We start from the raw sequence: 56,585 nt of genomic DNA, 5'->3' as shown, positions 1-56,585 counted from the left end.
ACCTCGGCGACGCAGGCGCCGTCATGGGCGTGGATCATGGCGCCGTCGCCGGTGGCGATGGCGCAGTGGCGGGCCGGCAGATGGCGCCGGAAGGCGAAGAGCAGCACGTCGCCCGCCCGCGGCGCGGCCTCCGCCACGGGGCCCGGCACCGGCACGAGGTGGCGGAGGGCCGCCTCCGTGAGCGGGTCGGTGCCGGGGGCAGCCGATTCCGCCCAGGTGCCCGAATAGGGCGGCACCGCCTCCGGCTCGGCGCCGTAGAGCCCGCGCCAGACCCCGCGCAGCAGCCCGAGGCAGTCGCAGCCGATCCCGCGGAGCGAGGCCTGGTGGCGGTAGGGCGTGCCGAGCCACAGCCGCGCCTCGCCCAGAGCCGCGATACCCATGTCACGCCGCATCGCGCTCATCGGAACAGGCTCCCGCCGTCGAGGATGGCGTCCGATCCCGGCACCGGGCGGATCACCGTGTCGTTGCCGGGCATGTGCGGAAAGCCCTGGAAGTTGATCGCGTTGGCGAAGCGGTCCCGGCAGGTGGCGAGGCGCTTGTCGCAGCCGGCTGTCAGCGTGAAGGCATCCCCGGCGGCGACCGGCCGGGGCGGCGCGGTCCAGAGCTCGATCAGGCCGCCGAGCTGGAGGCGGACATCGGCCCCCTGCCCGGCATTGGCGCCCTCGGTCCAGGCGAGCCGGCCGCCCGTGAAAAGCCCGTCCGGAAAATCCCCCGCCAGCGCCGCCGCGAGCGTGGCGGGCTCCGGAACGCCGGTGACGCGGCCGGCGATCCGCCAGGCCGCGAGATCGACCCGGCAGCGCCCATCCCCGAGATCGGCCCCGCAGGTCGCGCGGTAGGTGCGCCCGCGCTCGGCGTCGAGGCGGTGGGCGAGGCCGCGCAGCTCGGCCACGAAGGCGTCGCCCTCCCGGCGCACCTCGCCGATCGTGGCGAGGTCGAGGAGCAGGCGGGTCTCGGGATGGGTCCAGTCGACCAGCCACGTCTCGACGGCGGCGCCGTCGTAGAGGCCGCCGGCGATGTCGGCCTCGGTCAGGCCGAGGCTGCTCAGGGCGCCGGCCACGTCGCCCCCCGAGACCGCGAAGCCGGATTCCGCGCTGGCCTCGGCGGCGTCGAGGCCGGTCCGGGCGAGGTGGACGAGGCCGGCGACGGTCAGGTCGCGGTCATGGTCGGTGAAGCCGAGGGCGAGCCCGTCCCGCCGCCGCAGGGACCAGCAGCGGCACAGGGTGGTCACGCCGCCCGCGAGATGGGCCGCGAAGGCCGCCGGGATGTCGCGCATGGATCTTCCTCACGGCACGATCTCGACGAGGGGCACCCGCGGGATCTCCCCGGCCGTGAAGGCCGCGAGGTCGATGGTGAGCTCGTCGGTGTCGAAGCGGACGGGCACGTCGAAGGCGAAGCCCGCGGTCACGGCGGCGCCGGGAGCCGGGACATGGCCGGGCTGAAAGGTGACGAGGCCGGTCGTCGGGTCGCACGCGAAGGCCTCGGGTCCGGCCTCCTGCCCGGAGACCGCGACCCGGACGCTGCCGGCCACCGGCTTGGCGATCCGGCGGCGATAGGGGGCGAAGCCGGTCCCGTAGGTCTTCACCAGCGGGAAGGTCGCGGTGGCGCCGTCACCGGTGCCGATCGGCTGGTCGAGGGGGCCGATCCCCCGGCCCGGCGGCCCGGAGCGGCCGTCGACCCGGTCGCGGAAGCGGAAGCCGTAGAGGCGACCCCGCCGCTCCTCGAAGAAGGCGAGGACGACGTGGAGCGCGTCGAGCCCGCGCAGGCCGAAGCCGGCATCGTAGCGGCGGCGGGAATCCGCCCAGCGGCCGTTCCGATGCTCCCGGCCCGAGGCCAGGGTGACGATCTCGGTCAAGCGCTGCGGGCCGCCGCTCGCGCGCAGCGACACGTCGAGGGGGAACAGCACCTCGTGGAAATCCTCGGCCATGGCGGGCGCCTCCGGTTCGCGTCGCGCGGGTGCGGCGCCGGGGAATGCCGTCGCTGCGCGCTCGCGACACCTGGAAAAAGTCTTCCGGAAAGATCCGAAAAATCAAAAACACCGTTCATCGACAAACTTGGCCGGCTGCCGGAATATCGTCGGCATCGGCGCGGACGAATCCGGGTCCTTCGCGCCAGAAACATCTGCATTCGTCGTCTGCCGGCCGTGTGCCGTCACGCCATCTTGCCAGGGACATCTTCCGATGAGCGCCATTCCCCAGCCTCTCCACGCCGCCTCCGACACCCTCGACCTCCGCCGGGTCGCCGGCCGCATCGGCGCCGAGATCCGCGGCGTCGCCCTGTCGGGCGACCTCGACGCCGGAACCGTCGCGGCGATCCGCGCCGCGCTCGTGACCCATAAGGTCCTGTTCTTCCGCGACCAGAACCTCGACGAGGCGGGTCAGGAAGCCTTCGGGCGGCGCCTCGGCGAGCTCGTGCCCCACCCGACCGTGCCGTCGCTCCCCGGCACGGCGGGCGTGCTCGACCTCGACGGCAGCCGGGGCGAGCGGGCGAGTTCCTGGCACACGGACGTGACCTTCGTGCCGGCCTACCCGGCGATCTCGATCCTGCGCGCCGTGACGCTCCCGGCCTATGGCGGCGACACGCTCTGGGCCAACACCGCGGCCGCCTACGCGGAGCTGCCCGAGCCCCTGCGCGACCTCGCCGACAAGCTCTGGGCGCTGCACTCCAACGTCTACGACTATGTCGGCGGGCGCGTGAGCGTCCCGGAGGGCGGCCGGCGGCGCTACGACGAGGTGTTCACCCGGACCGTCTACGAGACCGAGCATCCGCTGGTCCACGTCCATCCGGAGAGCGGCGAGCGTTCGCTGATCGTCGGGCACTTCATCCAGCGGATCCTGGGGCTGACCACCTCGGATTCGCAGCACCTGCTGGCGATCTTCCACGACCACGCCACCCGGCCGGAGAACACGGTGCGCTGGACCTGGCGTGCGGGCGACGTGGCGATCTGGGACAACCGGGCGACGGTCCATCGTGCCGTGGACGATTACGACGACCAGCCCCGGGTGGTGCGCCGCGTGACGATCCAGGGCGTCGCGCCGGTGAGCGTCGACGGACAGCGCAGCCGGGCGCGGGAGACGGAGGCGCGCAAGGCGGCGTGAGGGGTTGACCGGGCGGGCGGCTCGCGCCGCGCAGAGTGATTGTCTTCTCCAAGAGTTTGTTCGAGCGCCTGGAGCGCGCTCCGCCGAAGCGGACACCGGTTCGGCGCCAGAAACTGCGTTGAAACAATGACTTAGAGCTGTCCAGTCGACCGGACGGCATCGCGAGACCGGCCTCATGTGGGCTCGACGACGGACGCCGAGATCCGCATCTTGCGGACCTTGGCGAGGGACAAGGCCCGGCCGCATCAGGGTAGCGCCATGGCACCGTCGGAAGCTCTCGACCTCCGCGAACAGGTCGCCCGGATCGACCGCAACCAAGCCGAAACGCGAAAGCGTCTTGAGGAATCGGTCAAGCGCGCCGCCGAAACCCGCAAGCTCGGGCGCGAAGCGCTGATCGCCCCGTTCACGGCCGGCGCTGCCGTCACCGGCGCCGTCGTCGCCGCGATGCTGGCCGTGCAGAAGCTGCTCGGTTGACGCCGAGCACGGCCCACCGAGTCAGGCGGGTGCGGTAGCCTGCGATCGCATCCCTCACGTCGCCCGCTGGCCGCGCGCCACCGCCCGGGCGAGGCTCGCGGTCACCTGCGCTTCGGACCGGCGGAAGGCCGCCGGATCGGGCGTGGCGATGTTCACCGTCACCGAAACCGGCCGGGCCGACGCGCCGCCCGTCGCGACGCCGAGGCGGCCGTCCGGGCCGCGGGCGAGCGGCAGGATCGCCTCCGGCCCGGCTTCGCCCATGAGGCCGGCGCCGCCCGCCATCGGGAAGAAGGTCGGCGCCGCCACCACCCCGCCGGCCGCGAAGGGCTGCACCCGCCCGCCCCGGAACACGCCGCCCCGGGCGAATCCCGTCTCGGAGCCCGCGCCCAGAACGGAATTGATCAGGCCGGTGACCCCGGACTGGATCGCCCCGCCCGCCACCCGGGTCGCCGCGCTCGCGAGGCGCGTGCCGATCATGCCGAGCACGCCGTCGAGGCTGCGCCCGGAGGCGGCGCCGCGGGTCAGGGCCGCGTCGAGGCTGCGGCCGAAATTCTGCGCCAGACGGTCGAGGGTCTGGAGCCGCTCGACCCGCGCGGCGTCCTGGGTGTCGGAATCGGTGTCGGCCATCGTTCGGCTCCCTCAGGTCCGGTCGGGATAGGCGGCGAGCAGCGCCTCGAAACCCGCCCGGCTCAGCGGCTCCGGCCGGGCGCGGCGGCCGAGGGCGGCGGCGAATTCCCGCGGGGTCGCCGACCAGAAGTCGCCGGGGTGCCAGCCCAGCACGCCGAGGCCGAGGGCGAGGGCGTCGTCCCAGGGAAAGGCCGTTGGAAGTGGGGTCGGAAACGGGTGCTCCGGCCCGGCCTCGGAAGCGCTCTCCGCCGAAGGGCGTGCCCGCTTCCCCGCATAAGGCGCGGGTCCCCTCTCCCGTGCGGGAGAGGGATCGGGTGAGGGATGAGAACGCCCCGGATATGGCGCGGCCTGCACGAGCGTTGACGGTGTGCTCGGTCCTGAACCTTCTCGTCCCTCACCCCAGCCCTCTCCCGCACGGGAGAGGGGGTCCGTCGCCTCCGCCCAAGGCGTCGGCGCGCCACTGTCGTGTCCCGTGCCGCGAGACGATCGGGAGGGGCGCTGAGGCGGGTTTGCCGGGTCCGGCGCCTCCCCGAACGCCGCGGCGAGCACCGCCCCGAGGGCCGTCGTGACGGCCTCAAGCTCACCCGCCAGCGGCAGCTGCGCCACCGCCGCGTCGTCGAGATCGTGGCCGCCGCCGCGCAGGGCGACGCCCAGCAGGGCGATCAGGTCCCGCGCCGAGAGCCGGCCGGCCATGAAGCGCGCCGCGAGGTCCGCGAGGTCGCCGGCCCCGAGCAGATCCTCCAGCTCGGCCAGCGCCCCGAGGGTGAGGCACAGGGTGTAGCGCCGCCCGCCGAGGTCGAGCGGCACCGCGCCGCGGATGCGATTGGCCATCGAACTCCCCTTGGCGTCAGGCCGCCGCGAAGGCGAGCGCGCCCGCCGAATCGAGGCTCATGTCGAAGGTCACCTCGCCCGCGTGGTCGCCCCGGTATTCGAGGCTCACGATCTGGAACGGACCCTCCAGGATCCCGAAGGCCGGCACCACGATCTGGAAGGTCTCGATCGCCCCCTCGAAGAAGATCAGCCGCAGGCGCGCGTCCGAGGCCTGGTCGCGGAACACGCCCGAGCCCGCGATGGCGGCCCGGCGCACCCCGGCCCCGGCGAGCAATTCGCGCCAGCGCCCGGCGGAATCGGCGTTGGTGACGTCCACGGTCTCGGCGTTGAGGGTGATCTGGCGGCTGCGCAGGCCCGCCACCGCCACGAAGCCGCCCGCGCCGTCCCCGGCCCGGATCAGCAGGTCCTTGCCCTTCTGCGCGCCCATCGGGTCCTCCTCACAAAGTCTCGGTGACGGCCTCGACGGTGAGGCTCGCCCTCGCCTCGCCGGTCCGGGCGTCGCGGTGGGCCTTGATGGCGCGCACCCGCAGGGTGACGAGGCGGCAGCCGGCGAGCGGCATCGCGGTGTCGGCGAGCAGCGCCGCCATGCGCTCGGCGGCGTCGAGCGCGGTGCGCACCGAGCCGGGCCGGGCGATCACCGCGATCTCGTGGCTGTGGCGGTGGCGCTCGGCGCCGTCGACGGAATCGTCCTCGATCGCGGCATCGCCGAACAGCGCGTAGACCGGGAGCACGCCCCGGGGCGGCTCGTCGTAGAGCCGGACGCGGCCGCCCAGCAGCGCCGCCAGGGCGGCATCCGGGGTGAAGCGCGCGATCAGGCCGGCACGCAGCGCCAGGAGCGGACTCGGATCACTCACGGCAGGCTCCCCCGCGGCAGTTCCTCGACGTGGCAGATGCGGTCGCGGCCCCGCCCGTCGGGCTCGGTCACGGCGCGGATCGCGAAGCGGCGCGGGCCGGCGGCGAGCCGCATGGTCGGGTCGAGGTCGGTCCGGCCCCGCAGGGTGATGCGGTAGGCGGGGAGCGTGTCGGTCCGGCCGCCCTCGGGCCGGTCGACGAGTCCCGCCGGCGCCAGGGCGCCCCACAGGACCGGGCCGGCCACGTAGCGGCGGAGCACGCCGCCGAACCCGTCCGGCTCCTCCAGGGGGCGTTCCAGCACGAAGCGCCGCCGCCGGGCGCCGAGCGGCGGGTGACGGGGCGGCAGGGCCATCGGGCGGTCTCCGGAACCGGCCATCACAGGCGCATCCGTCGGAAGGGCGCGGCGAGGTCGGCGGCATCGGTGCGGATTGCGTCCGCCTCGTCGCCCCGGTGCTCGTAGCGGGCGGCGGCCAGACGCAGGATCGCGAGCCGCAACGGCGCCGGCAGGGGCGGCCCGTCGCCGCCGAACCCGGCCGCGACCTCGATCAGGATCGCGCGCCCGGCCGGGTCCGGCGCGGCCGGATCGATCAGCAGGCCCGGCGCCTCGATCGGGTCGGGGCCGGGACGCACCAGCCCCTCGGCGAGGTCGCGCATGCCGTCCGCCCCCGCGAGCCCGGCGCGCAGGACCGCCACCAGCGGGCTCAGCGGCAGGGGCACCCGCCCGTCCGGCGGCCAGGCGGGAAGCGCGATCCGGTAGCGCCCCGGCACCAGGATCCGGCGCGTCTCGATCTCGAGGCTCGCCCGCACCGCCGTGATCAGGGCCTGGAGCAGCGCGTCCTCGGCGCCGCCGTCGTCGGAGTCGAAGCGCAGGTAGGCGCGCAGCTCGGCCACGCTCACCGGCTCGACGGCGGCGGCGTCGATGCGTAACGGGATCATGGTGCGTCCCTCTCAAGCGGTGATCCGATGCTGGTCTCGAAGCGCCGCCCGGCGGCCCTCGCCGCCCTCGCGGCCGGCCTGTCGCTGGCGGGCTTTCCGGCGCGCGCCATCCTGGGCGGCACCGAGGCGCCCGCCGGCGGGGCCGTGATGGTCCTGTCCTCGAAGGGCGGGGTCTGCACCGGCGTGGTGCTCGCCCCCGATACGGTGCTCACCGCCGGCCATTGCCTCGCCGACGCCCCGCAGCACCGCGTCCATTTTCGCGATGACCAGGGTGCCCCCGTGCTGGTCGAGGTGGCGGCGCGGGCGGTGCATCCGGGCTACGACGCGGGCGCCGCCAAGGCCCGGCGGCGCTCCATCGACCTCGCGCTCCTGCGCACCGCGACGCCGCTGCCGCCGCGCTTCGCGCCGGTGGCTCTGAGCGCCGCGCTCCCGCGGGCCGGCGAGGATCTGACCCTCGGCGGCTACGGCGCCGCCCGGCCCGGCGATCCGCGCTCCACCGGCACCTATCGCAGCCTGACCCTGCCGGTGATCGAGCCCTACGGGCCGAGCCGGATCCTGGTCTGGCTCCGGGGCGGGGCCGGCGGCGCCTGCCAGGGCGATTCCGGCGGTCCGATCGCCGGGCCGGACGGCGCCGTGCAGGCCATCGCCGCCTGGATCGGCGGGGCCTGCGGCGGCCTCACCCAGGGCGTCCTGGTCGGGGCGCAGCGCGGCTGGATCGATCAGGTGCTCGGCGGCTGGGGCCGGAGCGCACGCTGGACCGAGTAGTGCGCCTCCGGGGACAGCGCGGCCCCTGCGCAGTCTGCATCGCCCGCGGACGCATGGGAGCGAATACTAATCGGTGACTGAACCGAACGCGCTGACAACCGGACCCGTTACTCCACAGGTCTCGGAACCGGCGCGTCGGCGCGAAGCCGCGATCATGCGTCGGCCGGGCGGCCCTCCCATCCGGGGCGGGGTGCGCGCCCGGGCGCGACGGGGCCGGTTGAACGCGCGAAGACGAGCCAGGCCCGGGGTTTCCGCGACGCATGTTGACCGACCGACAACGCCTGGGTTGGAGCCTGACACTCCTGACGACGGCCCTCCTGCTCTGGGCTGCGGCCTCTTACCTGCGGGGCGGCGTGATCTGGTGGCTCTGAGCCCCAGCTCTGTCGCGCCCTCCCGGGCCGAATCGCTTCCCGCCTCGTTGCAAAGCGCTTCAGAGCCGCCCCGACGCGTTGCGATCGCGCACGGCTCTCAGCCTGCGTCGCGACGCGCTCTCTTGTGCCGAACCGGATTCCACTGCGGCGCAGAGCGCTCTAAGACCGGCGTCGGTGCTTGAGATAAGCACCCAGCATGAACCCGCCCTGCAGGGCCGACATGTAGGCAAACAGAATCAAGATATCCGCGAACTGGAATTCAGATTTCAACAGAATCCGCAGGATATCAGCAATCAGAAACACCAGACAGGCGAGAATGACGAAGCCGACCCTGAAATAGCAGCCCATCAACACGCCAGCCAGGGCAACCACCAGCAAGCCGATCATCGGTCCAGATCCCCAGGCCCACTGCTGCGATCAGGTCGTTCATGGCTGAGACGTCCTGAACTTCTTCCCGGAAGACCCGTGTCGAAGATATTCGGCTTGCATGCGGCGTGCCGCACCCTTCGGTCGATCGCGGCAACACCCCTTACCGGGGTGGGCCGCTCATGTCCTCGTTCATAGCACGGTAGGACTACCGTATCGTTTCTTGCGGGCGCGGCATTTGCCGAAAAACCGCGCGCACCGTCGCGGTGGTTCGGGCAACCGGCAGGGTGCCCTCCCCCGTCCCGGCGACACCGCAGGTTGCGGGTCGCGGCAGCCGCGCGGAGACGGAGCGCGCCGCGCCCCCCGGCGGATCGGAGTTGCAGGGAACCTCAGCTTGGCCAAGACATTGGCTTGCTCTAGGCTCTCGCCCGTCGCCCACGCGTCGAGGGCGTATCACCTGCGCGACCGCGCCCCGGAGTGCCCGATGTTCCCTGGCCTGATCCGCAAGGCCCGCTCCTGCGAGCATCCTGCGCGCGGGCGTCTCGGGGCCGGCCTGCTCGGCGCGGCGCTCCTCGGGGCTCTGGCCGGCCAGCTTCCCGCACCCGCCGCGGCCGTGATCAACGGCACGACCACCCGCGATCCGAACGGCGCGCGCGGCTTCGTGGTGCGCATCGAGAGCACGGAGGGCGAGATCTGCTCAGGGACTCTGATCGCCCCGGATCTCGTGCTCAGCGCCGCCCATTGCGTGATGCGCCCGGCGGGCTACACGGTGATCGGCGTCGATCGCGGCTTCCGCCAGCGCCGCTCCGCGGTGATCGCCACGACGATGCATCCCGATTTCGTGCCCGGCACGACGCCGGAGGACCAGCCCGGCGTCGATCTGGCGCTGCTCAAGCTCGAACGGCCCCTCGGCCCCGATTTCGTCCCCCTCGACCCGCGGGGCGCCGGCGCGATCAGCAATGGCGAGCCGGTCGATATCGCGGGCTTCGGCGTCGTCGCCGAGAACCGGCGGGGCTCGGCCCGCGTCCTGCGGCTGGCGCATCTCGTCGCGATCGGCTCGCTGCAGGTCGCCAACCGGGTCGCCGTGGTGACCGACCGGCGGCGCATGGCCGAGACCTCGGGAGCCGGCGCGTGCCTGGGCGATTCCGGCGGTCCGATCCTCGCCGGCGGCCCCGGCGGATACCGGATCATCGGCGTGGTGAGCTGGTCGAGCGGCGCCCTGCAGCAGGGGACCCGCCGGACTGCCTGCGGCGGCTTCACCGCGGTGACGCCGGTGTCCGAGCATGTCGGCTGGATCTCGGCGCGCGCCGCCGAACTGTCGCAGATGCAGGTGAGCGACGCCACGCCGCGGGGCACCCGGTCCAGCTGGATGGCACGCCCGCGCCGCCGCTAGCCGGCGCCGGAAGCGGTGCTGCAACAAGGGCCTGCCGCCATTTCCGATCGCCGCCCGGCCGGAAACGGTTGCAGATGGCGGCATATCCTCACCCTCAAGTAGATCCTTCGCATCTGCGGGAACCTGAGGCCGTATCGGCACTTTCGCATCCGAACCTTTCAGGCTCACGGAGCGAGACCATGGCCGACACCGGAACCAGCACCACCCCCCGGTCCCACAAGACCCGCAACAACACCGATTCGAACGCCAAGAAGGTCTCGATCGAAGCCCTCAACGCCCGGCTGGCGGACGGCATCGACCTCGCCCTGGCGATCAAGCAGGCCCATTGGAACCTCAAGGGACCGCAGTTCATCGGCGTCCATCTGATGCTGGACGGCTTCCGGACGGAGCTGGACGATCTCAACGACAAGGTCGCGGAGCGCGCGGTGCAGCTCGGCGCCACGGCGTTCGGGTCGACCCAGGTGGTCGCCGAGCGCACCAAGCTGCCGCCCTACCCGACCGGCATCTACGCGATCGCCGACCACATCGCCGCGCTGATCGACAGCTACGCCGCCTATGCCAACGCGGTCCGCGAGAATATCGACGAGACCGACGAGGCGGGGGATCCCGACACGGCCGACCTGTTCACCGAGATCTCCCGGGCGGTCGACAAGCAACTCTGGTTCCTCGAGGCCCACGTGCAGGAGCCGACCGGCGCCATGCGCGACGGCAATTCGGGGCGCTGACGCAGTCATCCGGCCGCGGGCTTTCCCTCCCCCCTCTGCGGGGGAGGGAGAGATGCGGGGCCGAAGGCGCGCAAGAGAGGGGAAAAGCGGCTCAGCTGAACTTCAGCAGCTTGATCGCGTCGAAATCCTGCACCCCGCCGCCCACGCGCTTGGTGGTGTAGAACAGAACGTAGGGCTTTGCGGAATACGGGTCGCGCAGCACGCGCATCCCGGTCCGGTCCACCACCAGATAGCCCCGCCGGAAATCGCCGAATGCCACCGACAGGCTGTCCTTGGCGAGGTCCGGCATGGCCTCGGCCTCCGTGACCGGGAAGCCGACCAGGGTCGCGGGCCGGCCGGCGGCGAGCGGCGGCTGCCAGAGGTAGTTCCCCTCCGAATCCTTGAACTTCCGGATCGCGCTCTGGGTGCGCCGGTTCATCACGAAGCCGGCATTCTGGCGATAGCCCGCCCGCAGGCCGTAGATCAGGTCGAACAGCACGTCGCCCGGATTGCCCGACGGGAAGGCCCCGGCCGCGCCCGTGGCCACGAAGCCGAGCCTGCCCGGCACCCACGCCGAATTGGCCACCGTGTCGTAACTCAAAAAACCCCGCGGGCGGCTCCCGCCGTTGCCGGTCACGAAGGCCACGCCCTCCTGCTCGGCGAAGGCGGTCTCGATCTCGGCCGAGAGCCACGCGTCGAGATCGACCACGGCATCGTCGAGCAGCGTCTGGGTGGCGGCCGGCATCGCGTAGAGTTCCATGGCGGGGAAGGCGATCTCGGAGAGGGCCGGCGCGTCGGTCTGCGGGCGCGGGGCGGTCTCGGCCGCCCAGCCGGTCACCGGCGCCCCCACCGAGACCGCGCGCTTGTACTGCGCGCCCGAGATCTGCTGCACGCTGGCGATCGACCGGATCGGCGAGATCTCGCCGAGGCGCGTCAGCACGGTCCGCTCGATCGTGTCGGGCACGAGGTAGCCGCCGTCCGGCCCGGAACCGGCCGAGAGGGCCTTGGCCTCCAGGCGCTTGAGGCCCGCGCTCTCGCCGGCCCGGACGTAGAGGTCGAAGGCCGCCTTGTGCTCCTGCGCGGAGGCGTCTCCCCGCGTCCCCGGCTGGCCGAGCGGCGGCCGGGCCTGCTCCAGATGGATCCGGTCGAGGCGGGTGCGGGCGGCGTCGAGCGCCGCGTCGATCCGGGCGAGCTTTTCCTCGGTGAGCGCATCGGTCCCGAGCCGGCCCTCGATCCGGCCGATGCGGGCGTCGTTGGTCTCCTTGAAGGCCGCGAAGGCCGCCGACAGCTCGTCGAGGGCGGAGCGGACGGGCGCGCCCTCGGGGCGGACGGCCTTGTTCTCCAGGTCGGGGAGAGCGGCCTTGGTCTCGTAGGCGGCGGGCGCGAGCGGGGTCTCGGCGTGCATCGGGAACCTCTGGGTCGGGGGTTGAAGTCAGGGCCGGGAAGCAGGTTTCGGGGCGATCCGCCGGGCGAGGCCGCGGATCTCGGCGGCCAGGGACTCCGGCGTGAGGGCATCGGGTGCGCGGGGGTCCGGGCCGGGGCTCGCCCGGGCGCTCGGCTGAAGCGGGAAGGTCACGAGCGAGATCTCCCAGAGCTCGACCCGGTGCAGCCTTCGCTCGCCGCCCGCGCCCCGGCGGGCGAGGAGGGTGCGGAAGCCGATCGACAGGCCGTCGAGCCCGCCCCCGCGCAGCAGCGCGTCGACCTCCCGGGCGCGCTGCACGGCGAGGTTGAGCTGCCCCTCCGCGAACAGGCCGTGGGCATCCTCGCGCAGGGTGAGCCAGCGGCCGATCGGCTCGGCCGGATCGTGCTGGAACAGCAGCCGCACGCCGGCCGGCCCCTGGCGGGCGAGGCTCGCCGCGAAGGCGCCCGGCACGACCACGTCGCGCCCGAGATCGGGCACGCCGAAGACGCTGGCATAGCCGGTGAAATGGCCGTCCATGGGGTAGCCTCGGGTGTGGGTTCCGCTCGCGCGGATCGTGGTGAATTCCCTCTCCCCGCGGGCGGGGAGAGGGATGCGACGACCTCGTCGTCGGCGCATCGAGGCGGCAGCCGAAGGTGAGGGGGGAGGTGCCGAACGAGACCCTTCCGGCCATCCCCCCTCACCGCCGCTGCGGCTTCGCCTCCGCTTCCCGCCCGCGGGGAGAGGGGATCTGCCGCGCGGCGAGCGGATCCGTCAGCCTTCCCCCGCCTGGGGCATCGCCGGCGGGTAGCCCACCGCCTCGCGCTTCTCGGAAACAGACAAAAAGTCCGCGGCCTGCACCCGGCGCCACAGGGATTCCCGCTCGGCGGCGAGCGCTTCGATCCGGTCGAGGTCGGGCTCCAGATCCACCGGCCCGAAGGCGGGCTCCAGCCAGACCGCGAGCGCCTGCGCGGTGCGGCGCGCCAGCGGGATCAGGGTCTGGCGGTAGAGCGCCCGGTTGGCCTCGGCGTAGTTGGCGTGGGTGTTGTCGCCCGCCAAGCCGAGCAGCAGGGGCGGCACGCCGAAGGCCAGGGCGATCTCCCGGGCCGCGGCATTCTTCGCTTCCACGAAATCCATGTCGCGGGGCGACAGGGCGAGGGGCTTCCAGTCGAGCCCGCCCTCCAAGAGAAGCGGCCGGCCGGCATTGGCCGCGCCCTGGTAATTCGCCTCCAGCTCCGCCTTCAGCCGATCGAATTGCGGCTCCGAGAGTGCGGCGCCGGCGAAGACCAGCGCCCCGGAGGGCCGGGCGGCGTTGTCGAGGAGCGCCTTGTTCCAGGCGCTCGCGGCGTTGTGGATGTCGAGGGCGGTCGCCGCCGCCGCGATGGGGGCGAGGCCGCCGCTCTCGTCCTCCGGGTTGAACAGGCTGAGGGCCAGGATCGGCGCGATCTCGGAACCGCCGGGCGGGGGCAGGTCGAACCGGCGGCTGCGCCCGCCCGCCGTGTAGACATAGGCGGCCGGCCAGCCGTCGGGACCCGGCAGCATCCGCATCCGCCCCGGCCGGAGAGCCTGGAGCGCCGCGACCCGGCCGTCGAGGGTCACCGCCTCCAGATAGGCGGTCCCGGCCAGCAGCAGGTCGGCGTAGACGGTCTCCAGGAGATGCGGGCCGCTCTCCCGCGGATTCGGCCGGGCGAGCAGGGCCAGCAGGTCGGCCCCTCGATCAGCGCCCAGCCCGGTGGCGATCAGCGGCAGGCTCGCGGCGCTCTCGGCGACCAGCCGGACCGCCCGGTGGACCACCGGATTGCGCGCATAGCCGGCCTGAGCCAGCGCCGCCGGGTCGCGGGACGTCCAGCAGGCGCGGCTCTCGGCGTAGAGGGCGAAAGCGGGGGCGGCCTTGGTGGCGGGCGCTGCAGCGCGCGGGCCGCGGCGGGTGACCCGCGCCAGCCGTTCGAGAAGGGTCGACATGCCGGTCCGGTCCTGCGTTATGGTCGCGCGATGCACAGCCGCTTCCCCTTGCGGTCCCGCGCGGCCCGGTGCGGGGTCTGTCCGGCGGCGATCCTCGCGACGGTGATCGTCGCGGCTCCGGCTCGCGCGCAGGAGGCACCCGCCTGGCCGGAGCCCGACGGCACCCTGCTCCTGACGCAGCCCTTCGGCCGGTCGGAGATCGCGCTGCGCCTGTCGCGGCGGGTCGCCGGGGCCATCGACGGGCTGACGTGGAACGGCGTCGCCTTCCTGGCCGATGCGGATCCCGGGGACGCCCTCCAGGCGCGCGTCACCCTCGGCCCGGCGCCGGAACGCCGGGCGAGCGAGGCCGGCGACGGATCCGGGGCGCAGCGCCTCCGATCCCTGCGCGCCGGCCGGAGCTGGGCCGAGACCGTCACACGGTTACGCTGGGGCGGCCCCGACGGCGCCCCGGACATCATCCTGCACAAACGGGTGGGCCTGGGCTTGCCGGGCCTCGGCAATGCCGTCGAGGTCCAGACGCGCTTCGCGCTCGCCGAGCCCGCCTCCGCGATCCGGTTCGAGCCGCTCGCCGCCGCCGTGCCGGCCGACTTCACCGAGGCCTGGCGCTTCGACCCGGCCACGGGCGCCCTGAGCCGGATCGACCCGGCCGCCGGCGATCGACCGCAACCGGTGATCCTGGCGCTGCCGGAAGGCTCGCACGCCATCGGGATCTGGAGCCCCGCGCCGCCGGAGGGTGACGCCGCCGTACCACGCGCCGGCTTCGCGATTCGGTCCGGACCCGGCGCGACCCGGCTGAGCTGCGCCTTCCGGGTCGCGCAGGCCGCCGCCGGCACCCACGATTTCGCCTGCTACGCGCTGGTCGGCTCGCTGGCCGACGTGCGCAACGCCCTGCGCAGCCTCACCGCGCCGGAATAGGCTGTCCGGACAGGAAAAAAGACGGCTCCAAGCCGCGCTGCATCCGCGACCGTGGTGCGGACGCCACAGTGAGGCACACGCAATCGTGTATACAGCATGCAGTTCGTTCCTGAGACCACGAACCGCCTCTCGGCGCGCTTCCCACGGAGGCGCGCCGTATTGTTTTGGGCCCGCGCGGCCGGCAATTCATCTCACAGCCGCCGGATCCGCGGTTCCGCCCGCGTCTCCAGCATCAGATGCGTGAGCGCCCAGACCAGGGCGTCGAGCCGGTCGGGCGAGGTCCCGCCGGACAGGCCGTCCGGCCCGAAATCGCACAGCTCGTCCTCCAGGGCGGGGAACGCCCCGACATGGTGGACGAGGAAGCGGGCGTAGAGCAGCGAGACCGGCTCGGCCCGCAGGTACTTCCCCCGCGTGGCGTGGACCCGGGTCACCGGCACGGCCGGATCGCACTGCGCCAGGACGGCGGCCGCCATCTCGCCGCCCTGGTTGACCTCGACCACCAGGGCATCCGCGGCGAGGCGGTGGTAGAGCGCCAGCGCCGCCCCGGCCCAGGCCTGCGGCGTGGCGCGGGGCAGGCTCGCATCGGCCAGCACGTAGGCGTGATCCCCCGCGCGCCCCGCCGCCACGATCCCGCAGGCATCCGAGCGCGCCCCCGAGGTCGCGGGCGGATCGACCGCCACGACGATCCGCCCGAGTTCCGGCGCGGCGGCGACCCGGCCGGCTTCGAGGCCGGCGCGGTCCCACAGGGCGTCGTCCCGATCCTCGATCAGCTCGCCGTCGAGCTCCTGGCGGCCGAGGCGCGTGCCGGCGTAGCGCCCGACCACGCGCTCCAGGAAATCCGGCGCGAGGTGGTCGGCGTTGTCGCGGGTGCGGGCGCGGCTCACCACGGTGCGCGGGTCGGCGAGCAGGCGGCGGATCAGCGGAACCGGCCGCGGCGTGGTGGTGACGAGGTTGCGCGGCCGGGCGCCGAGGCGCAGGCCGAATTGCAGCATGTCGAAGGCGGCTTCCGGCCGGCTGTAGGGAGTTGGAAAAAACTGCCCCCGGCGGCTGACAAATTCCCAATGCCAAAAAGGGGTTAGGCAAAACCCTGTTTAAATTACACACCCCCGTCCCGCGGAAAAAGCTACCCATCCCACGAATATGATCAGAATAAATTGCCCCGGCGCGTCAGACCCCGCGGCAAGGCGCACGAAGTTGTACCGCGGCGGCCATCCGGCTCCTTAGAGTCCGTCCGAGAAGTCAGGCTGATCGGGCGAGGCGCCTGACGAGGATCATGACGGCTGCGGCGTAGAGGAAGGCTCGTGCGGAGGCGAGTGTCGCTTCCGGATCCTTCCAGAGGCGTCGATTGCGGCTGATCCAGGCGAAGAACCTCTCAACGGTCCGCTGTACAACGTTGCCCTCTGCGAGCGTCGGCCTGATCCGGCCCGCTCGGGGGTGGTGGCACGCGGAAGACGATCTCGATGTGGCCATCATCGATCTCGATGCGCCGAACCATGAGACGAAGAACATCGCGCTTGGCCGTCCAGTCCAGAACGTTGAGGCTCTCGCGCACGCGAGCGGAGAAGAGCTCCAACTGGCCAACAATCAAGGTCAGTTCGCGCTCGGCTTCGCTCGCAGCCCGGATCTCCTCGCGCTGCTCCTCCAGTTGCGCCACCCGACCCCCTCAGATCGGCGATGCGCGGCTCGAACTCGCTCCGTTCGATCACGCCCTCAGCATAACCGTCGATGAGCCGACCGATCCCGCGCCGGAGTGTGGCGATCCGGCGCTCCGCCTCGCCCAAGTCCGCGGCACTGCCCACCCTGGCGCTCACCGCAGCTAAGCGTTGCTGGTATTCGTGGGCCACCCGCGCGGGATCGTTCAAGATGGCCTCGACCTCGGTCCAGACAGCGCGCTTAAGGCGATCGCTGCGGACGGGCCGGTTGGTGCAGACCGGCTTCCCATCGAACCGATGGCCGTCGCTGCCGATGCAGCGATAGGCACCGTAGCCGAACGTGGTCGAGCGCGGCGGCAGATCCTTGGGGATCATCCGCCAAGAGATCCCACCTCTCAGAACGTAGAAGATGGCGTTCAGGACCTCCCGTGTCGTCCAGAGCGGAGGCCGACCACAGGGCGCCGGCCTCGGCATCAGTGGCGCGATCACCGCCCACTCGGCGTCGGTCAGTTCGGTTTCATAGCGAAGGCCCACGCGGCTATGCTGCCGCCGGGTGGTCGGGGTCCACATGGCGCTTCCAAGTCAGGCTTCAGCACCCCCCTGGAAGCATCGCCATCCCGGCCACTCAACCCCGCTTCAGACCCTTACCGGACGGGCTCTTAGGGGCGCGGTGCTATGATCGTGTCCAGCGCATGCCCGGCCAGCGATTGATCTCACGTTCCTTCAAGGCAAGGTAGACCGGATGCATGATCCAAGATAGCCATAAGTGCTCCGTTCCGACAGCTTCAATCACTCTTCAAATCCAGACAGCGACGGAAGCGGCTGGCGCGCATGCGATCCCATGCATCTAACACCGGATCGAGAGGTTTCATGGCCGGGGACGATCAAGTTAAACCGGCTGATGCACAACTCAAGGTCAATATGGCGTCGGGATCGTGGTCGTTCCTCAAAGCGCAGGCTGGCCGGTCCGTTGGCTACATAAGCCAAGCATGGGAATCGGCGGTGCTCCCATCCGAACTTCCGTCGTGTCACGGGTGGTCGTGTAGCTCGCGGGGGTGGGGGGCATCGGCGAATGCCGGGTAAGGTTCGGCTGCGAGCACCTGCCTCAAACCTAGAGCCCCCGATGATTGACGAGATGATGAGCGTTCGCGGCGTGTTGGTGAAGTGCGCCGACGCCGAACTACTGTGCCGGGGCGCAGCCTGCTGACTGTGTTGGACGGTCACGATCGATTCGGAGCCATTCCGTCCTATACCGCGGCAGCGCGCTGGGCAGCTCGGCCTGCAGGAAGCCGACCATCTTCTCCCGGACTTCACATCGCAGATCCCAGGCCTGCGAAGCATTGCGAGCGCTCATCAGCATTCGAATTTCAATCACGTTCTCTCGCACGTCTGAGACCTGGAGATTCACGACCTTTCCGTCCCAGAGATTTGATTGCGCGGCGATCTCTGCAAGCTTTTTCCGCATGGCTGGGATTGGCGCGGTGTGGTCGACGTAGAGGAAAGCGCTTCCGATGAGCGACGAACCCTCGCGCGTCCAGTTCTGGAATGGCTTTTGAATAAAATATGTCAGTGGCACGACAAGCCGACGCCAATCCCAAAGCCTAACAACCACGTACGTCGAGTTGATTTCCTCGACCCAACCCCATTCGTTCTCAACGATGACCGCATCTTCGATCTTGATAGGCTGCGTTATCGCGATTTGGATTCCGGCAACGAGGTTCGAGAGTACCGGCTGCATCGCTAGACCGAGGATCAGGCCCGCGGCTCCCGCCGAGGCCAGAAGGCTTACGCCGTATTGCCGCACGGGCTCGAACGTCATCAGGCACACGGCGACCGTAATCAACGCCACGAGCGTCACGGCCGCGCGTTCGAGGAGGCGCACCTGGGTGAAGTGCTTGCGCGCGAGAAGGTTGTCTTCAGCGTCGAGTTTGAATCGCCGCAGGTAAATGACGGTAGCGATGTGGATCGCGATGCAGCAGCACCAACCGGCGAGCGCAACGAAACCAACGAGCAGAAGATGGTTCACCAAGACCCGGACCTCCCGGGACACCGGTGCGACGGCGGAAGCGGCACCAACAGCGACGATGATGAGGCAGAGACGGGTGGGACCTTGCGTCCGTCGAACGAGTGAGCGCCAGAACAGGCCTCGGTCTTGAGACGCTCGTGTCAGGAAGCGATACGCGAACTGATGAAGTGGCAGCACAACAACAAAACATCCGAGAACAAGAGCGACACTCTGCGCCCAGCCCGGCAACCAACGCAGCCATCGCATAGCGTCAGTAAGCACAATATCCGCATGCTGCATCGACTCTCCACATCTTGTAAAATGAAGCGTGACGCGCGAGCGACGGGGAAGACGCTTCCGCTCGAACTGTCACCCTCGTTGCCTACCGACCGCGAGTGCCGTCGGTGTCGTCGGCCCCAGGACGCTCGACACCAATACGATCAACCGGTGAATACACGTCTCGGCAAACAGGCGTGACATATTGGACCGCCTTATCGGAAGATATAATCCGGCAAGTGATCGTAGTCATCGCGGCGACGGAACATAATGCTGCAGGACGGCGCGGACTGGCCGATCCCACCTCGCCCACGAACTGGACCTGCCGCGAACGCCAGGTTCCGGAGGCGAGACAGACGGCGGTCGCCTCGAATGTAGCCGACCGTCTGTTCGTCCTAGTGAGGGCGCGGCCGGTGTTGCCGCCCTCCTGCGAACGGGACGGCCGGCAGGAACGTGTTGGAGCGAGGACCGCGATGGAGGCCAAATCTCGCAGACCCGTGACTACCCCCTCGGAATGCGCGATCGCCGCCGGGAGGCGAACCATGGTCGCCTGCCCGACCCCAGTCCGGACCACCGCCATGGCCGCCACGCTCGAATGCGAGGGCGGCGGTCGCACTCGATACTGTCGCGACGAACATGAATGCGGCCGTCAAGTACTCGACAGTTTGTTTCATCATCTAAAACTCCGTGTCGGCTGCGGATTGTCTGGAGACGTTCGAAAGTTCGGATAAACGGACGCGGTCTGGCTCTCGAAGACTACGATAGCTGGGTGGCCGAGCACGGCAGGGCTCGGTATTTCTGAGCCGTTTTGCCGAGGCGTCGATCCTCCTCGGCCGTCTCCAGGGGGTAATCCTTGGCATATTCGGCGTCGGTCGAAAGCGCGACGATCAAGATAGATCGCGGGTTTGTCTCCAGATCCTCGCGATCGTGACAAAGTGTGTCTGACCGAACAATTCCGCCGTTGGCCCGAATCTATCAGTTACCCTTAGGTTGTCGCATCCATCTACACTCACGCAATATGCCCCACGATGCTCCGATCCCTTCGGAGCATTTGCATAATCGCCAAGAATGACCCGAAGCACTCTCAGTTTTGCCGAGGCGTGCGCGCAAGAGCGCGTCGAGGTGCTCACCTCGGTGCAGCGCCGGCCGCAGGACCACGCGAGAGAAGTTGCGCCTGGTCGAGCCGACGTATCTCCCCGGCCAATCCGTCTGGCTCGGTGATCGCGCCCGACAATGACGCATCAGGCGTCCGCGGCGTCAGCAGCTAAACTCTGAAGCTGCATGGCGCTTGCGCCGCCCTGACGTTTGTCCCTTGCATGATCAACCGCGAACCTCGCTGCGACACACAGGAGGTTCCCATGCCCATCGCCACAGAAACATGCGTCGCGAATGTCGAGATACACGAAACTCCTTTCGGGACGCGCCACGTCGCGGCCGCGTTCGGCGACGAGGTGTGGGTGAGCGTCGTCCCCTTGGATTCGCTGCCCTACACATTGACGGATAGGCCTTACCTGCGGCCGCACTCCCAAACGGTCATGTTCACCGTACTTCGGTCCGAGGACGGCAGCCGCGATGTGGTGCTGCGCCACAATCCCAGGAGGCGGCCGCCGGCGATCGACGCCGCGTTCAACCATGCGCGGGGGCTCGCGACCGCCTACGCAAACGATCATGCCGGCTACATGGACGAGCTGCGCGTGACCCAGCGAGACGAACGGCTCGCCGAGCTTGCGAGGCTCGTCGCCAATACACCGACGAGGAACGAGAAGTGGCTCACCGATGAGCTCAAGAGGAAAGCCGAGGGCAAACTAACGATGCTGCCCGAGGCGTGGCAGGAACTGATTCGCGGGACGGTGCCAACGCATCAGGGGCTGCTGGCCGCCCCTGAGCCGCTCGGTCCGCTGCTGCGCCGAAATTCGCCTGAAAACGAAATCGAAAAGCTGGTCTTCCAGGTTTGCGGGCACTTGGTCGGGATTCAGCGCATCGAACACCAGGAGGAGCAGATCAGGGCTAAGTACCTCGCCGAGGCCGAATCGTTGCGAGATGAAGCGGACCGAGAGGCGGTTCCGTCGGGTCCATCCCTTCCTTGATCTCGGCGGCTGCGGCGACCTGCTCCGCGACAGCACGCCCGAAAGCGTCCGAAACGCCGCGAGCGCCGCGCATCGCGACATTCGCGGGGTGGCTGACGGCCCCACGGCTACCCTGGACCGACGCGGGCTCGGAGGCCCGGTCGGCCCGACGATCGTGAGTCGCACTATCTGGGGGGGGCGTCGAGCCTATGCCAGGGGTTCGAGCGGCGTGACCGCACGGCCGGTTGCGTGGTGATCGGACAGCCGCGATTGAGCCCCGGTCTCCCCTCCCGCCGACGACCTTGGCGCCGGGAGGCTTCCGGCACGGCCGATCGCCAAGGAGTCGCTGATCTCGCCGTTGTGAGCGGCGACCATGACAGCCAGGGCGTGGGACAGTGCCGCCTGACTTGTATCGTCGGGGTTCCAGTCGTCGTGGAAGTACTGGCGTTCGAGCCAAGTGGCGAGATCGTCGGCGAGCGCGTCGACCGCCCTCGCGCCGCATGCGTGGCCATCCCCCACCCCCGGCACGCTGCGCGAGGCTGCCCCGCCACCCGCCCGAAGGGCTGTCTCCCGCCCCAGACGAACTGTGCCGCCCGCCCATCCGCTTCCGACGTCGAGATGCGCCTTCACCGTACGCAGTGCAAAAGCACTCGTCACGTGGAACGTCGCCCCGTCGGGGCGGAATGCCAATCCCGCCAGGGCACGGTCTATCGCGGATCTCGACGCCGAGCGCTGACGTTCGACCTCGCGTCTCAGGAAGGCGCGCCTATCTCCGGCATCGCCGGAGCCCGCGGTCGGCGCCGCCTGCCTGCCCCCGCCCAGGATCACACTGGAGGAGGCGATGCGTGCGCTCCCACGCTCCGTGATCACCGCGAGGGCGACGTGCCCCCTCCAATCGGGATCCGACCACCACGCCATCGTTTCCGGCGAGTCGATGTCACCGAGCGTTCGCGCGAACAGGTCGAAATGCGGCAGGGTCCCAGGCCTGGGATCCATGACAACCCCGCCCCCGACCGACTCCATCTGCATGTTCGCCTCCCGGACATCCTTCCTTCGGCACGATGCGGCGGCCCGGCTTAACGGACGCCTGAGCGGGGTCGGGTAGTCGATCCATTGGTTGACGAAACGTCGATGTCTGGCGTGGCTCGCGGCGTGGCATCCGTGGCCGACCGGCCGATCCGGCTTGGACCCACGACGACGCCTGGACGGCGACGGATACCCCGGTCTCGACGGCGACAGCGGCGTGGGGCCCACACGCAGCGGCAGCGTTTCGCCGCCCCTCGGTCGTGCCGTCCGCCATGGTCCCGAACGACGGCGGGCCCGCGATCTCGTTCGGCCGGGCGTTCGAAGGCCGTCCGCACTTTCCGCCACGGCGTCGAGAACGGGGGATCGATCGTGCGCGAGCGCGCGCGCCGCCGAGTCCGTTACTCGATCTCTGGCGGGCTCGGCGAGCCGGTGCCCCCCCGGGAAGTTCCACGGCGGCGTTCGCGCAACGCCACAGCGCCTCGTTCGCCGCGGGATCGCGCTCGATTCTCCCGAGATGGTCCACCGCGCAGTACATCGGCTCATCGTCAGCGTCGGGATGGCAGAAGGGCGGACCGACCTCCATGTCGCCATGCGTGCGGACCAGATAGGCGCTCGTGGATTTCTGTCGCAGAAGCGTCGCCAACTCTCCGGAAAGCGCCTCGACGATCTCGAATGCGCCCCAATCGTTGATCTCGACGAGGTCGCAATAGCACGACCCCTCGCCATCCTCGTGACGTCCATTCGGCGACGGGGTGGAGATACGTAACGGCAGCGTCACGGCATCGCTCCTCGTGGATCGTCGGGCTCGAATTGGCGGCGACTTCGCTCGGCTGGAGGAGGGAGATCCCGCGGCCCGGCGAGCGCGAAGCGTCATGCCGCCCGCACCGGTCGCGCACCCCAAGTTCGCCTAGGGCGAAGCCGCGACCGTAATGGGGATCAGGGACACGGACCCCGTCGCCGCGGGCGGTGTGGCAGGATCACAACCGTGACGGGGCCACAGACAGCATCGGCGCTCGCGGCGTCGCGCGAGGGCGTAGCGACGAGAGGTCGGCTTCACCCGTTGATAAGGCGCCACGATGTCAGGACGATCCTCGGCAGAGGACGATGCGATCCGGATCATCCAGGCGGCCGCACGCCGCGTGAACGGACGCGTCATCAAAGCGCGGCGCGGCCAGGCGAGAGCCCGCTTTGGCCATGACCACTCCGGGCCCCCGCTCCCGGCTCCGGGGACAAGGTGGGTTGGAGTCGGACTTGGACCCGCGACCGGAGCGTCGAGCGCGTCGGCTTCCGCGCCGGGGCCGACGACGTGGGCCGGGCTCGTGCTCGGGACTTCGGTCCGCCCGGACCGAGACGACGGAACTCGCCGACACGCCCGGGACCGCCGGATGGCGCCGCCTACCCGAAGACGAGGTGCTTCCGGTACCCGCGCCTGAGGAACAGGGGGAGCCAGGGTTGCCCGGCATAGGCGCCGGGACACCACAGCGCGGTGATCGCGTGCGAGGGGGCGCTGGTGGGCGTGACCATGACGCTGCCGATGCCGCCGTAGCCGACCGCGTCGGCCGCGAGCGCCGCGTCCGCCGCGGCGTCGACCGGAGCGTCGCCGTGCCTGATGGCCCGCAACAGGCCACGACCCACCTCGGCGAGGAATTCCCGCAACGGTCCCGACAGGATCGGGCTCGCCGGGATCAGTCGGTCGAAGACGACGTCGAGGTCGGCGAAGCCCGCGGACCGCGCGGTCTCGACGACGCGGGTACGCCCGGACTCGGTGCCGTGCACGAACATCAGCCTGACCCTGCCGGACCGCAGCAGCTCCAGCGTCCGGTCGCCGGGGGCGCTCATGTCGATGTTGCGCTCGCCCTGGATCGCGGCGGGCCATCGCTCGCGCGGGACGCCGGCCCAGTGCAGGATCTGGGCGCTGGCCTGGCCGCCGCTGGCGAACTGGTCGTCGACGAAGGCGACGCAGTCGGCCGGACCACCCGCCAGGCGGACCTCAAGCTCGGCCAGATTTCGGACAAAGCCGTGGCCGGCGCCGAGATAGGTGTCCCGGCGCTCCTGCTCCAGTGCGATGCCGGTCACGTTGCCGCTGTTCGGCGAGAAGCGGGCGAAGACGATTCCACCCTCACCCCGGGCCCGCGACGCGGCGGTCATCCGATCGAAGGCTTGCCCGACCGCGCCGCGGGTGATGATCGTCCCTTCCGCCAGCAGGGACAGCATCTCCGGACGCAGGCCGACCGGGAACTGGCGGACGAAGGCAGCCACCGATCCCGGGCTGACCTGCCAGCCCCCCTCCCCCCGGAACGTGGCGTAGCGCGCCGCGACGGTGCCGCACCGCGGCAGCAACCCCCCGTCGAGCGGCACGATCCGCTCGGCGGCCCCGAAATAGCCGGCGCGGGCGGCCGTCGCCATGTCGTCGAGCAGCCTGCCGTGGTCGACGCCCGTGCGCGAGCAGACCTCTTCCAGGCGCAGAAGCAGGCGCGGTCGGACGGGGAAGCCCTCCCGGGCGGAGCCGTCGCCCGTTGCCGCCCCGTCGGGGATCGACGACGCCATGGTCCCCGCGTGCAGGTCGTAGAGCACCTTCGTGCACGCGACCGCGACGTAGGGGAGCCATTCGCGGTCCGCGTGGACGTGGTCGACGCCGCGCCCGAGATTGTCCGCGTTGGACAGCTCCTCGGACTTCGTCCACTGGCCGCTGTGGCCGATCGAGTTCTTCTCGCGGACGAGCACCTCGTTGATCGGCTTGAGCTCGAAGCGCGGCGACAGGCCGACGTAGGGCTCGGCCGCGTTGGGCGCCGGGGGTACGAAGCCCGGGTCGACGCTGCGTCGGACCGCGATGGCCTCGCGGCGGATCAGGTCCCGCAGCTCCGCCAGCCGCCGCGGCCTCTCGACCGGGTCGACCGGCACGAGCTGGTCGAACAGGCGCCAGCACGTGGCGCGTCGGTAGACCAGTTCGAGGTCGGCCAGCGCGCCCCGGGCGTCGTGCACGTCCCACTCGCCCGCGTCGAACACGTCGCGCAGGCTCACGAACGGCTCGCAGGCGTCCCGGTAGATCACGAACGCCCGCTTCGGCAGATCCCGGGTGACCAGCCGGGCGGCGATCTGGCGCGAGCCCCGCTCGCGCGACAGGCGCGCCAGCAACTCGTCGTCGCCGTACCCGAACCACGTGAAGATGTCCCTGGGGTCCGGACCGGCGGTCGCGGGCGCATCGCGGATCGCCCCGTGGACGGCCTCGGACAGGACCTGCTCGGCGTTGCGCGTGAGCTGGTGCAGGTAGACGCGCTGGTAAAGGACCGCCTTGGCGTTGGCGAGCTCGTCGTAGGTGTCGATCCCCGACGAGTTGACGATGAAGTGCACGCCGGCGGAGAACCGGCCGCCTCCGGTCTGGCCGATGCGCGACCGGCTCAGGGCGAGTGCCTGGTCCTGCGAGATCCGGACCAAGGCCGAGTTCAGGAACACGCGTGACACGTCGACGCCCACCGGGATGCCGCATTGGCGGGCGTCGCGGTTCAGGTAGTCGATCTTGTCGGCGTCGACGGCGGCCCCGGAGATGAGGTTGGCCAGGCCGGGGTACCGGGGGTCGTGCGGCACGCCGCCGATGAAGCAGCAGATCTCGCGCAGCCGGCCATCGACGTCGTCGGCGCCGAGCACGCGCCCGTAGAACGCCCGGAAGCGGGGCGACAGGCAGACGGCGATCGACAGGCACTCGGAGAGGCCCGACTCGAACCCCTCCTCCCTGAAGCAAGCGATGAAGTCCTCCAGCTCCATCCCGCCGACCAGGAGGCCCGCCCCGGCGGAGAAGGCCGTCTCCCCCGCGTGCGAGAACGCGAGGTGACCGACGTCATGGAGCAGTGCGGCGTGGGCGAGGCTCCGTGCGACAGCACCGTCCGCCGACGGGTCATAGAGCTGGTACTCATCGTTGCCGGCCCGCAGGATCGGCTCCCTGCGCGCGGCGTCGCTGATGGATGCGACCAGCCGCTTCAGGACGTGCGTGACGCCCAGCGTGTGCGAGAACCGGCTGTGCTCGGCCGAGGGATAGGTCAGGAACGTCAGGCCGAGCTGGGATATCCGCCGCAGCCGCTGGAGCAGCGGGGAGTCGATGATGGCGAGCTCGTGCGGCTCGAAGTCCATCATGCCCCAGACCGAATCCTTGACGTACTTGCGACGGCCGCCGTGCGGCGGCGCGGTCAGCCGCTCCACGTAACCTCCGTCGAAGCCGAGGGCGTCGAGGGCGCCGTGCAGGGCCGGCCAGAAACCGGTCGCCGCGTCTAGCCTCTCCTTGATCCGCCTGACGCCCATGCCCGTCACGTCATCCGGCAGCCAGGTATCGGTCGACGCTGTCCCGGGCGAGATCAGACGTGGCGTCGTCAAGGCCGGCGACGATCCGGTCGGCCATCTCGGCCGGCAACTTGATCACGATGTCCTGATAGTACGGGTTGGGATGGTCCGTCAGGTACACCTGCTTGGCGCGCAGCAGCGTCTCGAAACGATCGAACGAGCCGATCGGACTGGGCCTGAAGACGTTCCTGATGTTCACGATCGAGCGCCTCAGATCCTTGTCCGCGGCCCCGTCCACGCCGGCGAACCCATCGAGGAACAGGTAGACGCGGTATAGGCCGTCCCGGACGTCGGGATCGTTCAACCTGACCATGTTGCGCCCACGCTTTATCAGGTAGGCGGCGAACGCCTCGATGAAGCCGTCGAGCGTTATGCGTGCCATCTCAGCCGACCCCGAATCGATCCCGACATGCGTGCCTGCCACGGAACATATCAAGAACTCCTTAACCAGCCATCGTGCACCGCGCCGCGGTCCGCGTCGGGCTTGGCAGGGCCAAGCCACCGAACCGACGGGCCTTGGCGCCCGAACGTCCGTTCTCGACCGCTGGGCTAGGACTCCGGCCCCGCGACATAACCGCAACTCGCGTGACCGGCCAGCGAGGCGGGCGGCGGATCATCGCGGCGGAGCTGACCGAGGCCGATTCCGTCCGCCCAAGCATCGGCCCTCGCTGCGTCCTTGTCACGAGCGCTGCCCGGGCCCGGAAAACCTGTCGGGTCTCCTCGGGTCACAGCCGGTCGCGCTCGTCGACGAACCCTACCCGCCTTCCCAAAGCGGCCCGCACATCCGTGAACGGTTCGTAGACCCGATGCCACGCCTCGGCGGGGGGCGGCAGCCGGTCGACGCAGGCCACGCAGGGGCGACCTTTCGCTGTTAGGCCCGCGCGTCCGGCCCCTGTCGCCGCACCTGCCGATTGGGAGCGTCGAGCTGCCGGTCGGCTTGGAAGCGGCTCCCAACCAGAACCGAGTTGGCCCGTTGGTTCCTCTGCCAAGATCGGGAAGGCCGCAGGGTCCTGACCGGCGCCGACCGGGGCCTCACTTCGAATCGAGATTCCTTCGGTCTTCGAGGATGTTGGCTCTCCCGAGGGAGGGCGCCCTTCGGCTCCGACTCACATCTATCTAAGCTTTCAGGACGTCGATCGTCGCTTGCTCGATCCGCTCGAAGGCGGAGACCACGTCCAGGTTCTTTTGGTAGGCGCCGATGGCGTTGCGGAGATCCATGGTTTCCGCAACGCTGTTCACATTGGGCAACTTCACCAAGCCCGCGGCGTCCGCGGCAGGGTGGTCGGCCATCCGCCTGAGCGGAAAGGCCGACGTGTTGGCGGCGACGCGCAGCCTTGGGGACGGATCCTCGCCGACGGGTTCGAACAGGACATGCCTGCGTCGATAGGGGTCGCCTCCCGGCGTGGCCGCCGTCGATTCTGCGTTAGCGAGATTCTCCATAATGACTCGCAAGCGCGCTGCCTGCACCCGCATGCCCCCGATCGCCAGATCGCGCCCCGTGACCTCACCCATCGATGCATCAAACCCGCTTGTGCACTGAGGCCCCTCGCGGACAATTGATCGTCGGCATGGTTAACGATTGGTGAAAGCCACCCCTCCTCGATCCGGTGCAAGCGCGAGAGATAACGTTCCGACGCTGGCCCCGTTGCTTGTGCAAGCATCCGGCGGACTGCGCGCGACCGCATTGCCGCCCACAACGCAGGCAAACCAGGACGTCCGCAGCTGAGCCGCCACCGACGGTTGGCAACGATCGTCGACCTACCCGTGCGACGTCGTCGGACCTGTCTTCGAACTCGAACCGACGACCCGACAGATCAATCGACGCCGGGTCGTCGCGATCATCTCATAGATCCCCGGCCCCGGTTGGGATGGGCAGTCGAGATCCGCGTTGACCACGATCTCGCCACCGCGGTCTCGCGCCTGCAGGACTCAATCGGCGGAAAGATCGCGATCAGTGCAGGCATCAGCCCATTCGGGCGAGCGGCCGAGGCTCACGATCTCGACAAGACGCCTGCGACGCATGTCGTACTGTCGTCGTCCGCCGCGGCGACGGGGTGCGCACGATCACGATGCTGTCTCGGACACCTCTCGGGCTGGCCAGTCCCCCGTTCCCGATCACTTGGCGGCGGCTTCGTGTCTTTCAGAACAACGCAAACACCCGCGCTCGCTTCGCCCCTGAGACGTCCGGAACCAAGGGCGATCCCGAGGCGTAGCGGCGCATGCGAGGAACCGGTTCGATGGACGGCGGAGTCGATGCAGCCGGGGCGGACGTGGGGCTCCTCCGGGGCCGGGCCAGTCCTACCTGCTCGGTATGATCCTTCCGTCAGCCCCGACCTTGACCTCGTGCCCCTCGCCGTTAGTCACCACCGTGATTTTGTATTGCACGCCGTCATCCTCGCGTTCGATTTGAGCTTCCGCGACCTTGTCGCCAGTTTTCGCAGCGATGACGGCCGCTTGCCTTAAGCTCAAATCGACATCTCGCAGGTTAGACGGTTTCAATGAAGTGAAATAGCTTTCGATCGGATGATCGTCGCTTTTGGTCACCTGACCGGAATTAGCGTCGACACGATGATGGGTGAGCTTGCCATCGTCGCTGAGCAGCTTGACCTCGTAGCAAGGCTTGCCAATCCCGCCCTCGAACTCGGCCATGATAGCGCGGCCAGGCCCCTCGCCCTCGGCAATCTCCAGGGCTTCGACCAGAGAGACCTTGGCGGCCGGCAGCCCTTCGTAATCGCGCTCTCTGTGGCCGGTCGTGCCGTGGGCCAATTGCACGCCGCTCGAAGGGATAGCCGCCGGCGCCGCAATTCGGGCGATCGCGCCCGTCTGAGCCGTGGCGAGGCCAACCATGATTGGCAGCGCGATGGAAAGGGCAATTCGGGACATGGCGTCTTCCGTCGGTTCTCGAACAGTTACGAAGCAGTGCGGTCGCGGCGCAAGTGCAACAGGGCGGCCAGAGGCAGCAGCTCCGGCCGTTAGAGATTTCACGATGCCTGGTTCAGGCTTGCACCCGAGCCGATGATCGTCTTCCTCGCATCGATGTTTCCGCCCGACGGATGCCGCAGCGGATGGGATTGCTGCGCTTTTTACACTGCGTATCGATGCCGCCCCATACCCTGCCGCGCAATATCAAGACTCGCATGAGAGAGCGCGTCGAGACCTACCACATGGCGTTTGGCACGACCGTCGCGGACATCCTTCGCAAGACCCAGCTGTCGCTCGGTATCCTCAAGCGCGTGATCGGTTTGGACGACAGCCTTAGCGTCGGCCCGATCGACACACCCGCCCCGGGTATCCGACCCGCCTGGGGCCGGTCCATCCTGGGAGCGAAGTCCTTTCACCCAGGCGAACTCGATGGCGAACCGGATAGGCTGCCGTCGGGCACAGGTACACGGCGGCCACGGTACGGCGCGCGCGAGATCGGCCGCGTCCGGCGGCTCGATCCGGACGCGGCGCTCCATGCGGCCACACCTGGGGATCGCCAGGCACGCGCCCGCCGCGACCGATTCGGTCGAAGGAACTCATTTCGCTGGAACTCGAAGTCGTCGATCCGTGGCGAGCGACCATCGGTTCCGTCGGCTGGATCAAAAGAGAGAGCGTGGTGTTGCAGTCGGCATGCCGCCGACTGCAGCATCTAACCAGGCTATCGGCGCCGCCGGCGACCATCACAGTCCGATGGTGACAGCTTAGATCGACCGCGGCTGTCAACCAAGAAGGGGCGCCGCCGACTACGAGCGTATTCATCGGTCACCCATCCCCTTCGCCCACGGCCTCCGCAACGTTTCATAGAACACTATCTGCGCCGCCCATGAATTGGTCCCCATCGATTTGAAGCCTACGTGATCGAGGCTTCAGTTTGTATTCGCGCAGCTCGTGCATGATGGAAAGGTGAACGTGACTTCGTTCATGGGTCGTCAGCCGTATCCGCCGCGCTTGCCGCTCCGTTATTGGGACCGAGCCGCATGCCCCTCACGTTCTCGCCGCCATACGGCTTCCGGACCGTTTCGAGGTTAGAGGCTGCGTCGGCCTCTCCGATCCCTGAACCAGGCGCGCAAAGAACAAAATACCAGGCTCTCATATCAGGCCTTCGCGAGAAGCGGCACATAGGATATTGAATCTCAACAACTAATATATCTATCCTTTGATGGCGAATTTTTGTTTGCTATAGGCCTTCAGATTTTTTCATATCGTCACCGAAATTAGAAAAAATATACATTTTGGCGTGGTCTACCATGGAAAAGCATCGGACCAAATCTATCAGACTGCACAAGAAAGTGATAATTCAAAGTTTGGTTCATCAATCAACAAATCTTGTCTGAAGAATCAGCAGAGAAATAACATTTATAGGAGAGAATATGGCCTATTACTCCGATATGTTTGGAAATCATGACCGCACCCCCGTCACCATTCAAGGAATGCTGCGGGATCGGCTACACGGTGGCGCTTGGCGGCCAAGGCGTGCATCGCAGCCCGCCAGACCGGCTCGGGCCGCTCGGGGTCAAGAAGCTCACCGTCGCTCAACGGCTTCACGACCTCAACAGCTGATGCGTCGAGCGGGACCAGGGTACGCCCCGCCTCCCGGCGCAGGGCCTCGATCGTGGTGATGAGCGAGCCCGTGCGGGAATGCGATCTTGCGACCTCATCCGGCGGAACGCCGAGATGCTCGCCTAGAAGAGCGTTCCGCAAGCCGCGGATTCCCGCCGCGACCGCTCGATCGGTTCCTTGATCGGACGCGGCTTCGACGGCCAAATCACATTCCGTATCCAGACCCATCGAGCGGTTGTTCAGGTTGGATGAGCCGATCTTCAGCACCCGGTCGTCGACGATCATCACCTTTGCATGCACGTAGATCGGCTGCCCGTTCGCCGTCACGGGACGGTAGATGCGGAAGCGCCCATAGCGATCCGCGGAGCGGATGTGTGCCAGGACGCGGCTTCGGCCCCGCCCCATCGCCTTTTCCTCAAGCCAACCGACGGCGCGAGCTGGGTTGATGACAACGATCTCGGCTCCATCCGGCTCCTGTAGGCGGGCAGCAACGGCCTCGGCGACGCAGCGTGCGGCGAAGTATTGGCTCTCTATGTAGATCGTGTGCCGAGCGGCTGTGATGGCGGCGAGGTAGAGTTGCTCGATCTCATGCACGCCAGGGCGGCTATGATAGGCAGGCGCGGTCCGAGCGATTCCGACCGCCACGTCGCGCAGAAGCGGCGTCAACCCATCAGGCCAAGGATCTTGCACGGGCGGACCGGGCGGCGCGATCCGCTCGCCGGTGGCATGCCGCCAGCGCTCGCGAGCGAGGGTACCCAGGGCCGCGGCAGCCGCGCCGTCTACCGCGACCGTGGCATCGTGGAACGGCGCGTAGGGTCGCCCTGACGGGCGCACCCTCCGTCCATCATGATCATCGTGGGCGCGGGTATCCCAGCGGTCGTCTGTCATGTCGATGCCGCCGCAGAAGGCGAGCGCATCGTCGATCACCACGATCTTTTGGTGATGCGAGGCCCCCGGCGGGTGGGCGCTGTCGAGTCGGAACTGGAAGCCGCGAGCGCGCATCCAATTCAGGAGGTAGAGTGGCGTAGTTCCGCGCGCCAGGGTGCCAAGGAGCCCCAAATTCCACTGCAGCACCCGAATGCTGAGCTCTGGCCTGCGCCGACCGAGTTCCGCCAGGAACGGCCCAAGCTCCTCCGGCAAGCCCGGCAGCGGGTGATCGGGATCGAGCTTGATGCGAGTATCGAACTCCCAGCCGATGAACAGGATCGCATGGCGGGCGCCCAAGAGAGCGCTGCGCAGATGAGCGAAGTATGCGGCAGCATCGATGATCGGGGCAAAACGCGCTGTCCGCTCGATACGCCAGCAGGTCAAGCTTGGCTGCAGCAACTCTGTGCCGCCTGTGAGCGCGACCGGTGCCGTGTGGGGTGGATGATGCATCAGCGCGTCTCGTTCTCCCGATACCTGCTCGCTGCATCGTCGCGCTGGCACGATGCGGGCTTCGCTTTGGCGCCCCGGTATGAACCCGCGCCTACTCGGCGCGTTCCCGACGTGAACCGCGGCGGTGAAGGCCGCGGCTCGGTGCCGCTTGAGGGGAGATTGCGCTGGTCGACTGGATTGTGATTGCGATCGAGCAGACCGGCTCCTTCGGCGTCTTCCTGCTGATGCTGGTCGACAACATCTTCCCGCCGATCCCCTCCGAGCTTATCATGCCGTTGGCAGGCTTTGCCGCGGCACGCGGCGAACTCAGCCTCGTCGGCGTGTTCCTCGCCGGCTCGGCCGGATCGCTCTCCGGAGCGCTGATCTGGTACGGCGTGGGGCGCTGGCTGGGGCGCGAGCGCCTGAGACGCTTCGCCGCCCGGCATGGTCGTTGGCTGACCCTGAGCCCGGCGGAGGTCGACCGGGTCGGCGCCTGGTTCGCCCGACGCGGTGGCGTGACCGTTCTGATCGGTCGCGTCGTCCCGGGCGTGCGCAGCCTCATCTCGGTGCCGGCCGGGGTTGCCGCAATGCCGCTCACGCCCTTTCTGGTCTGCTCGACCCTGGGCACGATCGTCTGGACCGGGCTGCTGACGGCGGCCGGATACTGGCTTGGCGAGAACTACCTCCTGGTGGGCCGTTTCGTCGAGCCGATCGGCAATGGCGTGTTGATCCTGGCGCTCGTGCTCTATCTCTACCGTGTTGCCACCTTCGAGCCCGGGACGGGCGCTCGGGGCTGAGGCATGGACAGGCGGGCAGGCCGAAGCATGATGCGAAGGATCCCGCGTGAAGCGCTTTCTGATGCTGGTTGCCGTCGCTGTCGCGGCAACCCTTCCGGCCGTCATCCTCCGCTTCGGGGGCTGGCGGTTGAGCCCCTTTGTCGATGTCGCCGCATTCGGCATCGCCATCCTGGCCGCTGGCTTTTTGCTGTCCTGGGGCGCTGAGACGGCCGAGCAGTACGTCTCCCAAGGCCTCATCCTTGCAGCAGTGGCGCTGGTGACCGTGCTGCCGGAATACGCCGTCGACATCTACTATGCCTACATGGCTGGCGCTTCCGGCCCGGACTCGCGGTACGCGCAGTACGCGGCCGCCAACATGACGGGCGCGAATCGGTTGCTCGTCGGCCTGGCCTGGCCGCTGATGGTCGGGCTGCACTGGATGAAGGACCGCCACCGCTCGATCGGCCTCGCGCCCGGCAACGCCGTCGAGGTCGGGTTCCTATTGGTTGCCAGCCTCTACGCCTTCGTGATCGTCCTCAAGCGCGCCATCTCGCTCGTCGACTTCGTCGTGCTTCTCGCGATTTTCGGAACCTATGTCTGGCGCGTGCGCAGCATGCAGAAGAGCGACAATCCGGAGGAAGCCGAGGAGCCGGGACCAGCCGCGGCGCTCGACACACTGTCTCCGGGCCTGCAATGGGCGGCAATGGCCGGACTTGTGGCGACGGCGAGTGGCGTGATCCTGGTTTCAGCCGAGCCCTTCGCCGAGGCCATGGTCAACACGGGCCGGGCGATTGGGCTCAACGAGTTCCTGCTGATCCAGTGGCTGGCCCCCCTGGCCAGCGAGGCCCCGGCGATAACGGTGGCGGTTTTGTTCGTGCGTGCCAACCGTGCCGGTGACGGGCTGATCGCGATGATCAGCGACAAGATCAACCAGTGGACCCTGCTCGTCGGCATGCTGCCGCTCGCCCTGAGCATTGGTGCGGGCGCGACGAGCCCCCTGCCACTCGATACGCGCCAGAACGAGGAGTTCTTCCTGACGGCGGCCCAGTCGCTGCTCGGCATCGCGCTCCTGCTGCGCCTGCGCTTCGGGTTGGTGTCCGCGCTAACGTTGGCTGGTCTGTTCGCCGTTCAGGTCGGGCTGGCCTTCGTCTACCGCAACGACGAGGCGCGCACGATCACGACGCTGACTTGGCTGGCTTGGACTTACCTTGGGCTGGCCGGCCTCCTGTTCCTGATCAATCGGCGGCGGCTCGTTGCTCTGCTGCGCAGCGCAATCACGGGCGATGTCTCCGACGTCGAGCCGTCCGAAGACAGGGACGATCCGGCCCCGCGGCGGGGCGGGCGAGAAGCCAGTTCGCTCGTCGGCTGAGACGATCTAGCCCAGGCGGCGGAGGGGATTCCGCCTGGGCTAGATGTTTGGTCGCGGAGCTTGGTGGTGCGGGTTCTGGATAAGTAGGGGGGCGCGCCCTTCCAGGCTTTGCAGATCGCTCCGTAGGGCGTGAGGCCGCATGGCCCCGTTCGCGTTCGGGGCAGCTTATTCGCGGCCGTCGATGACTGGCGCGGTCGCTCTCGAAGAGCGCACAGGGCTCAAGGGTCGTTTATTCCGATCTCAAGGGGCGCTTATTTCGCGCCACGCTATGCATACCGGCGAGCCGAAACGCGTCGCCGGCAATCCGCAAGGTTGAGACCCCGCGCAGCCAACCCCGTCCGGCAGGAAAGGCGAGGGCAAATGAGGCCTGGCGAAGGGGCATGCGCCACACGGATCCCGCGCTGTCGACGCGGCCAGATCCGGGCATGCGCAGGTGCGATGCCGCCTCTCCGCTCCAAGAAATCGCTGCGTCGCCCAACTCGGTTGTCAGTAGTTGACGCTGATCTGCCAAACGGCGCCCGGGAGCGTGTCCTCGGCGCGATGCCCGCCGCTAGCGTCGATGCCCTCGTATCCGTTCGACGTCTCAAAAAGCAAACCGTGGGAACGGCCTTCGATCGAGAAGACTTCCCAGGCCGATCGAACGGTCGCCACTTTACGCCCGTACGAGAGTTGGGCCGGGTGAGACTGCCAGGTCTCGATCGGGTCGATGAGAACGACCGTCTCGGATCCCTCGACGTCCGCTAGCCGATAGTGCGACGGCGCGGTCGCCACCACCCTCGCCGGGCCGTCTCGCGGTGGCCCGAAATCATTGGATCGCTCGCGGACGGTGCGGAGCCGACACCGGTTCCAGGGCCTCACCGCCTTCACCCTGCCCATCGCGGGGAACAGCGCCATGTCGCCCCGGCTCAACCTCGCGGCGAGATCGAAGCCATGTTCCGTCAGGTTGGCCCCGGTCGGCGTACCATCGGCCGCGCGGCACACCACCGCCAGGTCATCGGTCTCGAAGGCCCGGAGAACGTACTCAAGGCGGCGCTGCAACGTCGGCATGTCACGCGGCGCGACGCGCAAGCGTTCATCCGCCTCAGCCATCCGCCGCGCCAGGTCGACCGCGCATGTTCGGTCCTCGAACTCAGGCCAGCGGTTGTCATTCGCGCTCATGTTCGGCCTTCGCGGCGATGTCATCACGCCTCGTCGGTCCGCACCAGGCCGAGGAGCGCGGCCTCGTCATCCGACGCGATCGCCGCGGCGCCCGCCGTCAGGAGCCTCGGCCTGGGGGCTTGCCGGACCCGACCGGTCAGGGTCGCCTGCCACCGCGCGAGCCGGGCCCGGTCGAAACCGGCCACGTGATGGTACTCGACGATGAAGGCGGCCGCCTCGGCGATGCGCCGCCCGACGAGTTCGCGTGGCAGGTACCCGTCGTCGTGCCAGGCCGGCGGCACGACGTGGTCGCGATCATGCCGGACCAGCGCGTCGACGAGCCGTCCGATGACCGGCGTGGCGACCTCCCGCGCCTTCCGGTCGAGCGTCTCCGCCCGTCGGGCCTGGGCTCGCTCGCCGCGAATCTTGCGGGCCTGCTCCTGTTGCGTCAGACCGCGGATCCGGACCGCGCGGCGGCCCTGGAGCGCGAACGACATCTCCCGGTCGATCAGCCGGTGGCGCGGCTCCCCGCCTGGGCCGGCCTCGACCGAGAGGAGCCGCAGGCGGTGGCACCGGCCGGCGAAGGCACCCGCCGCCTCGTATGCACGCGGATCGGGATCCGGCCGGGGGAACCGTTCGATGCGGCGCGACCGGCTCGCCATGAGCCGTGCGTGGCGGTCGACGAATTCGCGGATGCCGAGCACCCCGTCGGGGCCGAACGTCTCTAGCAGTGACGCGTTCAGGTCGACGGGATGGACCGCGGCGGGATCCGCGTCTTCACGACTGAACGCCAGATCGAACGCCTGCCGGCACTGCTCCGGATCGCCTTGCGGTCGCGCGCGGTCATCGCCAGTGTGCGGGAACGCTCCCTGTCGGTCGAGGGCGAACATCCTCGACAGGTCGCTTCCCGTGCCGGGCATGTGACCATCGCATTCTTCACTTCGGTCGGGCATCGCGATCGTCTCCGGGCCGGCGACAGGTCCAGGCGGCTCCGACGCCATGCTCACTGCCGTTCGCTCGCGAGAAAAGCCCGAGGCGGTAGCAACTTCACCGAGCGCATGGCCCATGCTGCCCGAGGCGGCCGAGGCACAGTCGAAGGGCCTTGCGAGGCTTCTTGAGGGCCGCCCGAACGCAACTCCGGGGCGGGAGATGAATCCCGGGTCGCCGAACACAAACCGATGAGCGGGCGGCTGAGGGGCCTTCCCGGCTGCGCTCAAACCTGTGGACAAACCCCGCGACCGGCCGCGGCGCCGCCCACGATGCGCCCGCCGATGAGCCGCGAGCGCTTCGCATGGCCCTCGGGCAGGCCTTCTTCACCGCGATCATGCGGCTTCCTCCCCCGCATGACGCCCGCACCCACGTCCAGCCTGTGGCGGCTGACCACGAGGCCGCCCAGGGAGGTCGGGACCCGACGGACCGACCGCCCGCGCCGGGATCGCCGAAAGTCCAGGGGCCCGGGGACGCGCTCGACCGTCCTCACAGGTCCTCGGTGTTGCGGCACGCGTCCGGGTACCCGGAACAACCCCAGAACTTGACCCCGACGCCGCTGATCCTGACGCGCATCGTACGGCCGCATGCCGGGCAGACCTTCCTCGCGAACGTGCGCTGGTCCTTGGCCAGGGCCATGATGCGGACCTCCGAGGCGCCGTCGCCGAGCAACGCCTCCGCGCACGCGGCGGTCGTGCCGCCCGTCGTATAGACGTCGTCGACGAGCAGGATCTTGGCTCGCCCCCAGGTGAACTCGGACTCGAATGCGCCCTTGACCGCCTCGCGCCGTTCGAGGGGACCGAGCGCCTTGTAACCCTCCACCTCCCGCGTGCAGCGCAGCCCGTCGCGCTCGACCTCCACCTCGTCCGGCATGTGCTGCGCGGCGACGCCGAGCAGCGCGGCGAACCTGTTGCGCGCCTGGGAGGGCTTGGGGGGAACTGGAACGACGATGTCGGGGGTCCAGTCCAGGCGGTCGACCGCCTTGCCGAGGGCGCGGCCGAGCGCCTCGGCGGGCCCATCGTCCTCCTTCAGCCTCAGCACGGCCTCGGACAGCCGGCTCCCGGCGTGCCTCGGGTCGGAAGTCGTGAAGTACCGACCCAGCGCATAGACCCCCGGGCCGTCGTCGCATCGTAGGATGGACCCCCAATGGCCGTAGTACGGCCGGCCCGCCGCGAGGCTCTCGCCGACGTAGGGCAGGCTCCCGAGCCGGTCGGTCCTCAGGAGGGTCGACGGCCTGCCGACGAAGATGTCGGGGGCGGCCGACGAGAACTCGAAGGGCGACGTCGGGCTCCACCCCACCCCGACGGACACGATCCCCGCATGGTACGATGCCTCCACATCGCCCACGTCGTCGCCGACGTAGTGGACGTCCGCCCCCGCCGCGACCCCGAGCCGACTGAGCGCCTCCAGGAGGGGGGCGGGGTCGGGCTTATGGTCCGCGGTGTCCTCGTAGCAGACCAGCACGTCGTAGGGGATGCGGAACAGCCTCGTGATCTCCTCGGCGTAGGGGCGCGGGGAGGACGTGACGATCCCGACGCGGTGCCCCGCCATCGACAGGGCCGCGGGCATCTCGTGGGGCGCGACGCCCCCGGGAAGCGCGCGGAACGCCCTGACCAGGTGCATGTTGGCGGCCACGAGGTGCCACTGCTGGGTCTTGCGCAGCGTCGCGAGGGCGGACGTGTCGACGAGGGTCATGTCGAGGTCGAACAGGAAGGTCTTGGTCATGGCGTCCGCCGGCCCCCCCGCCATCCGCGCCAGGGACACGCCCCGGGGCGGCGGCCACGCGTCGCGTGCCGTCGGGCAGCCTGGCGCCACCCGCAAGACACGCGCCGGACGACGTTTGGCCCGACTCGGCGTGCAAGCGCCCGCCAGGCTATCGGCGTACCGTGACGTCGGCAACGTCGGCGGTCCGGCCTCGACCCTCGGCCGCCGGCCCGGGTTCCCGCCGGGACGCCGCTCAGATCATCGATATCTGAGCCGTCGCCCTCCCCTCCCCTCCGGGGCGCGCCGGGGACAGCCGCCCCTCGATGGCGTCGAGCATCGCCGGGTAGTCGTCGCCGCTCTCCAGCGGGATGGCGACGGCATTCTCGCCGAACCTCCGGAGGAGCAGTTCCGCATACTCGCCCGTGGCCCCGACCATGGCCGACAGCCTGCGCCCGGGCACTTGCGTCAGCGCGAGGATGCCCCGGCTCTTGGGTTCCTCGGCGTGCCGGGCCCGCGGCACCGGCGCGAACAGGAGGCGCCCCTGCATGAGGGTGAAGCGCACGGTGTGCATCGACCCGCCCTTGACGTCGGTCTGCATGACGAACGTCGCCACGGACAGGCCGCTTTGCAGCCGATCCCTCTGCACGAGGTTGCGGGGGGCCGGCGGGATCCCGAACGCCTGCTCGCTCAGCAGCGCGCCGCCCCCGTCCACGATCTCGTCGGCGAGCCTCGCGTTCTGCCGGGGATACACGCCGTCCAGGCCGCCGCCCATCACGGCTACGGTCCGCCCCCCCGACCGAAGCGCGGTCGCGTGGGAGAGCTCGTCGACGCCGATCGCGAGGCCGCTTACGATCGTCCAGCCGGCCTCCACGAGCCGCCGCACGATGGCGGCCGTGACCTTCCGGCCGAATTCGCTCGGTTCCCTGGTGCCGATGCAGGCGACGCTCCGCTCGATCGCCCGGAGGTCACCCTTCGCGTAGAGGATCGGCGGTCGGTCCTGCAGGTCCCGGAGCGCCGCGGGATAATCCCCGTCGTGGACCGAGAGCACGCGTACCCCGAGCCGGTCGGCCTGATCCAGGGTCCGGGCCGCCCTGGCGAGCGCATCCGCGACGGCGTCCGCGTCCCGGAGCGACGCCGCCGCCGCCGCCGTGACGATGCCACGCAGTCCCCGCGGCTCGGCGTCGAAGACCTCGCCCAACGTGCCGAAGCGCTCGGCGAGCCGCTCCGCGCCCGTCGGTCCCAGGCCGCGCAGGGACATCAGCGCGACGATGCCGGCGGGGCTCTTCGTGTCGATGTCCCTCATGAGCGGCACTTACCCCTGTCCGTCGCCGACGCGCGGGCGTCGGCGCCCGCCGAATCCGGCGCGCATCGTACCACGGCGTCGTGAACGACTCCTCCGCCGCGGCTCGGCGTCGCGCTCGTCCGTCGCGTCCGTCGCTCAGGCCGAACCCGGCGCGCGCCGCGAGCGGTGTCCGGGCGGGTCTCGACCCTTTCGCCCGGACCGCCGGGATTGAGGTCACGGGCCGGTGGCATCGACCTGGATGGCCGCCAGGGCCGCCAAGCCCCTCGCGTCGGCGGCCAGCGCGTCCCAGTCCTTCGAAAGGCGAGCCATCCTCGATCGTGAACTGCAAGGCCCCGTCGATGACATGGCCCCGGCGGATCGCCGCGACGCAAGGCGCGGGGCCAGCCCACGAAACGATCGGGCGATCAGAGCGATCTCGGATACATCGCAGGCTGCCTAGCCCGGCTCGATTCGGCTTCGCGCATGTGGGGACGCGATCCGCCGACGCCCGCCCGACTTCGAACCGGGCAGACTTCGAGCCTGGCAAAGCGGACTGCACACCGTCCACCTCGATAAGGGAATGGATCGACCGGTCAAACCGGGCCGGTCAAGGCAGGCGCGGATGGTCCGGCCCCATGACCCCGTCGCGTATATCGAGGCGCCAAACCCAGATGGGCCGGCCCGCGACGATCTAGCCGACCCAAGCATGATCGCGACGCGGCTTTCAATCGCAAGTGGAGCTGGGTATGCTGATGCAGCTCTCTGGTTCGGCGGGATAGGCGGAGCTAGACGATGCCGGAAAAGCGCGAGACGATCCACTCCCGCCTGCAAATGATCGCCAGCCTGCTGGGCGTCCCCGTACAGGATTTGATTTCCGGGACGGTGCCCCGGCGGTTGTGGGCCGACAACGAGTGCATGCGCCTATGGCGCGGCCTCAGGACCGAGGCTGGCCGCGATGCGGCCCTCGATGCCCTACGCAGCATCTTGGAAGCGGAACGGCGTTGAGTGGTGTGCGGCTCCCTTGCCGGCGCGATCCACTTCGTTCCGGCTAAACGGGTGGCTGCTTCCTTCAGCGTGCCGGCTTAGCTTGCGGCCACGTCAGGGGCGCGCGTTTGTTTCTCCGGGTGAAGGCATCCGTACCGGGCTTACCGGGCGAGACAGGATCGTCAGCCTTGGCGACGACCAGTTAACTCACGCCGCAGCGTCGCCCGCGAAGCCCGAGCCGGCGGCCGGTCAGGATGCCCTGTCGGCGCCGTCGAGGGAACCACCGCCGATCCGGACCAGTCCCAGCAAGACACCCACCGCCCGCGTCTCAAGCGATGGTCTCCGAGCCGGCCTGGGCCGGGACGACCATCGCACGACCAGCGGAACAGAGCCGCCAAGCGTCCACGAACCGCCCCAGGTGGGGGCTCGCCGCCCGCGCGCGGTCGAGGTGGTCCATGAGGTCGAGGACCGATCGATCGTGCCCGGCCGCGTCCGTCCGTCCGGACAGGTGAGCCCAGCGCAGGTAGAGCGCGTAGAGGTTCAGGCAGTCCGTCTCGCAATACGCCCTGACCCTCTCGGTCTCGCCCGCGGCGACCATCGCCGACACGCGGGACCCGTGCTCGCCCATCTTGCCCGGCAGGCCGATCGAGGCCGCGGCCTCGTCGAGGGTCAGCCGCTGCGCCGCTCCGTGCTCGGACGTCGCGTCCATCAGGTCGTTGTGCCAGTCCAGGGCGAACCGATGCCGGTAACCCTCCCACCGCGTCCCGCGGCGGAACCAGGCGGGCGCCTCGACGCCGTGCATCATCGACCGCGCCAGGATCGTCGGCATGTCGAACGCCCGGCCGTTCCATGTCACCACGCGGTAGCGGCGCGCCTCGAAGAACCTCCAGAACGCCCGGAGCAGGCGCGCCTCGTCCCAATCCCCCTCCCCGCCGCTGCGGCACGCCGTCACCGCGTACGATTCCCGCCCGCCGGGCTCGCGCAGGATGTCCGCGGTGACGAACGAGATCGCCACGATCCGGTGCCAAGCGTTCTTCGGGAAACGGTCGGGAGGCCAGTCCGGGGGCACCAAGGCGGCGTCGGGGACGGTCTCGATGTCGAGGGCCAGCAGGGCGTCGTGTGGAGCGGCCCCATCGACCGGTCGGGGCCGGACCGGGCGGGCGGCGTCGGCGACGCGCGTGGACGCGGGACGCGGGGTCGGCGCGGGTTCGGGATCGGGCGCGGACGCCGGGCAGGTCTGCATGTCGTCTCCCTCGTCGTTACGGGCCGGCCCACCGCGGCGCCTCAGTCGGCGTTCGGGTCAAGGTCGTCCCAGCCTCGCCTCGAAGAACCGCGCCCGCCGGGCGACGGCAAGCCGTCGAGGCCGTGTGCGAGGTCGTCGCGCGCGTCGAAGCCGGGATCCAGCTCGATCTCGTAGGGCACGCGGAAAAGATCGTCCGGCCGGCGGCCAGACGCCGCCCGCCGAGGCACAGCGAGGAACCCGCGGCCGCGCACGGGGACCGCACGCCTGGCGCTCGTCCCGCTCGGTCCCCGCGCACGGCGGCAGCCCGCTCCCTCCCCGGCGCCGGTCTCGGGCCGGGACGGCTTTCGCGGGGGGCATGACAAGGATGTCCGTGCGCTCATTCTACGCTCCTCGGTGCAAGGGCCGGCCCGCGCCCAGCGGCATGCCGCAGCGGGGTCCGGAACGGCGACCGTCCCCGCATCGGGAACGGCCGGGGGCTTGATGGGACGGGCGCCCGGGCTGGCGCCGACGCACCCGGGCGAACTCGGCGACAGGCGTCGGACCACGTCAGGCCCGGCGCGGCATGATGCCGGCCGGCTCGCCGTCCGAGCTCCGACGGGCATGCGTCGCGCCGACCCGCGCGGGCAGCGCACGCCGGCCGGGCGCGCACGCGGCATGGCGCGGCCAACCCATCGCCTCGACGGCGGCGTCGAGCTCCTCATAGGCGTTGGCCAGTCCGACGAGCCGGTCGGACAACGCCAGCTCGGCGGGCAGCGTCCGCGCGGCCATCAGCGTCGCGAGGTCGGCGGCCTCCAGCCGCCTCGCCCCGGGATCGGCCGCGACGCAGAGCGCCAAGGCGGCGAGGAGCATGCCCATGCGGATGACAGTCGCGTCCGCCTCCCAGGCGGCGAGGCGACGACGCTCGGCCGGCGACAGCCAGGGCAGCGCCATCGGCAGCGCCCGGGTCGCGAACGGCAGGCGCGGCCCCACGGCCGAGGCCAGCTGCGCCCGGGTCCGGAGTTCCGACTGCCCCGGCCCCGCCAGGAACCAGGCCGGGGGCGCCGCGGCGAAGGCCCCGGCGTCCTCCGCGGCGAGATACCGCGCCGCCCTCAGCGCCCGGGAGGCGGAGGCCTCCTGGAAGCCGACCGTGACCACGGCATCGAACTGATTCCGCAAGGCGCGGTCGCGCACGCTGGTCAGGGGCAGCGCGGCGACGAAGTCGCCGCCAAGCGTGGTCGCCGCGCGCGCCGCCCGCTCGACCTCGAACGCATTCGCGTTCGGGGCGAGGGCGACGACCGACGTCCCCCCGGGCGCCCCGGCGCCCCCGGCCGCGGGGGCCGCCCCGGCGAGGGCGAGGGTGGTGTCGCCGTGCAAGGCGGACAACCCGAGGCAGAGCATGCGGCCGCACAGCGCGCCCGCGTCGTCGTCGGAGAAGAAAGCGATCTTGGTCACAAGCATGCCCTCCTTAAACGCGTCCCCGGAACGGGACGATGCCAATATACCCATGGGGGGTATTGTTGTCCGCCTGTCGCGGCCGCCTTCAGTCGAAGATGAGTCACGAGTCCGTAGCGCGAAGGCAGTCATTCTCCCTTCGCGCTTAGCGCCGTGTTCACCAATCGCGCCCTCCGATCAGTCGATGCGCCAGGTAACTCAGTGAGGCGATCGGCGCACCGCCGCCGATGCCTCGTCATGTTGACTCGTTTTGAGAACCCTCCCGCATCGATCGCCGCTCTACTGCACGCGACACTTGGATCAACTTGGGATCAAGATCGACTATCGCCGCAGTCGATTTCGCTGTTTGCTCGCAGATCGAAGACGAGACTATTTCAGTCCAGCGCACTCGATCGCGGAAACGCCGTGTATTCGACCGCGGCCGGGGGCGCCGCGATCGTGGATCGACGACATTGTCCACAGGCGCCACGGCTCACCTGTCGGCGTCCGGCTCGCCCCGGCGGCGCGAGCCCCGGATTATCTTTCTGATCGCCGCGTCGCCGATGTCGCCCTGGCGATCCAGGGCATCGGCCAGCCGACCCAAGGCCGCCCGCCGGGCCCGAACGGCCCCGGAGGCACGCCCGTACGCCGCCGTCAGGCGAAGGTGCACGGCGGCCGCCACGCCGGGGACGCGCAGCAGGTCGGCCGTGGCCGCCTTCGGGAGCGCCACCAGGGGCGTGCGCGGCGAGAAGCCGAGGTGGGTCTCCATCGCGACGGCGAGGCGCGTCGCCGCCGCGAGGTCCTCCGCGGCCCCGGCCGTCACGTCGCCGAACACGGCCTCCTCCGCGGCCCTGCCCGCCAGCATGATGGCGAGGCGCTCGTCGAGCTGCGCCTCGGTGACGGGACCCGCCCCTTCCCCGGCCCCGATCCACGCCGCGCCGCCTTCGGCGCCGATCGCGGCCGACAGCGACGCCGCCCCCGCCCCGATCGTCGCGGCGGCGAGCACGTGCCCCGCCTCGTGGACCGCGACCCTGCGGCGTACGCTCGCGGGCAACGGCGGCCACGCCTCAGCCGCCGCCGCGGCAAGATCCGCCGCGTCGAGGTCGCGCCCCGCCCGGCGCGCAAGCCCGCGGGCCCGGCGGACCACCGCCTCGGCGTCGGCGCCGGTGGCGCCGAGCAGCTGGCCCGCGAGGGGCCGCAGGTCGAGGCCCGGCAGGGCGCCGGCGAGGTATCCGCGCAGGATGAGGGCCAGGTCGACGGCGTCCGGCGGCTGGATCCGGACGTGGCGCTCAAGCCGGCCCGACCTCAGGATCGCGGGGTCGATCCGGCCGGGGTGGTTGGTCGTCCCGACCACCACGACCCCCTCGCGGGAGGCGGCCCCGGCCAGGTGTTCGAGCAGGGCGTTGACGACCTGCGTGGCGTAATCCCGGCTATGCTCGGGAAAGCTCGCGCGGTCGCCGAAGGAGTCGATCTCGTCGACGAGGGCCACGCAGGGGGAGCGGCGGGCGCGGTCGAAGAACGCGCGCATCGCGCCCAGGGTGTGGCCGAGGTGGCCGTCGCGGGCCGCCTGCCATTGCGCGAGCGAGCCCGCGATCAGGGGGAGTCCGGCGCTGCGGGCCAGCGCCGCCGCGAAGGCCGTCTTGCCCACGCCCGGGGGACCGGACAGCAGGGCCGCGGATTCGAGGTCGGCCCACCGCGGCGCAGCCGGCCCGCCGGCGAGCCACGCCCTCAGGTCGAGGACGAGGGAAAGGCCCCAGTCGCGGGCGGCGCCGTAGCCGTGCAGCTCCTCCAGCCCCGGTCCGCCCCGGTCGGTCCCGGCCTTGGCGGACACGATCGCGGCGAGCCTGCTCGCGGAGCCTTCGCCGCCGCGCGCGGCGTGCACGGCCAGGCTCAGGTCCCCGGGATCGCAGAGCGCGGCCCCGGCGGCGGACAGGCGCGACCGCGGCGCCGCGCCCGTCACCGCCTCGACGACGAGGGCGACCTCGGTCGGGTCGAGGGCCTCCACCTCGATCCGGAGCTCGGCGCCGCGCACCAGGTCGCGCGGCAGCAGCCGCGCAGGATCCTGCGAGACCCCGATCACGACGGCGCCGTCCTGGAGCGCCTGCCGGACCTCGCCGTTTCGCCTGTCCGGCTGGTGCCCCGACGACGAGCCGTCGGCCTGCACGACCAGGGCGGTTCCCGCACGGCCGTCGCCGCGCGGGAACCGCCGCCCCGGGTCGACGAGGCACAGCGCGGACGCGGAGGCGACCGGCTCGACCCATTCCATGGCCGGCACGGTCACCAGCAGGATCGCGGGGCCGAGCCGGGGAAGCGCGCCGACCCCGCCGACGGCGTCCACCGCGCGGCCGAGGGCGACGGCCGCGCCGGCGAGGTCGGCGCTCGGGCGCCGGGGGCCGTCGAGGAGTGCGTCGACCGCCTCGTCGAAGCTCGCCGCCGGACGGCCGTCCTCGACCAGGAGGGCGAGGAACGCGCGCGCCGTCGCCTCGCGGCGCGGGATCGCGGACGCGGCGCGGGTCGGACCCACCCCGGCCGTCACGCGCGCCTCCCGCGGCGGGGCCGCGCCGCGCGTCCAGACCGCGCGGTCCACGCCCGCGCGATCCGGGCCAACTCGCCGTGGCCGGGGCGCGACCGCGACAGGGCGCGCAGCGCGTGGGACAGCACGACGCCCGCGGTCGGGTCGCCGTCCCGGTGCGCCAGGACGAGAAGGTTCCCCATCACCAGGTCGGCGAGCGGGCCCTCGGGACCGTGGTGGCGGATCCGGTCGATGGCGACGGCCGCGGCCGCGGCGGGATCGCCGGCCCGGGCCGCGGGCCAGCGGCGCTCGTGCAGGATCGCGGTCGCGGCGACAGCGCCCGCCAGGGCCGTCACGTCGGACTTGGCGATCTCGGACGGCGCCCGGGTCCGCCACAGGGTCAGCGGGCAGCAGCGCGGCGGCATCGTCCCGCCCCGACGCGCCAAGCGCGGGCCGCGTGCTCTCGACATGTCCATGTGCGCTCCCATTCCCAGCTCCGGTGTTCGGGATCGTGGCGGCGCCTCAGGCCGTCACGACGAGGGTCGGGTCGAAGGCGTGCGCCGCCATCGCGTGGTCGCGGCCGCCGGTCCGCGGGTTGGCCACCACGCGCGTCTTGGCGACCCGGTGGTCGGCGGCCGCCGGCACGTTGCCGTGTACCCACAGCGACGGGGCCCCCCAGGCCGCCATGGCGGCGGCGGCCTCCGACGCCAGGGACGCCGGCAGCCAGGGGTCGGCGTGCCATCCCTCCCAGTCGACGGGGAGCGAGCGCGGGGTCGGCGCGTGGCACGTCACGACGACGGCCGCGTCGCCCGGCAGCGCGGTGTCGACGCACGCGTTCGGGCCGGGCGGGAGGCCCAGGGAGCCGATCGCCGCGCTCGTCAGCGCGTCCTCGATGAAGGCACGGCTGCGCGCATGCATCGCGAGGGTGTCCAGGGGCGTCAGGGGGCGTCCGCGGCGGAGCTCGATGCGCCCGGCCTCCTCCCAGGCCGTGCGGGCCGCGACGCGCGCCGGGGGCCGGCCCGACGACGCGCCCAGCTGCCAGTCCGTCCACAGGGTGGCACCGACCACGACGGTCCCGTCGCCGTGGGCGGGCCCGAACCGGAACGCGTCGTCGGAGAGCAGGACGAGGCCGAGATCGGCGGCGAGCTCGCGACCCCGGGCGAGCGCCTCGGCCATCGGCGTGCCGGATCGGTATTCGACGTTGCCGGGCACGACGCAGACCGGCCGACGGCCTTGCCGGCCGTCGAGCGCCCGGGCGAGCCAGGTCAGGGACGCGGAGAGGCCCGGGCCGACGTTGCCGGCGACCAGCATCGCGTCGAAGGCGGGCAGCGGCTCCGGGAGCGCGAGGTCCGGGCGGAGGTCGACGCGCAGGTCCGACAGCACCCAGAAGGCGGGGCGCGGCGAGACCCGCTCCGCGGCCCGCGCGTGCGCCAGGATCCCGGCCATCGCGGCCGGGGCGAGCCAGCACACGCCCGGCTCCGCCCGGACGGGCGTCCCCGTCCCGTCGGCGCTCGGGCGGATGTTCATTGCGGGCTCCGGGTCAGCGCGCGATCCCGCACGCGCAGGATCGCCTCGACCGCCCGGCGCAAGCGCCGCAACGAGCCGCCGCGCCAGCGCGCCCGCAACGCGGCGCGCTCGACCGCGTCGAGGGGCAAGTGGAATCGCGGGTCGAACCCCGCCTCCATGGCGACCCCGGCGAGGATGCCCGGGAGCAGGGCGTCGAGGTGGTCGGCGCGTGCCTCCGGGAACCGGACGACCCGCATCCGGTCCAGCAGGGGCGCCGGCAGGACGGCAGGCGCGTTGGCGGTGCAGATGACGGTGACCCACGAGAGGTCGAGCTCGACCTGCAGGCAGGGGTCCGGGAAGCGGGCGGCGTTCTCCGGGTCGAGAGCCTGGAGCATCGAATCCCAGAGACGCCCATGATCGGTCCGCGTCGCCGCCTTGTCGACCTCGTCGACCATCACGATGGGGTTGGCCTGGGCATGCCGTGCGACGGCCATGAACGGCCGGCAGGGCTCGGACGAGTACCAGCGCCGCTCGGTGCCGCCGAAGGAGCCTCCGGCGTCGTTCGCGCCGTCCACGCGGTAGACCCCGACGCCGAGCGACTCGCCCAGCCGCCGGACGAACCGCGACTTGCCGGACCCGGGCGGCCCCGCGATGACCATCGGCGGGGCGTGGACGTGCGGACGCGCCGCGAACGCGCCGAGCGTGGCGTCCACCGCCGCGACGGCGTGCGGGAACTCCTCCAGGAGGGCACGGCGCACGCCGGCGAGGTCAGGGGTCGGGACCAGCGGCAGCGCCGTGCCGATCGCGTTCTCGTAGCCGCGCGCCACCTCCTTGGCCTTGCTGTGGCCCGTCCGATTCAGGTGGGGGCAGACCAGGACGTGGCCTGCGGGGACGTCGGCGACCGCGGCGGCCCCGCCGTCCTGCCGGCGGTCCGCCTCGTCCCGGTAGGCGCGCACCATGTCCCGCAGGTCGGCGATCTCGGATTGGGCGCGCGCTTCGCCGGCCCGGCGTCCGTCCCGCTCGGCGGCGACCGTCAGGGGCTGCGCGACGGCCTGCCCGACGACCGCCGCGACCTGCGCGAGCGTGCCCGTGGTCCAGAGGCCGCGGGACCGGCCCGTCGCGACGGCCGAGAGGCCGACGGCGAGAAGGCGCGCCTCCTGGCAGATGTCCGCGAACGCCGATTCGAGTTCCGCGCGCCAGGACGCCCCGGCCTCGTCGGTCGCCTGGGTCGCGCCGTCGGGAGCCGCCGCCGGCCTCCCGAGCGGGTCGAGGTGCGCCCACGGCGCGCGCGCGGCGTCCCCGCCGGCCTGAGCGCCTGCGGGGACGGGCGCAAGCCGGTGGAGCTGCGCCCCGACCTCCGGGAGCCGATCGAGGTACGACCAGGCCGCGGCCGCGGCGCGCCCGGCGTGCTCCGCGACGCGCTCGAAGGCGCCGAGCAGGACGAGGGCGTCGGCGATCTCCCGGAGGGTGGGGTCGTCCCCGAGCGCGGCCGCCCGGTCGAGGGCGCCGAGGCCGCAACCGTCGGCCTCCCCCGGCCCCGCGGCACCGTCCTGCGGCGGCACGTCCAGCCCGGGACACGGCCCGACGTTCTCGCGAAGCCACGCCGTCACGCCGGCGCCCAGCCCGGGCGTGGCCGCCTCGGCGTCCGCGGCGAGCTGCGCCGGGAGCGGACCGTCCGTGGCGTCCGCGTCGAGGCCGGCGCGCAGGGCCCGCGGCAGGTGCCGCAGGACGATGCCGCGCGCGATGTCCGGGGTCACGTCCTTCATGGCATTCTCCAGGCGGTTGCGGCGGGACGGGCGGCGGACGCTCAGGTCGTGGCGTCGAGGACCAGCGCGGGGTCGAAGGCCCGGTTCTCGCGCCCATACCCCTTGGGGTTGCAGACAACCCGGGTCCGACCGACCACGTGGTCGCGGCTGGCGTGGACGTGCCCGTGGACCCAGACGGCAGCCCCCAGGCGACCGATCGTCCCCTCCAGGCGCGAGGCGAAGGCCGGGTTCAGCGGCCGGCCCGCGAAGGCCGGGTCGAGGGACGCCGCGGCCGGGGCGTGGTGGGTGACGACGACCCGGGCCCGGGCCAGGGTCCACGCCCGGTCGAGGGCGAGCGACTCCAGCCGGGCGCGGCTGGCGCGGTGGACCGCGGCGGCGTCCTCGGGCCGGAACGGCATGGCCGCCGGGCGGCGCGCCCGGTCGATCCGGCGGTGATCGGCGAGCATCCGCCGGGCGTCGTCCATCGAGGACGCCACCCGCCCGTCCCCGTCCAGCCGGTAATCGGTCCAGAGCGTGCACCCGGCGAACGCGACGTCGCCGATCCAGGTGGCCTCGTCCTCCAGGAAGTCGACGCCGGACCGCGCCGCCGCGATCCGCCCGGCCGCCAGGGCGTCGGGACGGCACGACCGGTAGTATTCGTGGTTTCCCGCCACGAAGACCACGCGCATGTGCGGGCGTATCGTGCGCGCGAGCCAATCGAGCGAGGTCTCGATCCCCTCGCCGACGTCGCCCGCGACGACGGCGACATCGGCCTCAGGAATGGCCTCAGGCGTCCACGGGACGCCCATGTCGCGGTGCAGGTCGGACAGGATCCAGAGGCGCATGCGCAAGACTCCGTCAACCGACGCCGCGTGCGGCTCGGCTCGGCTGGACTGGGCTTGGAACTGGGACTTGGACCGGGGGCCCGGGGAGGCCGCGCCGACCTAGTGCACGGCGCCCGCGGAATCGCCGGCCGGCGTGCGCAGGACGTACCAGCGCGACAGCGTCCGGGCGAACGTCGCGCGATCCGTGAGGTAGACCTCGCTGGTCCGCACCCGGTGCCCCTCGGCGATGCCGGGGTGGCCGGTGACCCGTCCCTTGAGCACCGGGGCGAAGACGGCGTCGCACGACCAGCCGTCGAGCACGGGCGCGCCGGCCAGGTCGTCGGCGGTCGGCTTGAGCCCGGCCTCCGCCGCCTCGACGTCGTCGGCGAGGTCGCGCAGCCTCTCGGGCAGCGACCGGACGTCTGCGGCCTCGCCGATGCGCCTCGCCTCGTCCTCGCGGGCTTCGGGCGGCAGGTTCCGCCCGGGAGCCCCCGTGGCCCGCCGAACGGCGCCCAGCAGCGTCAGCGCGACCCGCAGGGCATGCCCTCCGGGGGTCCCGTCGGCCAGGCCGGAGGCCTCGCCCCGACCTAGCGGCGGCACCGCGCAGGGAAGCGTCGGTCCGTCGGGATCGAGGAGCGCCATCGCGGCCGCGAACCGCGCCGCCGCCGGCGCGCCGCCGGCGCGTCGGCAGCCGAGATACCACGTCGGTACCGGGGTCGTGTGTGCGGCGCGCCATGCGGCGGCCTCGCGCTCGTCCGCGGCGTGCGGGCCGACCACGAGGACGGATGCGTCCAGCAACGCGCGGACCGCTCCCGCGCGCAGGTGCCTCGACGGCAGGTCGACGAAGACGGGTCCGCCGCCCCGCAAACACGCTTCCGCCGCCCGGGCGACCTCGCCCGCGGACGCCGTCTCCCGGAAGCGGACGTGGCGCAGGCCGGTGCGCGATCCCGGCACGGCGACGCGCTCGGACGCCAGCAGGGTCGCCGCGCCGTCCGCGACGGTGGCCGCGTGCGCGGCGAGGAGGGACGCGTGTGACGCGTCCGTGCGCCCCGAGGCGCCGGAGAAGGCGATCAGCATGGTGGAACTCCAAGCACGCCGGGACGACGTCCGGGATGGACGCCATCGGCGGCACATCGCTGGCCGGGCCGCGCCGAGGCGCGGCTGGTTCAGGGAACGACGACGCGCCGCCGCGGACAAGGCGATGGTCGAGGTCAGGGGATTATGGAGGGCCCGGGCGCGCACCTGCACGTCTCACCGGGAGAAGCGTCCACTACAGCAGAAGCGCTTCGATGTCTAGACTTTACCGGGCAAAACATCTGTTGATTGCGGGGATATCGACAAATATTTTCCCGTCGGAACAGTCGATCCTGATCGTGGGTCCGGTCCGCCTTCACGCCGCATTGGCTTCGTCGCCCGCGCGGCGATGGCGGGAGGGCGAGCCGCGACGCCCGCGCACCGAGCCATTCGATGAATGGCCGTGACGCCCCGCGAAACGGCGCCCCGGCTCCCGCGTCCGGGGGGCCGGGTCACGCAGCGCGTGGCTTGCGCCGGAGGCGGCGGAGTGCGTCGGTCGTGCCATTGCCGTGACCCGACCGGTGACGCGGCCGTCCCGAAGCCGGCCTCGGGACGGCCGCCTCGTGGACACTTGGCCCTTCCGGGCAGGCCCGGGCAACCGCACCGAGGCGCATGCCCCGATGACGGCATCGGCCGGGGGCGAACGCCCGCGCGGCGCGCGGGACGTTTCGGGGCGCGGCGGGCGGCTCCACGCTCACGTAACGCCCGGCCGGCGCCTGAACGCGAACGGCTCGATCTCGTGGATGAGTTTGTCCCCGTGCCAGAGCTGCGCCCTGCCCGTTCCGCTGAGCGCGTGTGCCAACTCCACAGCCTCGTCGCCATCCATGGCAACGATGTCGTGGGTCTGGATCGTCCTACCCCGCGCGTCGAGGCGCCTGACGCAGTACCGCCCTTCTGGGGAAGCTTGCTCCTGACCGCCGGCCCGGGAGGCCGGGGACGGATCGACATCATCCACCACAGCAAACCTTCGGAGTTTCAGCGCGGCGTCGGCCGGATGCCCCTCAAGAGGCCTCACCGCGACATTGCATCGCCACACGGCACGCCGACGCATGACTTGTCGCCGGACGGCCAGCACACCTCGTATGTAGTCTCGGATCCTGTGCGCCCGTACATGGGCGCATATCAGGCGAACTCTATACTTTGGTTCACCCCGGATGGCCAGCATGCGGGCGCCCCCGCAGGGTTGGAAGCAAGCCGTCGTACCCGGCAGACGCCCCATGCCCGGCCGATCCCGACTGATCAGCATCGGGCCCGGGCGACGGAGCCGGGGCGCGAACCGGTGCCCCGGCGGAACGGTGACGTGAATCGGCCGGCATCGAGCTTCAGGCCGGGACGCTAATCCTCGCCACCAGAGAATCGTCCTTCGATGTGCGTCGCCGCGTCTGCGTATAGCTCGCAACGTCGGAGCAGGACGGCGCGCCTCTCCGGCTTGCGCGTCCCATCCGCCTTCGCTTTCGCCTTGTCGGCACGCTCGCGCATCTTCTTGGCGAGCTTGCGGAAGGCCTTGTCGATCTTCGAGCTGACCTGCTCGACCTCCGCCTTCACCGCATCCTCATGGTCTGGCATCGGCCCGGGAAGCGTGCTCCTTTCGTCCTTGGCCAAAGGCATCTCCATCGACCTGCCCGCACCCCTTACCCGATCCACTGCGACAATGCGATCACGGTCGCGATGCATGCCGACCGGCGGGCGCGCCGACCGCCCAGCCCGCGGGCATCATGCGTGAGGTCCGGATCGTCAGGTCGGCCGCGAGGATCGCCGGCGGCATCGAGCCGTTCCCGCGAGTGGCGGCGGGCCCTGCCGCGCCGGCTCGCACGTCAGGCAACCATCGGGATCGCGGCGGCATCCGGTTCGGGGGAGGCCCGCACCGTCGGCGGCAAGCTGCCGAGGCGCAGGCCCCCCTTGCCCCCGGCCTTGGCGGCGTACATCAGCGCGTCGGACGCACGTAGCGCCGCGGCGAGGCTCTCGCCCGAGCCGGCCGCCAGGACGATCGCCCCCATGCTCGCGCCGACGCCGCGGCCGGCGAGCGCATGCACGAGGCTTTGGTGCAACGCCTCCGCCCGGACTGCCGCCAAGGCGTCCGTCTCGGCCTGCAGCAGGAAAGCGAACTCGTCCCCTCCAAGCCGAGCGATCCGCTCCCCGTGGGAGAGGGTTGCCCCTGCCGCGGCAACGACCCGGCGCAGAACCTCGTCCCCGGCGGCATGGCCTTCCCGGTCGTTCAGCGCCTTGAAGCCGTCCAGGTCGGCCATCACCACGACGTGGCGCCCGCCGCGCCGCGTCGACAGGACGGCCTGCGCGTGATCCTCGAACGCGATCCGGTTCAGGGCGCCTGTCAACGCGTCCTGGCGGGCGGCCTCCCGCTCGCGGTCGTAGGCGCGCCGCAAGGTGCAGGTGGCGAAAACCACGAAGGCATAGGTGCCGAGGCGGAGGAAGGCCCGGGCGACCGCGACCGCCGGAGGCAGTGCCGCTTCCTCGGGCAAGGCGGGCAACACGTTCAGCAAAGCGGCGGCCAAGGCGACGCCACAGGCGACCGCAGGTCCGAGCCGCCAGCCCGCCAGGACGATCAGCGGGATGTAGGCGGGCCCCATGCCGATCCCAGGAACCATGCGGTCGATGGTGGCGAGCGCGAGGCCGGCCGCGGTCAGCACCGCCCACGACGCCGCCAGCGGGTATTCCCTCGGTGGGATGATCGGACGCCGGTCCGGCAACCTGCCCCGCGACAGCATCGCCTTCCCTCCCATCGGTCGCGGAGCCAAGCGCCGCGCCACGAGATTGCCATGCGATTCCTTAAGGTTGTCCTGGGCGGCTGGCGCCGGCGACAGTCCGCGGTCCCGTTCGCCGGAACGACGGACGCCGCCTGGATTCGGCATCCCTTCGGTCCCGTCGGGTTCGGGTCCCGACCAATGGCCCTTGGCCGTCGTCCCGCGGACGCCGCCGGATCAATGACGCCACTCGCGGGCTTCACCCGACCGAGGCCTATCAGGTTCGATGACGCTGCTTTCGCAGCGTCTCGGCGGATGTATTCCGCAGGCCGGAGGCGATGATGGCGATGGCGAATCCCGGCGCGCCGATCGCGGCGCTGCGGGGGGGCGACCCCGAGGATGGATCCGGCCTTGCGCGAAGCCCGCACCCGCTACGATCACCCCACCGGATGGCTCGGCGTCGACATCGCCGACGCCCTGGTCGCGCGGTGGCTGATCACGCCGGGCGATGAGGCCGGCACGGTGGCCACGCCCCACGGCGGGCGACTGGGTTCGTCATCGAGGCCGAGCCGGCCGGACGGAGCCACCTGCCCCGCCGCCCGTTCCGGCACTGGAGCGAACGACGGCCGCATCTCGTCAGCCGGCCCGGCGGCGCCCAGTGTCGCCGCCGCGGGGGGACTTGTATCGAGCGAGCGTCGACGGGGCGGGCGCGCCGTCCGGGTGACCGAAGCGGGCCCAACGGCCAACGGACCTTTCGACGGCGGCCGCCCCTCCCGATCCCCGACGACGGGCGGACAGGCGTGACCCGCCCCCGCCACTCTTGCGGGGCGCTCCTCCCCGGGCATACGGGCCGCGGCTTGGATCACACCGGGGACGGACCGCCCGCTACTCGGCAGGTTGCTCCATATCCGCGAGCGCCTCGATCACCCGGCAGTCGCCGACCCGCCCTCGGCCACAGGTGTCCAGGGCGCGCCGCAGCTCGCGTCGGAGGGCCACGAGCCGGGCGATGCGCCGGTCGATGTCCTCGACGTGACGGCGGGCGATGCCGTCGACCTCCGCGCACGGGCGGTCCGGCTGCTCACTCAACGCCAGCAGTTCGCGCACCGCGGCCACCTCGAACCCAAGCTCGCGCGCGTGCCGGATGAAGTGGAGCCGCGCCACTGCGGCGGCGTCGTAGCGGCGCTGCAGTCCACCCGTGCGCGCCGGGACGCGCAGCAAGCCAACGCCTTCGTAATAGCGGATCGTCGGCACCTTTACCCCTGAGCGCCGCGCCAGCTCGCCGATCGATATCTCTGCCATGGCCCTTGAACCTTTGGTGGCTATAAGAAGTAGGTGAGGGCCGAAGGCGAGTCACCCCATAGCCGACGGCTGCTGCGAAAGACGCGTTGCCCGCTGCCAACCACCCGCGCCCGCACCGGCGGGACATCCCTCCCCCGCCATCGCCCACGGCGCGGCGGCCGCTGCGTGCTGCACCGGCGGCGTCCCGGTCTTCGATGGCGGGAACCCACGCCACAAGCGCATCCTCTGGACGGTGATCGGCCCGGAACGGGGCGTTGTTCCTCGGAGAGATGGCGGCGGGCCGGCTCGCTGGGTCTCAGGCGCTCAGGCCGACGCAATGGCCTTGCTCGCCGACACGGTGACCTACGGCCTCTGGCTGGCGGTGATCGGAGCGAGCCTGCGCACCCGTGCGTCGGCCGCGCTCACCACGGGCGTGCCGCCGTCGCTGATGGCGTTCGGCTCGACGGTCTGCCAGACGCTGGCCCTCGGCCTGCCGAAGGCGGAGGTCATGGGTCTGGCCGGCGAGCTGGCGCTGGCGGTCAACGCTGCCTCGGTGCTGCTCCCGAGCCCGTACAAGGACGGCGGTGCGAACATGCGCTCGCTTTTGGTCGTGCTCGCGCAACGACGCGATCGGCAATGTCATCGCCATGGGCGCGGTGCTGGCGGTGCGGGGCACCTCGACCGCGTGGCCCGACCTTCCGGCCGCCGCCCTCATGCCCGGCATGTTCCTCACCTCCTCCGCGCAGTTGCCAAGGCGGGCATGGTCGGAGTACCGCGAGGGCGAGCGGGTGCGCCCGGCGCCGGTGGAGTAGCCGATACGGACCGGTGCCAAGCGCGGACTGACTGGGCTCCGTCGGCCGGAGCGTTGCGACGTGGCATGGGCCGGCGACCGCCGGGACGTGGGCCTCGGTGCGGCCGCCGAACCGGCCGAACCGGCGCGTCTCACCGGCCGTCCGTCGGATCGGTTCGGTCGACGTCGCTGAAGATCGACCTCCGAGGCCGCTCCCGCGGCGGCGGCGGGGCGGCGGCGATCTCGGGGATCGTGGTCGCGGAGGCGAAGGCCCATTCCTCCTCCTCGTCGCCGGGCTCGGTCAGGGCGTGCCGCTCCCGCCGTCGCTGCACTAGATCGTGGACGGCTTCCGCCATGAGGTCGCGCGCCTCCTCGATGAGTTCCTCGGCCCCGTCGTCGAGCACGCCGATGTCGGCGAGCGCGCCGAACCCCTCCTCGAAGCGCTCGAAGTTCCTGTCAGGGTCCTCCTCGGGATCGGCCGTGGCCGCCGCCTGCCGGATCAGGCCGGCGACCGCCGGCAGGGCGCGCGTCCTGAGTTCCAGCCCGAGCGCGACGAGGCCGCCGGGCGGCAACAGCGCCAGGAAACCGGGATCCGGCAGGAACGAGAGCTCGAAGCCGTCGACGGCCGCGGCTGCGAGCTCGGCCGCCGCCCGGGCCCGGACCGTCTCCGGGAGGAGACGAAGCCGGTGCGCCCGCGCGACGAGATTGAGCCACGGGTCGTCGGCGGCGCGCTCGGTCCGCCAGGTCGCCCTGTCCAGGAGTCCCGGGTCCGCCGCGACCACGCGGGCGAGCAGGTCATCGCTGGCCCGGCGCGCCAGAAAGAGGAACAGCGAGCGGTTGGTGTCCTGCCTGTCCTCCACTCCGGCGATCCTGGCGGCGACGACGTCGTTCATCGACGCCGGGATGATGCCGGCGTCCCTGGCGGCCGGCATCCCCTCCGAGACGAAACCGGACAGGATGTTCTCGGGGGCGATGCCGCGCAGCAGCGCCGCGACCATGTGGGCCTGCCCGCGCAGGATCTCGGTCAGGGCGTCGCCGATGGTCGGATGGGAGAACGTCCAGGTTCCGCCGCCGGCCGACCGCTCGACGACGAACGAGCCCGCCAGCTCGGCGATGCGGTTGCGCACGTCGGCCAGGCGGACGCCGAGCAGGTCCGCCACGGCCCGGCTCGTGTCGTCGTCCCAGCCGTCGGCCGACAGTCGCCCCTGATGGACGTAGACGAGCATCAGGGCGGCGCGCAGCGTGTCGCCCAGGGAGCCGATGGTCTCGACGAGGTGCTCGCGCGGCTCGCGCATGAACCGGAGGAGACCCTCCACGGTC

At 70.9% G+C, this 56,585-nt stretch carries 49 protein-coding genes and 5 pseudogenes (2 of these 54 cut by a window edge); 12 read left to right on the top strand and 42 right to left on the bottom strand.

What is annotated here, in order from left to right:
- The 3 genes in view from FVE89_RS02025 to FVE89_RS02015 are tightly spaced (at most 9 nt apart) and all read right to left on the bottom strand, a layout consistent with a single transcriptional unit that may run on beyond the window.
- Positions 1–401: the 5' portion of an NlpC/P60 family protein gene (locus FVE89_RS02025; RefSeq protein WP_160532452.1), read on the bottom strand. The gene continues 121 nt to the left of window position 1, outside the view; only the first 401 of its 522 coding nucleotides appear in the window; it begins with the start codon at positions 399–401; its stop codon lies beyond the left edge, outside the window.
- Positions 398–1,273 (bottom strand): DUF2163 domain-containing protein, encoded by an 876-nt coding sequence (locus tag FVE89_RS02020; RefSeq protein WP_160532451.1) that lies wholly within the window; start codon positions 1,271–1,273, stop codon positions 398–400. Before FVE89_RS02020 ends, FVE89_RS02025 begins: the two co-directional genes overlap by 4 nt.
- Before the next feature lie 9 nt (positions 1,274–1,282).
- The gene (locus FVE89_RS02015; protein ID WP_160532450.1) at positions 1,283–1,924 is read right to left on the bottom strand and encodes a DUF2460 domain-containing protein; all 642 of its coding nucleotides are present in this window, start codon (positions 1,922–1,924) and stop codon (positions 1,283–1,285) included.
- Between the two features lie 253 nt (positions 1,925–2,177).
- Here FVE89_RS02015 and FVE89_RS02010 point away from each other — a divergent pair, with 253 nt between their 5' ends.
- A complete protein-coding gene (locus FVE89_RS02010) occupies positions 2,178–3,095 on the top strand; it encodes a TauD/TfdA family dioxygenase (RefSeq protein WP_160532449.1) in 918 nt (305 codons plus the stop codon).
- A 177-nt stretch (positions 3,096–3,272) separates the two neighbouring features.
- Positions 3,273–3,569: a hypothetical protein gene (locus tag FVE89_RS02005; protein WP_160532448.1), complete on the top strand. Its 297-nt coding sequence runs from the start codon at positions 3,273–3,275 to the stop codon at positions 3,567–3,569.
- Between the two features lie 54 nt (positions 3,570–3,623).
- Here FVE89_RS02005 and FVE89_RS02000 read toward each other — a convergent pair whose 3' ends face one another.
- The 7 genes and pseudogenes from FVE89_RS02000 to FVE89_RS01975 all read right to left on the bottom strand — a co-directional run bounded on the left by FVE89_RS02000 (position 3,624) and on the right by FVE89_RS01975 (position 6,815).
- The gene (locus FVE89_RS02000) at positions 3,624–4,196 is read right to left on the bottom strand and encodes a phage tail tape measure protein (RefSeq protein ID WP_160532447.1); all 573 of its coding nucleotides are present in this window, start codon (positions 4,194–4,196) and stop codon (positions 3,624–3,626) included.
- A 12-nt stretch (positions 4,197–4,208) separates the two neighbouring features.
- Complete coding sequence (locus tag FVE89_RS31625) at positions 4,209–4,550, bottom strand: rcc01693 family protein (protein WP_342390079.1); 342 nt, start codon at positions 4,548–4,550, stop codon at positions 4,209–4,211.
- A gap of 150 nt (positions 4,551–4,700) precedes the next feature.
- Positions 4,701–5,027, bottom strand: a pseudogene (locus FVE89_RS30855) (gene transfer agent family protein); the annotation flags it as partial.
- 16 nt (positions 5,028–5,043) lie between these two features.
- Entirely contained in the window at positions 5,044–5,454 is a 411-nt protein-coding gene (locus tag FVE89_RS01990; RefSeq protein WP_160532445.1) for a phage major tail protein, TP901-1 family, read from the bottom strand.
- Positions 5,455–5,464: 10 nt separating this feature from the next.
- Positions 5,465–5,881: a DUF3168 domain-containing protein gene (locus tag FVE89_RS01985; protein WP_160532444.1), complete on the bottom strand. Its 417-nt coding sequence runs from the start codon at positions 5,879–5,881 to the stop codon at positions 5,465–5,467.
- Complete coding sequence (locus FVE89_RS01980) at positions 5,878–6,231, bottom strand: head-tail adaptor protein (RefSeq protein WP_160532443.1); 354 nt, start codon at positions 6,229–6,231, stop codon at positions 5,878–5,880. The genes FVE89_RS01985 and FVE89_RS01980 overlap by 4 nt, the downstream gene beginning before the upstream one ends.
- 23 nt (positions 6,232–6,254) lie before the next feature.
- Positions 6,255–6,815, bottom strand: coding sequence for a hypothetical protein (locus tag FVE89_RS01975; protein WP_160532442.1), 561 nt, complete (start codon positions 6,813–6,815; stop codon positions 6,255–6,257).
- A gap of 27 nt (positions 6,816–6,842) precedes the next feature.
- On the opposite strand from FVE89_RS01975, the gene FVE89_RS01970 reads away from it, so the two are divergent.
- Positions 6,843–7,580: a S1 family peptidase gene (locus FVE89_RS01970; RefSeq protein ID WP_160532441.1), complete on the top strand. Its 738-nt coding sequence runs from the start codon at positions 6,843–6,845 to the stop codon at positions 7,578–7,580.
- A gap of 530 nt (positions 7,581–8,110) precedes the next feature.
- Here the strand turns inward: FVE89_RS01970 and FVE89_RS01965 are convergent.
- The gene (locus tag FVE89_RS01965; protein WP_160532440.1) at positions 8,111–8,338 is read right to left on the bottom strand and encodes a hypothetical protein; all 228 of its coding nucleotides are present in this window, start codon (positions 8,336–8,338) and stop codon (positions 8,111–8,113) included.
- Between the two features lie 463 nt (positions 8,339–8,801).
- Between FVE89_RS01965 and FVE89_RS01960 the strand changes: the two genes are divergently transcribed.
- A complete protein-coding gene (locus FVE89_RS01960; protein ID WP_160532439.1) occupies positions 8,802–9,710 on the top strand; it encodes a trypsin-like serine protease in 909 nt (302 codons plus the stop codon).
- A gap of 179 nt (positions 9,711–9,889) precedes the next feature.
- Positions 9,890–10,435, top strand: coding sequence for a DNA starvation/stationary phase protection protein Dps (dps, locus tag FVE89_RS01955; RefSeq protein ID WP_160532438.1), 546 nt, complete (start codon positions 9,890–9,892; stop codon positions 10,433–10,435).
- Positions 10,436–10,526: 91 nt separating this feature from the next.
- Here the strand turns inward: dps and FVE89_RS01950 are convergent, their stop codons facing one another.
- From FVE89_RS01950 to FVE89_RS01940, 3 genes are all read right to left on the bottom strand, one after another.
- A complete protein-coding gene (locus FVE89_RS01950) occupies positions 10,527–11,819 on the bottom strand; it encodes a phage major capsid protein (protein ID WP_160532437.1) in 1,293 nt (430 codons plus the stop codon).
- 27 nt (positions 11,820–11,846) lie between these two features.
- Positions 11,847–12,353, bottom strand: a complete 507-nt coding sequence (locus FVE89_RS01945) for an HK97 family phage prohead protease (protein WP_160532436.1) — start codon at positions 12,351–12,353, stop codon at positions 11,847–11,849.
- A 234-nt stretch (positions 12,354–12,587) separates the two neighbouring features.
- The gene (locus FVE89_RS01940; RefSeq protein WP_160532435.1) at positions 12,588–13,775 is read right to left on the bottom strand and encodes a phage portal protein; all 1,188 of its coding nucleotides are present in this window, start codon (positions 13,773–13,775) and stop codon (positions 12,588–12,590) included.
- 102 nt (positions 13,776–13,877) lie between these two features.
- Between FVE89_RS01940 and FVE89_RS01935 the strand changes: the two genes are divergently transcribed.
- Positions 13,878–14,690 (top strand): hypothetical protein, encoded by an 813-nt coding sequence (locus FVE89_RS01935; protein ID WP_210254042.1) that lies wholly within the window; start codon positions 13,878–13,880, stop codon positions 14,688–14,690.
- A gap of 191 nt (positions 14,691–14,881) precedes the next feature.
- Here the strand turns inward: FVE89_RS01935 and FVE89_RS01930 are convergent.
- The 5 genes and pseudogenes from FVE89_RS01930 to FVE89_RS01915 form a co-directional block, all read right to left on the bottom strand.
- Positions 14,882–15,697: pseudogene (locus FVE89_RS01930) on the bottom strand (ATP-binding protein); the annotation flags it as partial.
- 232 nt (positions 15,698–15,929) lie between these two features.
- A pseudogene (locus FVE89_RS01925) lies at positions 15,930–16,067 on the bottom strand (IS5/IS1182 family transposase); the annotation flags it as partial.
- On the bottom strand, positions 16,063–16,344 hold the full coding sequence (locus tag FVE89_RS30410) for a hypothetical protein (protein ID WP_043074888.1): 282 nt from the start codon (positions 16,342–16,344) through the stop codon (positions 16,063–16,065). The pseudogene FVE89_RS01925 and the gene FVE89_RS30410, both read right to left, overlap by 5 nt.
- 328 nt (positions 16,345–16,672) lie before the next feature.
- Positions 16,673–16,912: pseudogene (locus tag FVE89_RS01920) on the bottom strand (transposase); the annotation flags it as partial.
- A gap of 610 nt (positions 16,913–17,522) precedes the next feature.
- Entirely contained in the window at positions 17,523–18,614 is a 1,092-nt protein-coding gene (locus FVE89_RS01915; RefSeq protein WP_236962057.1) for a mechanosensitive ion channel family protein, read from the bottom strand.
- 1,367 nt (positions 18,615–19,981) lie between these two features.
- Between FVE89_RS01915 and FVE89_RS01910 the strand changes: the two genes are divergently transcribed.
- On the top strand, positions 19,982–20,710 hold the full coding sequence (locus FVE89_RS01910) for a hypothetical protein (protein ID WP_043074887.1): 729 nt from the start codon (positions 19,982–19,984) through the stop codon (positions 20,708–20,710).
- A 186-nt stretch (positions 20,711–20,896) separates the two neighbouring features.
- On the opposite strand, the gene FVE89_RS01905 is transcribed toward FVE89_RS01910, so the two are convergent.
- The 5 genes from FVE89_RS01905 to FVE89_RS01885 form a co-directional block, all read right to left on the bottom strand.
- Positions 20,897–21,718, bottom strand: a complete 822-nt coding sequence (locus tag FVE89_RS01905; protein WP_071000299.1) for a hypothetical protein — start codon at positions 21,716–21,718, stop codon at positions 20,897–20,899.
- Positions 21,719–23,110: 1,392 nt separating this feature from the next.
- Positions 23,111–26,080: a hypothetical protein gene (locus FVE89_RS01900; RefSeq protein ID WP_133250924.1), complete on the bottom strand. Its 2,970-nt coding sequence runs from the start codon at positions 26,078–26,080 to the stop codon at positions 23,111–23,113.
- Positions 26,019–26,429 (bottom strand): hypothetical protein, encoded by a 411-nt coding sequence (locus FVE89_RS01895; protein ID WP_024828370.1) that lies wholly within the window; start codon positions 26,427–26,429, stop codon positions 26,019–26,021. The genes FVE89_RS01900 and FVE89_RS01895 overlap by 62 nt, the downstream gene beginning before the upstream one ends.
- A gap of 734 nt (positions 26,430–27,163) precedes the next feature.
- Positions 27,164–27,559: a hypothetical protein gene (locus FVE89_RS01890; protein WP_024828371.1), complete on the bottom strand. Its 396-nt coding sequence runs from the start codon at positions 27,557–27,559 to the stop codon at positions 27,164–27,166.
- Between the two features lie 786 nt (positions 27,560–28,345).
- Entirely contained in the window at positions 28,346–28,930 is a 585-nt protein-coding gene (locus tag FVE89_RS01885) for a PepSY domain-containing protein (protein WP_052517014.1), read from the bottom strand.
- A gap of 182 nt (positions 28,931–29,112) precedes the next feature.
- Here FVE89_RS01885 and FVE89_RS01880 point away from each other — a divergent pair, with 182 nt between their 5' ends.
- A complete protein-coding gene (locus FVE89_RS01880) occupies positions 29,113–29,682 on the top strand; it encodes a hypothetical protein (protein ID WP_124262942.1) in 570 nt (189 codons plus the stop codon).
- A gap of 763 nt (positions 29,683–30,445) precedes the next feature.
- Here the strand turns inward: FVE89_RS01880 and FVE89_RS01875 are convergent.
- Entirely contained in the window at positions 30,446–31,966 is a 1,521-nt protein-coding gene (locus FVE89_RS01875; protein ID WP_043075248.1) for a phospholipase D-like domain-containing protein, read from the bottom strand.
- A 179-nt stretch (positions 31,967–32,145) separates the two neighbouring features.
- Between FVE89_RS01875 and FVE89_RS01870 the strand changes: the two genes are divergently transcribed.
- Positions 32,146–32,742 (top strand): DedA family protein, encoded by a 597-nt coding sequence (locus FVE89_RS01870; RefSeq protein WP_245295840.1) that lies wholly within the window; start codon positions 32,146–32,148, stop codon positions 32,740–32,742.
- 46 nt (positions 32,743–32,788) lie between these two features.
- Positions 32,789–34,090, top strand: coding sequence for a sodium:proton exchanger (locus FVE89_RS01865; RefSeq protein ID WP_083374428.1), 1,302 nt, complete (start codon positions 32,789–32,791; stop codon positions 34,088–34,090).
- 486 nt (positions 34,091–34,576) lie between these two features.
- On the opposite strand, the gene FVE89_RS01860 is transcribed toward FVE89_RS01865, so the two are convergent.
- The 4 genes from FVE89_RS01860 to FVE89_RS01845 all read right to left on the bottom strand — a co-directional run bounded on the left by FVE89_RS01860 (position 34,577) and on the right by FVE89_RS01845 (position 39,221).
- Entirely contained in the window at positions 34,577–35,248 is a 672-nt protein-coding gene (locus tag FVE89_RS01860; RefSeq protein ID WP_043075246.1) for a hypothetical protein, read from the bottom strand.
- 23 nt (positions 35,249–35,271) lie between these two features.
- A complete protein-coding gene (locus tag FVE89_RS01855; RefSeq protein ID WP_043075245.1) occupies positions 35,272–36,147 on the bottom strand; it encodes a hypothetical protein in 876 nt (291 codons plus the stop codon).
- 556 nt (positions 36,148–36,703) lie between these two features.
- Positions 36,704–37,939, bottom strand: a complete 1,236-nt coding sequence (locus FVE89_RS01850; protein ID WP_159392783.1) for an HAD-IA family hydrolase — start codon at positions 37,937–37,939, stop codon at positions 36,704–36,706.
- Positions 37,940–38,171: 232 nt separating this feature from the next.
- Positions 38,172–39,221: a DNA-processing protein DprA gene (locus FVE89_RS01845; RefSeq protein ID WP_024828379.1), complete on the bottom strand. Its 1,050-nt coding sequence runs from the start codon at positions 39,219–39,221 to the stop codon at positions 38,172–38,174.
- Between the two features lie 771 nt (positions 39,222–39,992).
- Here FVE89_RS01845 and FVE89_RS01840 point away from each other — a divergent pair.
- Complete coding sequence (locus FVE89_RS01840; protein ID WP_043075244.1) at positions 39,993–40,205, top strand: hypothetical protein; 213 nt, start codon at positions 39,993–39,995, stop codon at positions 40,203–40,205.
- A gap of 307 nt (positions 40,206–40,512) precedes the next feature.
- Here the strand turns inward: FVE89_RS01840 and FVE89_RS01835 are convergent, their stop codons facing one another.
- From FVE89_RS01835 to FVE89_RS01780, 12 genes are all read right to left on the bottom strand, one after another.
- Positions 40,513–41,427, bottom strand: coding sequence for a 3'-5' exonuclease (locus FVE89_RS01835; protein WP_071000297.1), 915 nt, complete (start codon positions 41,425–41,427; stop codon positions 40,513–40,515).
- Positions 41,428–41,468: 41 nt separating this feature from the next.
- The gene (locus FVE89_RS01830) at positions 41,469–41,606 is read right to left on the bottom strand and encodes a hypothetical protein (RefSeq protein WP_159392782.1); all 138 of its coding nucleotides are present in this window, start codon (positions 41,604–41,606) and stop codon (positions 41,469–41,471) included.
- 367 nt (positions 41,607–41,973) lie between these two features.
- Positions 41,974–42,858, bottom strand: a complete 885-nt coding sequence (locus tag FVE89_RS01825; protein WP_124262945.1) for a hypothetical protein — start codon at positions 42,856–42,858, stop codon at positions 41,974–41,976.
- 472 nt (positions 42,859–43,330) lie between these two features.
- Complete coding sequence (locus FVE89_RS01820) at positions 43,331–45,424, bottom strand: AAA family ATPase (RefSeq protein ID WP_071000296.1); 2,094 nt, start codon at positions 45,422–45,424, stop codon at positions 43,331–43,333.
- Positions 45,370–45,819 carry a hypothetical protein gene (locus FVE89_RS01815; RefSeq protein ID WP_124262947.1) on the bottom strand — a complete coding sequence of 150 codons (450 nt, stop codon included), beginning with the start codon at positions 45,817–45,819 and terminating at the stop codon, positions 45,370–45,372. Before FVE89_RS01815 ends, FVE89_RS01820 begins: the two co-directional genes overlap by 55 nt.
- 52 nt (positions 45,820–45,871) lie before the next feature.
- On the bottom strand, positions 45,872–46,876 hold the full coding sequence (locus tag FVE89_RS01810; RefSeq protein WP_107645320.1) for a metallophosphoesterase: 1,005 nt from the start codon (positions 46,874–46,876) through the stop codon (positions 45,872–45,874).
- Positions 46,873–48,621: an AAA family ATPase gene (locus FVE89_RS30850; protein WP_236961830.1), complete on the bottom strand. Its 1,749-nt coding sequence runs from the start codon at positions 48,619–48,621 to the stop codon at positions 46,873–46,875. Before FVE89_RS30850 ends, FVE89_RS01810 begins: the two co-directional genes overlap by 4 nt.
- Positions 48,622–48,662: 41 nt before the next feature.
- Positions 48,663–49,445, bottom strand: a complete 783-nt coding sequence (locus FVE89_RS01800) for a metallophosphoesterase (protein WP_043075229.1) — start codon at positions 49,443–49,445, stop codon at positions 48,663–48,665.
- A gap of 99 nt (positions 49,446–49,544) precedes the next feature.
- Complete coding sequence (locus FVE89_RS01795) at positions 49,545–50,501, bottom strand: hypothetical protein (RefSeq protein WP_052517004.1); 957 nt, start codon at positions 50,499–50,501, stop codon at positions 49,545–49,547.
- A gap of 1,332 nt (positions 50,502–51,833) precedes the next feature.
- Positions 51,834–52,100, bottom strand: coding sequence for a hypothetical protein (locus FVE89_RS01790; RefSeq protein ID WP_024828390.1), 267 nt, complete (start codon positions 52,098–52,100; stop codon positions 51,834–51,836).
- A 212-nt stretch (positions 52,101–52,312) separates the two neighbouring features.
- Positions 52,313–53,221, bottom strand: a complete 909-nt coding sequence (locus tag FVE89_RS01785) for a GGDEF domain-containing protein (RefSeq protein ID WP_071000294.1) — start codon at positions 53,219–53,221, stop codon at positions 52,313–52,315.
- A gap of 861 nt (positions 53,222–54,082) precedes the next feature.
- On the bottom strand, positions 54,083–54,496 hold the full coding sequence (locus FVE89_RS01780) for a helix-turn-helix domain-containing protein (protein WP_043075225.1): 414 nt from the start codon (positions 54,494–54,496) through the stop codon (positions 54,083–54,085).
- 58 nt (positions 54,497–54,554) lie between these two features.
- Here FVE89_RS01780 and FVE89_RS30845 point away from each other — a divergent pair.
- A pseudogene (locus FVE89_RS30845) lies at positions 54,555–55,287 on the top strand (cation transporter).
- 130 nt (positions 55,288–55,417) lie between these two features.
- Here FVE89_RS30845 and FVE89_RS01770 read toward each other — a convergent pair.
- Positions 55,418–56,585, bottom strand: partial view of a restriction endonuclease gene (locus tag FVE89_RS01770; RefSeq protein ID WP_043075224.1) — the end only. The gene runs 1,169 nt beyond the window's last position; 1,168 of the gene's 2,337 nt are visible here — the last part of the coding sequence; the start codon falls outside the window, past its right edge — the gene reads right to left on this strand; it ends in the stop codon at positions 55,418–55,420.

Origin of the sequence: Methylobacterium sp. 2A, assembly GCF_009806555.1 — a bacterium.
Classification (GTDB): domain Bacteria; phylum Pseudomonadota; class Alphaproteobacteria; order Rhizobiales; family Beijerinckiaceae; genus Methylobacterium.
This window is presented reverse-complemented; position numbering and strand designations above follow the sequence as displayed.

Excerpts from the sequence above, each read along its gene's own strand:
- FVE89_RS02020 (WP_160532451.1), bottom strand. The coding sequence starts at position 1,273 with ATGCGCGACATCCCGGCGGCCTTCGCGGCCCATCTCGCGGGCGGCGTG.
- FVE89_RS02000 (WP_160532447.1), bottom strand. The coding sequence starts at position 4,196 with ATGGCCGACACCGATTCCGACACCCAGGACGCCGCGCGGGTCGAGCGG.
- FVE89_RS01810 (WP_107645320.1), bottom strand. The coding sequence starts at position 46,876 with ATGAACATCCGCCCGAGCGCCGACGGGACGGGGACGCCCGTCCGGGCG.
- FVE89_RS01860 (WP_043075246.1), bottom strand. The coding sequence starts at position 35,248 with ATGAGCGCGAATGACAACCGCTGGCCTGAGTTCGAGGACCGAACATGC.
- FVE89_RS01885 (WP_052517014.1), bottom strand. The coding sequence starts at position 28,930 with ATGTCCCGAATTGCCCTTTCCATCGCGCTGCCAATCATGGTTGGCCTC.
- FVE89_RS01905 (WP_071000299.1), bottom strand. The coding sequence starts at position 21,718 with ATGCAGATGGAGTCGGTCGGGGGCGGGGTTGTCATGGATCCCAGGCCT.
- FVE89_RS01895 (WP_024828370.1), bottom strand. The coding sequence starts at position 26,429 with ATGGCACGCATAACGCTCGACGGCTTCATCGAGGCGTTCGCCGCCTAC.
- FVE89_RS01780 (WP_043075225.1), bottom strand. The coding sequence starts at position 54,496 with ATGGCAGAGATATCGATCGGCGAGCTGGCGCGGCGCTCAGGGGTAAAG.
- FVE89_RS01880 (WP_124262942.1), top strand. The coding sequence starts at position 29,113 with ATGGGATTGCTGCGCTTTTTACACTGCGTATCGATGCCGCCCCATACC.
- FVE89_RS01965 (WP_160532440.1), bottom strand. The coding sequence starts at position 8,338 with ATGATCGGCTTGCTGGTGGTTGCCCTGGCTGGCGTGTTGATGGGCTGC.
- FVE89_RS01875 (WP_043075248.1), bottom strand. The coding sequence starts at position 31,966 with ATGCATCATCCACCCCACACGGCACCGGTCGCGCTCACAGGCGGCACA.
- FVE89_RS01795 (WP_052517004.1), bottom strand. The coding sequence starts at position 50,501 with ATGCTGATCGCCTTCTCCGGCGCCTCGGGGCGCACGGACGCGTCACAC.
- dps (WP_160532438.1), top strand. The coding sequence starts at position 9,890 with ATGGCCGACACCGGAACCAGCACCACCCCCCGGTCCCACAAGACCCGC.
- FVE89_RS01940 (WP_160532435.1), bottom strand. The coding sequence starts at position 13,775 with ATGTCGACCCTTCTCGAACGGCTGGCGCGGGTCACCCGCCGCGGCCCG.
- FVE89_RS01785 (WP_071000294.1), bottom strand. The coding sequence starts at position 53,221 with ATGCTGTCGCGGGGCAGGTTGCCGGACCGGCGTCCGATCATCCCACCG.
- FVE89_RS01945 (WP_160532436.1), bottom strand. The coding sequence starts at position 12,353 with ATGGACGGCCATTTCACCGGCTATGCCAGCGTCTTCGGCGTGCCCGAT.
- FVE89_RS01910 (WP_043074887.1), top strand. The coding sequence starts at position 19,982 with ATGCCCATCGCCACAGAAACATGCGTCGCGAATGTCGAGATACACGAA.
- FVE89_RS01835 (WP_071000297.1), bottom strand. The coding sequence starts at position 41,427 with ATGCAGACCTGCCCGGCGTCCGCGCCCGATCCCGAACCCGCGCCGACC.
- FVE89_RS01890 (WP_024828371.1), bottom strand. The coding sequence starts at position 27,559 with ATGGGTGAGGTCACGGGGCGCGATCTGGCGATCGGGGGCATGCGGGTG.
- FVE89_RS01840 (WP_043075244.1), top strand. The coding sequence starts at position 39,993 with ATGCCGGAAAAGCGCGAGACGATCCACTCCCGCCTGCAAATGATCGCC.
- FVE89_RS01850 (WP_159392783.1), bottom strand. The coding sequence starts at position 37,939 with ATGACCAAGACCTTCCTGTTCGACCTCGACATGACCCTCGTCGACACG.
- FVE89_RS01960 (WP_160532439.1), top strand. The coding sequence starts at position 8,802 with ATGTTCCCTGGCCTGATCCGCAAGGCCCGCTCCTGCGAGCATCCTGCG.
- FVE89_RS01845 (WP_024828379.1), bottom strand. The coding sequence starts at position 39,221 with ATGAGGGACATCGACACGAAGAGCCCCGCCGGCATCGTCGCGCTGATG.
- FVE89_RS01975 (WP_160532442.1), bottom strand. The coding sequence starts at position 6,815 with ATGATCCCGTTACGCATCGACGCCGCCGCCGTCGAGCCGGTGAGCGTG.
- FVE89_RS01980 (WP_160532443.1), bottom strand. The coding sequence starts at position 6,231 with ATGGCCCTGCCGCCCCGTCACCCGCCGCTCGGCGCCCGGCGGCGGCGC.
- FVE89_RS01915 (WP_236962057.1), bottom strand. The coding sequence starts at position 18,614 with ATGCGATGGCTGCGTTGGTTGCCGGGCTGGGCGCAGAGTGTCGCTCTT.
- FVE89_RS02015 (WP_160532450.1), bottom strand. The coding sequence starts at position 1,924 with ATGGCCGAGGATTTCCACGAGGTGCTGTTCCCCCTCGACGTGTCGCTG.
- FVE89_RS01855 (WP_043075245.1), bottom strand. The coding sequence starts at position 36,147 with ATGCCCGGCACGGGAAGCGACCTGTCGAGGATGTTCGCCCTCGACCGA.
- FVE89_RS01800 (WP_043075229.1), bottom strand. The coding sequence starts at position 49,445 with ATGCGCCTCTGGATCCTGTCCGACCTGCACCGCGACATGGGCGTCCCG.
- FVE89_RS01815 (WP_124262947.1), bottom strand. The coding sequence starts at position 45,819 with ATGTCGAGAGCACGCGGCCCGCGCTTGGCGCGTCGGGGCGGGACGATG.
- FVE89_RS01970 (WP_160532441.1), top strand. The coding sequence starts at position 6,843 with ATGCTGGTCTCGAAGCGCCGCCCGGCGGCCCTCGCCGCCCTCGCGGCC.
- FVE89_RS30850 (WP_236961830.1), bottom strand. The coding sequence starts at position 48,621 with ATGAAGGACGTGACCCCGGACATCGCGCGCGGCATCGTCCTGCGGCAC.
- FVE89_RS02010 (WP_160532449.1), top strand. The coding sequence starts at position 2,178 with ATGAGCGCCATTCCCCAGCCTCTCCACGCCGCCTCCGACACCCTCGAC.
- FVE89_RS01950 (WP_160532437.1), bottom strand. The coding sequence starts at position 11,819 with ATGCACGCCGAGACCCCGCTCGCGCCCGCCGCCTACGAGACCAAGGCC.
- FVE89_RS01990 (WP_160532445.1), bottom strand. The coding sequence starts at position 5,454 with ATGGGCGCGCAGAAGGGCAAGGACCTGCTGATCCGGGCCGGGGACGGC.